The 56,469-nt window shown below is 70.9% G+C and carries 56 protein-coding genes, 1 tRNA gene and 1 riboswitch (2 of these 58 cut by a window edge); of the genes, 17 read left to right on the top strand and 40 right to left on the bottom strand.

Translation table 11 applies throughout. The annotated features are described in order from the left end of the window. On the bottom strand, positions 1 to 1,509 hold the 5' portion of the coding sequence (locus AC5L30_RS03245; RefSeq protein ID WP_494865219.1) for a DUF5005 domain-containing protein. Its footprint begins 3,852 nt before the window's first position; only the first 1,509 of its 5,361 coding nucleotides appear in the window; the start codon lies at positions 1,507 to 1,509; its stop codon lies beyond the left edge, outside the window. A 181-nt stretch (positions 1,510 to 1,690) separates the two neighbouring features. On the opposite strand from AC5L30_RS03245, the gene AC5L30_RS03250 reads away from it, so the two are divergent. Beyond that, positions 1,691 to 2,104, top strand: coding sequence for a protease complex subunit PrcB family protein (locus tag AC5L30_RS03250; protein ID WP_494865221.1), 414 nt, complete (start codon positions 1,691 to 1,693; stop codon positions 2,102 to 2,104). 17 nt (positions 2,105 to 2,121) lie between these two features. Here the strand turns inward: AC5L30_RS03250 and AC5L30_RS03255 are convergent, their stop codons facing one another. Next, positions 2,122 to 5,475, bottom strand: coding sequence for a GH92 family glycosyl hydrolase (locus AC5L30_RS03255; RefSeq protein ID WP_494865223.1), 3,354 nt, complete (start codon positions 5,473 to 5,475; stop codon positions 2,122 to 2,124). Positions 5,476 to 5,790: 315 nt separating this feature from the next. Between AC5L30_RS03255 and AC5L30_RS03260 the strand changes: the two genes are divergently transcribed. After that, a complete protein-coding gene (locus tag AC5L30_RS03260) occupies positions 5,791 to 7,386 on the top strand; it encodes a beta-N-acetylhexosaminidase (RefSeq protein ID WP_494865225.1) in 1,596 nt (531 codons plus the stop codon). Positions 7,387 to 7,450: 64 nt separating this feature from the next. On the opposite strand, the gene AC5L30_RS03265 is transcribed toward AC5L30_RS03260, so the two are convergent. Further along, complete coding sequence (locus AC5L30_RS03265; protein WP_494865226.1) at positions 7,451 to 7,801, bottom strand: hypothetical protein; 351 nt, start codon at positions 7,799 to 7,801, stop codon at positions 7,451 to 7,453. Positions 7,802 to 8,103: 302 nt separating this feature from the next. Here AC5L30_RS03265 and AC5L30_RS03270 point away from each other — a divergent pair, with 302 nt between their 5' ends. The 3 genes from AC5L30_RS03270 (at position 8,104) to AC5L30_RS03280 (ending at position 9,996) form a co-directional block, all read left to right on the top strand. Further along, entirely contained in the window at positions 8,104 to 8,886 is a 783-nt protein-coding gene (locus AC5L30_RS03270) for an alpha/beta fold hydrolase (protein WP_494865227.1), read from the top strand. A gap of 379 nt (positions 8,887 to 9,265) precedes the next feature. Continuing rightward, positions 9,266 to 9,715, top strand: coding sequence for a hypothetical protein (locus tag AC5L30_RS03275; RefSeq protein WP_494865229.1), 450 nt, complete (start codon positions 9,266 to 9,268; stop codon positions 9,713 to 9,715). After that, positions 9,712 to 9,996 (top strand): hypothetical protein, encoded by a 285-nt coding sequence (locus AC5L30_RS03280; protein ID WP_494865231.1) that lies wholly within the window; start codon positions 9,712 to 9,714, stop codon positions 9,994 to 9,996. Before AC5L30_RS03275 ends, AC5L30_RS03280 begins: the two co-directional genes overlap by 4 nt. A 483-nt stretch (positions 9,997 to 10,479) precedes the next feature. On the opposite strand, the gene AC5L30_RS03285 is transcribed toward AC5L30_RS03280, so the two are convergent. Further along, positions 10,480 to 10,968, bottom strand: a complete 489-nt coding sequence (locus tag AC5L30_RS03285; protein ID WP_494865232.1) for a MarR family winged helix-turn-helix transcriptional regulator — start codon at positions 10,966 to 10,968, stop codon at positions 10,480 to 10,482. 123 nt (positions 10,969 to 11,091) lie between these two features. Here AC5L30_RS03285 and AC5L30_RS03290 point away from each other — a divergent pair, with 123 nt between their 5' ends. From AC5L30_RS03290 to AC5L30_RS03300, 3 genes are all read left to right on the top strand, one after another. Next, positions 11,092 to 11,535 carry a nitroreductase family deazaflavin-dependent oxidoreductase gene (locus tag AC5L30_RS03290; protein WP_494865233.1) on the top strand — a complete coding sequence of 148 codons (444 nt, stop codon included), beginning with the start codon at positions 11,092 to 11,094 and terminating at the stop codon, positions 11,533 to 11,535. A gap of 59 nt (positions 11,536 to 11,594) precedes the next feature. Next, entirely contained in the window at positions 11,595 to 13,037 is a 1,443-nt protein-coding gene (locus tag AC5L30_RS03295; RefSeq protein WP_494865234.1) for an MFS transporter, read from the top strand. Between the two features lie 740 nt (positions 13,038 to 13,777). Continuing rightward, complete coding sequence (locus AC5L30_RS03300; protein WP_494865236.1) at positions 13,778 to 14,050, top strand: HNH endonuclease; 273 nt, start codon at positions 13,778 to 13,780, stop codon at positions 14,048 to 14,050. 541 nt (positions 14,051 to 14,591) lie between these two features. Here AC5L30_RS03300 and AC5L30_RS03305 read toward each other — a convergent pair. Further along, positions 14,592 to 15,146: a hypothetical protein gene (locus AC5L30_RS03305; RefSeq protein WP_494865324.1), complete on the bottom strand. Its 555-nt coding sequence runs from the start codon at positions 15,144 to 15,146 to the stop codon at positions 14,592 to 14,594. 384 nt (positions 15,147 to 15,530) lie between these two features. Here AC5L30_RS03305 and AC5L30_RS03310 point away from each other — a divergent pair, with 384 nt between their 5' ends. Then, a complete protein-coding gene (locus AC5L30_RS03310; protein WP_494865237.1) occupies positions 15,531 to 16,526 on the top strand; it encodes a tyrosine-type recombinase/integrase in 996 nt (331 codons plus the stop codon). Between the two features lie 6 nt (positions 16,527 to 16,532). Here AC5L30_RS03310 and AC5L30_RS03315 read toward each other — a convergent pair whose 3' ends face one another. The 4 genes from AC5L30_RS03315 to AC5L30_RS03330 form a co-directional block, all read right to left on the bottom strand. Beyond that, positions 16,533 to 17,189, bottom strand: coding sequence for a fasciclin domain-containing protein (locus AC5L30_RS03315; protein ID WP_494865239.1), 657 nt, complete (start codon positions 17,187 to 17,189; stop codon positions 16,533 to 16,535). 101 nt (positions 17,190 to 17,290) lie between these two features. Then, a complete protein-coding gene (locus AC5L30_RS03320; protein ID WP_494865241.1) occupies positions 17,291 to 19,399 on the bottom strand; it encodes a M14 family zinc carboxypeptidase in 2,109 nt (702 codons plus the stop codon). A gap of 238 nt (positions 19,400 to 19,637) precedes the next feature. Then, positions 19,638 to 20,447 (bottom strand): alpha/beta hydrolase, encoded by an 810-nt coding sequence (locus AC5L30_RS03325; RefSeq protein WP_494865243.1) that lies wholly within the window; start codon positions 20,445 to 20,447, stop codon positions 19,638 to 19,640. A gap of 31 nt (positions 20,448 to 20,478) precedes the next feature. Then, on the bottom strand, positions 20,479 to 21,258 hold the full coding sequence (locus AC5L30_RS03330) for an endonuclease/exonuclease/phosphatase family protein (protein WP_494865245.1): 780 nt from the start codon (positions 21,256 to 21,258) through the stop codon (positions 20,479 to 20,481). A gap of 181 nt (positions 21,259 to 21,439) precedes the next feature. Here AC5L30_RS03330 and AC5L30_RS03335 point away from each other — a divergent pair, with 181 nt between their 5' ends. Continuing rightward, positions 21,440 to 22,210, top strand: coding sequence for a sulfite exporter TauE/SafE family protein (locus AC5L30_RS03335; RefSeq protein ID WP_494865246.1), 771 nt, complete (start codon positions 21,440 to 21,442; stop codon positions 22,208 to 22,210). Between the two features lie 8 nt (positions 22,211 to 22,218). On the opposite strand, the gene def is transcribed toward AC5L30_RS03335, so the two are convergent. Further along, positions 22,219 to 22,728, bottom strand: coding sequence for a peptide deformylase (def, locus tag AC5L30_RS03340; RefSeq protein ID WP_494865247.1), 510 nt, complete (start codon positions 22,726 to 22,728; stop codon positions 22,219 to 22,221). 32 nt (positions 22,729 to 22,760) lie between these two features. Beyond that, complete coding sequence (locus tag AC5L30_RS03345; RefSeq protein WP_494865249.1) at positions 22,761 to 24,029, bottom strand: chorismate-binding protein; 1,269 nt, start codon at positions 24,027 to 24,029, stop codon at positions 22,761 to 22,763. 123 nt (positions 24,030 to 24,152) lie between these two features. Here AC5L30_RS03345 and AC5L30_RS03350 point away from each other — a divergent pair, with 123 nt between their 5' ends. After that, complete coding sequence (locus AC5L30_RS03350; protein ID WP_007460326.1) at positions 24,153 to 24,353, top strand: DUF5999 family protein; 201 nt, start codon at positions 24,153 to 24,155, stop codon at positions 24,351 to 24,353. Between the two features lie 125 nt (positions 24,354 to 24,478). On the opposite strand, the gene gcvP is transcribed toward AC5L30_RS03350, so the two are convergent. The 3 genes from gcvP to AC5L30_RS03365 form a co-directional block, all read right to left on the bottom strand. Beyond that, on the bottom strand, positions 24,479 to 27,301 hold the full coding sequence (gene gcvP, locus AC5L30_RS03355; protein ID WP_494865252.1) for an aminomethyl-transferring glycine dehydrogenase: 2,823 nt from the start codon (positions 27,299 to 27,301) through the stop codon (positions 24,479 to 24,481). Positions 27,302 to 27,374: 73 nt separating this feature from the next. Continuing rightward, positions 27,375 to 27,473, bottom strand: a riboswitch (glycine riboswitch). An 84-nt stretch (positions 27,474 to 27,557) separates the two neighbouring features. Beyond that, complete coding sequence (locus tag AC5L30_RS03360; RefSeq protein WP_494865254.1) at positions 27,558 to 28,400, bottom strand: NAD-dependent protein deacetylase; 843 nt, start codon at positions 28,398 to 28,400, stop codon at positions 27,558 to 27,560. An 83-nt stretch (positions 28,401 to 28,483) separates the two neighbouring features. Then, positions 28,484 to 29,551, bottom strand: a complete 1,068-nt coding sequence (locus tag AC5L30_RS03365) for a MerR family transcriptional regulator (protein ID WP_494865326.1) — start codon at positions 29,549 to 29,551, stop codon at positions 28,484 to 28,486. A 109-nt stretch (positions 29,552 to 29,660) separates the two neighbouring features. On the opposite strand from AC5L30_RS03365, the gene AC5L30_RS03370 reads away from it, so the two are divergent. Further along, the gene (locus tag AC5L30_RS03370; RefSeq protein WP_494865256.1) at positions 29,661 to 30,317 is read left to right on the top strand and encodes an SDR family oxidoreductase; all 657 of its coding nucleotides are present in this window, start codon (positions 29,661 to 29,663) and stop codon (positions 30,315 to 30,317) included. 27 nt (positions 30,318 to 30,344) lie between these two features. Continuing rightward, the gene (locus AC5L30_RS03375; protein WP_410817978.1) at positions 30,345 to 30,623 is read left to right on the top strand and encodes a DUF1905 domain-containing protein; all 279 of its coding nucleotides are present in this window, start codon (positions 30,345 to 30,347) and stop codon (positions 30,621 to 30,623) included. 26 nt (positions 30,624 to 30,649) lie between these two features. Here the strand turns inward: AC5L30_RS03375 and AC5L30_RS03380 are convergent, their stop codons facing one another. The 16 genes from AC5L30_RS03380 to AC5L30_RS03455 all read right to left on the bottom strand — a co-directional run bounded on the left by AC5L30_RS03380 (position 30,650) and on the right by AC5L30_RS03455 (position 43,303). Further along, complete coding sequence (locus tag AC5L30_RS03380) at positions 30,650 to 31,516, bottom strand: SAM-dependent methyltransferase (protein ID WP_494865258.1); 867 nt, start codon at positions 31,514 to 31,516, stop codon at positions 30,650 to 30,652. 210 nt (positions 31,517 to 31,726) lie between these two features. Continuing rightward, complete coding sequence (locus tag AC5L30_RS03385; RefSeq protein ID WP_494865260.1) at positions 31,727 to 32,422, bottom strand: DivIVA domain-containing protein; 696 nt, start codon at positions 32,420 to 32,422, stop codon at positions 31,727 to 31,729. 52 nt (positions 32,423 to 32,474) lie between these two features. After that, positions 32,475 to 33,656: a globin domain-containing protein gene (locus AC5L30_RS03390; protein ID WP_494865262.1), complete on the bottom strand. Its 1,182-nt coding sequence runs from the start codon at positions 33,654 to 33,656 to the stop codon at positions 32,475 to 32,477. 2 nt (positions 33,657 to 33,658) lie between these two features. Next, positions 33,659 to 34,057, bottom strand: coding sequence for a group I truncated hemoglobin (locus AC5L30_RS03395; RefSeq protein WP_494865263.1), 399 nt, complete (start codon positions 34,055 to 34,057; stop codon positions 33,659 to 33,661). A gap of 257 nt (positions 34,058 to 34,314) precedes the next feature. Continuing rightward, the gene (locus AC5L30_RS03400; RefSeq protein ID WP_494865264.1) at positions 34,315 to 34,911 is read right to left on the bottom strand and encodes a MerR family transcriptional regulator; all 597 of its coding nucleotides are present in this window, start codon (positions 34,909 to 34,911) and stop codon (positions 34,315 to 34,317) included. 159 nt (positions 34,912 to 35,070) lie between these two features. Next, positions 35,071 to 35,535, bottom strand: a complete 465-nt coding sequence (locus tag AC5L30_RS03405; protein ID WP_130401049.1) for a bifunctional nuclease family protein — start codon at positions 35,533 to 35,535, stop codon at positions 35,071 to 35,073. A 184-nt stretch (positions 35,536 to 35,719) separates the two neighbouring features. After that, a complete protein-coding gene (gene ftsR, locus AC5L30_RS03410) occupies positions 35,720 to 36,421 on the bottom strand; it encodes a transcriptional regulator FtsR (RefSeq protein ID WP_354974112.1) in 702 nt (233 codons plus the stop codon). 50 nt (positions 36,422 to 36,471) lie between these two features. Next, entirely contained in the window at positions 36,472 to 36,924 is a 453-nt protein-coding gene (odhI, locus tag AC5L30_RS03415) for an oxoglutarate dehydrogenase inhibitor Odhl (protein WP_007071101.1), read from the bottom strand. Between the two features lie 214 nt (positions 36,925 to 37,138). After that, complete coding sequence (gene gcvH / locus AC5L30_RS03420; protein ID WP_494865266.1) at positions 37,139 to 37,519, bottom strand: glycine cleavage system protein GcvH; 381 nt, start codon at positions 37,517 to 37,519, stop codon at positions 37,139 to 37,141. 60 nt (positions 37,520 to 37,579) lie between these two features. Continuing rightward, a complete protein-coding gene (locus tag AC5L30_RS03425; protein ID WP_494865267.1) occupies positions 37,580 to 38,587 on the bottom strand; it encodes a DUF881 domain-containing protein in 1,008 nt (335 codons plus the stop codon). Between the two features lie 11 nt (positions 38,588 to 38,598). Continuing rightward, the gene (locus AC5L30_RS03430) at positions 38,599 to 38,931 is read right to left on the bottom strand and encodes a small basic family protein (RefSeq protein ID WP_030327710.1); all 333 of its coding nucleotides are present in this window, start codon (positions 38,929 to 38,931) and stop codon (positions 38,599 to 38,601) included. Next, a complete protein-coding gene (locus AC5L30_RS03435; RefSeq protein WP_494865328.1) occupies positions 38,928 to 39,857 on the bottom strand; it encodes a DUF881 domain-containing protein in 930 nt (309 codons plus the stop codon). The genes AC5L30_RS03430 and AC5L30_RS03435 overlap by 4 nt, the downstream gene beginning before the upstream one ends. A gap of 11 nt (positions 39,858 to 39,868) precedes the next feature. Next, positions 39,869 to 40,501, bottom strand: coding sequence for a cardiolipin synthase ClsA (gene clsA / locus AC5L30_RS03440; RefSeq protein WP_494865268.1), 633 nt, complete (start codon positions 40,499 to 40,501; stop codon positions 39,869 to 39,871). Positions 40,502 to 40,794: 293 nt separating this feature from the next. Next, on the bottom strand, positions 40,795 to 41,256 hold the full coding sequence (locus AC5L30_RS03445) for a MarR family winged helix-turn-helix transcriptional regulator (protein WP_494865329.1): 462 nt from the start codon (positions 41,254 to 41,256) through the stop codon (positions 40,795 to 40,797). Between the two features lie 56 nt (positions 41,257 to 41,312). Beyond that, positions 41,313 to 42,485, bottom strand: a complete 1,173-nt coding sequence (locus tag AC5L30_RS03450; RefSeq protein ID WP_494865270.1) for a PP2C family protein-serine/threonine phosphatase — start codon at positions 42,483 to 42,485, stop codon at positions 41,313 to 41,315. Between the two features lie 71 nt (positions 42,486 to 42,556). Continuing rightward, the gene (locus tag AC5L30_RS03455; protein WP_494865272.1) at positions 42,557 to 43,303 is read right to left on the bottom strand and encodes an SAM-dependent methyltransferase; all 747 of its coding nucleotides are present in this window, start codon (positions 43,301 to 43,303) and stop codon (positions 42,557 to 42,559) included. A 116-nt stretch (positions 43,304 to 43,419) separates the two neighbouring features. On the opposite strand from AC5L30_RS03455, the gene AC5L30_RS03460 reads away from it, so the two are divergent. The 3 genes from AC5L30_RS03460 to AC5L30_RS03470 all read left to right on the top strand — a co-directional run bounded on the left by AC5L30_RS03460 (position 43,420) and on the right by AC5L30_RS03470 (position 45,086). Further along, the gene (locus AC5L30_RS03460; RefSeq protein WP_494865274.1) at positions 43,420 to 44,301 is read left to right on the top strand and encodes a universal stress protein; all 882 of its coding nucleotides are present in this window, start codon (positions 43,420 to 43,422) and stop codon (positions 44,299 to 44,301) included. A 99-nt stretch (positions 44,302 to 44,400) separates the two neighbouring features. Then, on the top strand, positions 44,401 to 44,613 hold the full coding sequence (locus AC5L30_RS03465) for a phosphatidylethanolamine-binding protein (RefSeq protein WP_088989541.1): 213 nt from the start codon (positions 44,401 to 44,403) through the stop codon (positions 44,611 to 44,613). After that, positions 44,610 to 45,086 carry a hypothetical protein gene (locus AC5L30_RS03470; RefSeq protein WP_494865276.1) on the top strand — a complete coding sequence of 159 codons (477 nt, stop codon included), beginning with the start codon at positions 44,610 to 44,612 and terminating at the stop codon, positions 45,084 to 45,086. The genes AC5L30_RS03465 and AC5L30_RS03470 overlap by 4 nt, the downstream gene beginning before the upstream one ends. An 8-nt stretch (positions 45,087 to 45,094) precedes the next feature. Here AC5L30_RS03470 and AC5L30_RS03475 read toward each other — a convergent pair whose 3' ends face one another. After that, a complete protein-coding gene (locus AC5L30_RS03475) occupies positions 45,095 to 45,298 on the bottom strand; it encodes a hypothetical protein (protein ID WP_091397934.1) in 204 nt (67 codons plus the stop codon). Between the two features lie 134 nt (positions 45,299 to 45,432). Here AC5L30_RS03475 and AC5L30_RS03480 point away from each other — a divergent pair, with 134 nt between their 5' ends. After that, entirely contained in the window at positions 45,433 to 46,083 is a 651-nt protein-coding gene (locus AC5L30_RS03480; protein WP_494865278.1) for a hypothetical protein, read from the top strand. A gap of 5 nt (positions 46,084 to 46,088) precedes the next feature. On the opposite strand, the gene AC5L30_RS03485 is transcribed toward AC5L30_RS03480, so the two are convergent. The 9 genes from AC5L30_RS03485 to fdh form a co-directional block, all read right to left on the bottom strand. After that, complete coding sequence (locus tag AC5L30_RS03485) at positions 46,089 to 46,274, bottom strand: hypothetical protein (protein WP_036410487.1); 186 nt, start codon at positions 46,272 to 46,274, stop codon at positions 46,089 to 46,091. 72 nt (positions 46,275 to 46,346) lie between these two features. After that, entirely contained in the window at positions 46,347 to 47,624 is a 1,278-nt protein-coding gene (locus tag AC5L30_RS03490) for a hemolysin family protein (RefSeq protein WP_494865280.1), read from the bottom strand. An 80-nt stretch (positions 47,625 to 47,704) separates the two neighbouring features. Continuing rightward, positions 47,705 to 47,902: a hypothetical protein gene (locus tag AC5L30_RS03495; protein WP_030327722.1), complete on the bottom strand. Its 198-nt coding sequence runs from the start codon at positions 47,900 to 47,902 to the stop codon at positions 47,705 to 47,707. A 79-nt stretch (positions 47,903 to 47,981) separates the two neighbouring features. Further along, positions 47,982 to 49,736, bottom strand: a complete 1,755-nt coding sequence (selB, locus tag AC5L30_RS03500) for a selenocysteine-specific translation elongation factor (protein ID WP_494865282.1) — start codon at positions 49,734 to 49,736, stop codon at positions 47,982 to 47,984. A gap of 2 nt (positions 49,737 to 49,738) precedes the next feature. After that, a complete protein-coding gene (gene selA, locus AC5L30_RS03505; RefSeq protein WP_494865283.1) occupies positions 49,739 to 51,043 on the bottom strand; it encodes an L-seryl-tRNA(Sec) selenium transferase in 1,305 nt (434 codons plus the stop codon). Between the two features lie 23 nt (positions 51,044 to 51,066). Further along, a tRNA-Sec gene (locus tag AC5L30_RS03510) sits at positions 51,067 to 51,162 on the bottom strand. A 13-nt stretch (positions 51,163 to 51,175) separates the two neighbouring features. Further along, on the bottom strand, positions 51,176 to 52,465 hold the full coding sequence (nrfD, locus tag AC5L30_RS03515; RefSeq protein ID WP_494865285.1) for an NrfD/PsrC family molybdoenzyme membrane anchor subunit: 1,290 nt from the start codon (positions 52,463 to 52,465) through the stop codon (positions 51,176 to 51,178). Continuing rightward, positions 52,462 to 53,616, bottom strand: coding sequence for a 4Fe-4S dicluster domain-containing protein (locus AC5L30_RS03520; RefSeq protein ID WP_494865287.1), 1,155 nt, complete (start codon positions 53,614 to 53,616; stop codon positions 52,462 to 52,464). Before AC5L30_RS03520 ends, nrfD begins: the two co-directional genes overlap by 4 nt. Then, positions 53,564 to 56,469, bottom strand: the 3' portion of a protein-coding gene (gene fdh / locus AC5L30_RS03525; RefSeq protein ID WP_494865289.1) for a formate dehydrogenase. 367 nt of this gene lie beyond the right edge of the window; the window shows 2,906 of its 3,273 coding nt (coding positions 368-3,273); the start codon falls outside the window, past its right edge — the gene reads right to left on this strand; its stop codon occupies positions 53,564 to 53,566. Before fdh ends, AC5L30_RS03520 begins: the two co-directional genes overlap by 53 nt.

Raw genomic sequence — 56,469 nt, forward strand, 5'->3', positions numbered from 1 at the left:
CCGACCCAGTCGGCCCCCGTACTGGCTCAGCAGATGGTGGGAGAACTGCTCCAAATTCTCGCCGCTCACCGCCCCGGTCCGAAGACTGACGATGTAACTGCCGGCGACGGACTCCGGGGTTCCGGCGAAGGTGATGACCTCCGCCACCGGCTTGGTGCTCTGCGGCGTGACGCTGACCGTCGCGCTGACGGCGCCCTCGCCCGCGCTGTTCTCCGCGGTGACCCTGAACTCGTAGAGATGTCCGGGAATCAGCAGACCAGCACTGTACGAGGTGCCCGTGACGGCGGCGGGATGTCGGGCGAAATGGGTCTGGCCGCCGGTCACGTCGCGTTGGTGGACCCGGTAGGAGGTGGCTCCGGTCACCGCGGCCCAGGACAGCCGCGCGGTGTCGTCGGCCGCCGTCACGGTGAGCCCGGAGGGTGCGGGCGGCACCCCGGTGGCGGGGGACAGCGGCCAGTCGACCTCGACGAAACGCGGCCGATACAGCCGAGTATCCGCGAACAGGTCACCGAACTCCAGGCTGTTCACGTTGTACGACAGCAGAAGCTTGCCACTTCGGGCCAGTTCCGGGTGGAAGCGAACGTCGTAGATCAGCTTCTTCGTTCCCGCCTGCACCTCCGGAGCGGTGTAGACATACCGAGGCCCGGAGAACGGTCCGGTCGGGGAGTCGGCGGTGTAGACGGCAATCTGTGAATCGAACAAGAGGTTGTTCTCGTGCGTCACCAAAACGTATTGCGTGCCGATCTTCTGCACCGAATACGCGGTGCCGACACCGCTGAGCACGCGACCGACAGCATTCGCGTCGGCGGACCAGGCCGAGCCCGTCCAGAACTGCCACGCTCCGCCCAGCGCACCCACCGGAGCGCGGGCAACGTGGGCGAACTTCATACGGCCCGGCGCTGAGGACGTGCCATATATGTAGGTGTAACCATTGTCGGTGAACAACGCCGATCCCCAGGTCACGACGGAACCGAGCGAAAGCTCCTGCACGGAGTCCAGCGTCAACGAAGGCAGGTTGAAAGTCGCCAACGCGTTACCGGTCATCTCGAAGTCCAGCGAACCTGTGCCACTGCGCCGATGACGGTTGTAGAAGACCTTGAGCTTGCCGTCCTCCACGGTCCCGTCCCCGGCCCAGAAAAACTCGCCATCCTTCCCGGTCGGTGTCACCAGAGCCTGCGGAGCGGCTGCCGTACCGCCGTGCAGCGTCGTGGTGAGTTGGCTGCCCTCCTGCACCACCATGGTGTTGTTCACCATCGGGCTGTTCGTCGGCCGAGTGTGGTCGGCGTTGACGGTGCCGAGGAAGGTGTCGGAGAAGAGCCAGACCACCCGGCCGTCGGGCAGAGCGACAGACGTCGTCCCGTCCGCCCCTGTCCAGTGGCCGCCAGCATCACCGTATGCGGTGAAGAGGGAATTGAGACTTGTGGCGGTCATCCCGCCAGCAGGAATGGCAGCCGCAACAGCCGACGGCGGAACGAAGATAACGCTCAGTATTGTGACGATGGCGGTCAACAGTGCGAGAAAACGTCTTCTACGGGCGTGATTGCCCGCGATTCGTGTAGACACCGGCGAATTTTCGCAGCACGCGATGATCGCCGCTGCCCCCAATTGGTCACGAGAAGATCACGCACGAACCACCAACCGCACCATGCTCGCGAACGCCCATGGCGATTCCACCTGCTAGCGTTCGACGATGACTTCGCGCATTGTGGCTGTCCGCACACTCTTCCACGGCGACGCGCCCTGCAAGGCGAGCTTCGCCAACGATGCGGGCGCATTCGTGCTGGACAACGCCGAGGAGTGGTCGAGTCGCTGGTCGGCGATGACCGATGCGGCGTGGCCCGCCCCCGCACTGCCCGCCGTCGACTGGGACACCGAGACGGTTCTCGTCCTTGGTCTCGGCCGCCGCCCGACCGGGGCGTACCAGGTGACAATCGAGACAGTGACCGCCGACGACCGTGGCCTACGGATCACGACCCGAGAGATCAGACCCGGTGGGGCGGCACTCGACATCATCACCTACCCAGTCCACGCTGTCGCCCTCACGCTCCGCGACATCGGCGACGAGATCCTCATAACGCAGCACATCGCCGTCTCGACACCCTGACCACAGATCGCACCGATTCAGCCCGTGCCCACCGCGAAGATGTGCTGCTGTCCCAGCGTGTTGCTCGGCAGCGTCACCGACTGCACCGTCTTGCCGGCGGGAACCGGGAACGTGCTGGCAAAGACATACGTCATGAGCGACTGCCTGCCAAAGCGTGCGCTGTTGCGATAGGAAGCCTGCGCCACGACCGTGTTTCCGTGCCCCACCGAACGCGAGCCACCCACGAGCGTCCAGTCACTGAAACCCAGGGTGACCAACTGGCTACTTCCATCGGTGTAGGAGATCGTCGCCAACCCCGCCGCCCCCTCCGCCCAACCGGTCGAGGCGCCGAGCAGCCCAACCTTCGTGGCACCCGTCCGAGACGGAACGGCGATTCGCTGACCGTTCGCACGAATGTTGTCGCGGTCACCCGCAGCCAGGTTCGGCCACGTGTAGGTGACACCGCCATGTGTCACGGCACCACCGGCCCGCAGACCCGCGGCAAGGAGCGCCTGACGCGAATAGCTGTAGCTCGCACCATCCACATCGGCACCACCGGCGTACGAGTCGTCGCTGATACCGGCGTTGTCCCGATGCCCACCGAAGCCGACGGCAAAAACGTGCAGCCGACCCGCGGAACCCGCCGCCGGCAGCGTCACCCCAATGACCGCCTTCGCAGGGTTGACCGGCACGGCCGTGGAGAAGAGGTAGGTCGGAATCTGCTCCTTGCCACCCGCGAGCCCCTGGTTGCGGTACGGCATCGCCGCCACGACCGTGTTGTCCGGCCGGACACCGCGCTGGCCATTAGCGAGCGTCCAGTCGCTGAAGCCGACCGTCGCCGACTGCGTCGAGCCGTCCGCGTAATGAATCGTCGCGGTACCCGAAGCGCCATCCATGTCACCCTCGGCACTACCCAGCAGACCGACAGTCGTAGCTCCCGGAGGGCTGTACACCGTCAGGCGCTGACCCGAGGCGATGACATTGTCCGGCTGTCCCGACCGGACGTTGGGCCAGGTGTAGGTGATCCCGTCGGCCGTCAGTCGGCTTCCCGGAACAACACCAGCGGCCGCCAACGCCTCGACCGAGTAACTCGAGGTCCACTGGTCGTAATTGCTCTGACCATACGCGGCATCCGTGCTGCTGCCGGCATTGTCGGCCCGGGCAACAGCGTTCGCCCCGTACGACGACGGGGCGGCAGTCGCAGCCGACGCCCACGAGGTGTTCGGCGTCGTACCGAGGACGACGTTGACGGTCCCACCGGAAGCCAGTGCGGCGGGCGGCAGGAACGCCTTGTCCCAAGCGGCACCGTTATAGGTCATCGACTGCACGTACGGCGCGGTCGCCTGCGCGGCGGGTGCGTTGATCGTGAGGGTGGCGCCGCTGGGCAGCGTCACCACGGTCTGCGGAAACACCGGGCTACCCAGCACCAGGTCGGCGGTGCCGGGCACCGCCGGATACATGCCGAGCGCCGACCAGACGTACCACGCCGAGGTCGCCCCCAGGTCGTCGTTACCCGGAAGCCCGTCAATCGTGTTGCGGAAGAGCTCGTTCTGCACGCGGCGCACGGTTTCCTGCGTCCGGTACGGCCTACCCGTGTACGCGTACAGCCACGGGGCACCGAAACTCGGCTCATTACACAGACAGGCGCCGGCTCCAAGGATCTGGTTGAGAGTGGCCAGGTGCGTGTCGAGATACTGGTTCAGCGCCGCGTTTCCGCCCTTGCCGGCAGCGAGACCACGCGCGTTGAACGGAACCATCAGGGTGTACCGCCAAGAGTTACCCTCCGCCCAGGCGTCGTAGTTGATGTCGGTGGGGTCGAATGGCGCAAGCCACTGACCCGACTGCAAGCGCGGCTGGATGAACCCGCTGCCAGGGTTGAGAAGATACTGCCAACCCTGCGCACGCTCCGCGAACCGAGCGTGGGTCGCCGCGTCGCCGAGTTGGTCGGCGAACGCGGCGAGGGCGAAGTCAGCGGTGTGGTACTCCAACGAGGTGGACGTGGTGCCGTTGTGATTGCAGCAGCCGAAGCCACCGTCATGCGGCAGATACCCGAGGTTGTCCAGGTAGACAGTGCCAGGTCGAACTGGACCAGGCCGACCGGCCTGGGTAGCCATCGCGGTCAGCGCCTTGCCGGTGTCGAAGTCACGCGCGCCGAAGGCGTACACCGAGGCGATGGTCGGAATGGCCGGATCACCCACCATCATGTACGACTCTCCGTTGGCCACGGACCACTTCGGCAGGCGCCCACTCTGGTCATAGTCGTTCAGGAGTGACCGGACCAGATCCGAGGCACGATCGGGCGCGAGCAACGCCATCAGTTGAACCTGCGTCCGATAGACGTCCCAGCCTGAGAAGTTGGCGTACTGGTCGTCCTGGCCGGTTGAAAGAGTGTGGACTTGGCCGTTGAAGCCGCGGTACTGCCGGTTGGCGTCGCTGAAGACATTCGGATGTAACAGCGCGTGATACAGCGCCGTGTAGAAGGTCTTCTGTTGGTCAACGGTGCCGCCGCCGATCCTGACGCGGCCAAGAAGGTCGTTCCAGGCTGTACGAGCAGCCGCGCGCACGGTCGCGATGTCCCAGCTGGCGAGGGTATCGCGATTCAGCTGGGCGTTCGCGACACTGACAAAGGAGATTCCCACCTTCGCCTGAACGACGGAGCCAGAGGGAAAGGTCAGCGCGATACCGCCATCGCCCGTCACGAACGGCCGAGGGCTCCACTTCTGACTGGCGGAGAAGGCCCGGTCGAACTTGACAGCGAAGTGCAGGGTGTAGGAATTGTCCTTGGTGCAAAAGCGTCCATCAGTCACCGAGCCAGTGATCTCGGTGGTACTCACCGCTGTCACCGATGCCGTTGAGGCCGCCGCGCCGGCGCTGGCCTTCACGAGCAACGTCGCGCTGGGGCCCGACGGGAAGGTGAACCGCCCGAGCGCGGATCGGGTCGTGGTGCTCAACTCCGTCCGGACGTTGTTTGCGAGAGTCACCGCGTAGTGACCGACGGACGCCGACTCAGCAGTGTGGGAGAAGCCGACCGTGGCGTTGTCCTTGTCCGCCGGCACCGTGCCGGTGATCGGCAGAAAGGGAACGTTACCGTAGGCGAAGCAGCCCGCGCCGCTCATCCTGTTCAAACCGAAACCGCTGATCGAGGTGGCCTTGTGGTCGTATCCACCGCCGGGCACCCGGGGCGCGGTGTCCGGAGCCCACTGGAGCATGCCGAACGGCATGCTCGGGCCCGGCGAGGTGTTACCCCCATCGTTGCCCGGCAAGTCGGGAGCCGCGACGGTACCAATCATCGGATTGACTAGAGCCGACGGATCGGTCACCAGAGAGACCGCAGCCCGCGCGGGGACCGGGCCGGTCACCACCGGCCCCAGGGTGGCCACCAACAATGTCACCAACGCCACCGCTCGCGCGCGCCGTCCGCCCACTCGTCCACCACTCTTCGACCGTCTGCTTGGCGGCCGCGACAACCTCGGCCGAGTTGGTGCGACGGTACCTGCACGGGCCGCCGCGGCGCTGTCCCGTTCTGATCTTCCGAACGGACGGGCACGACCCGCTCCCGGAATTCCCAGCGAGCGGCACACGTGAGGTCGGCGACAACGCTGTCTCGACACGCTCTTACCTTAAGGAAGGTTTACAGTACGGCCAGGGCGCCGGTAGCCTGCGAATCTAATCGACGAATGTCGATCATGACGAGGCCTGGAGGTACCGTGCGTCGCCGACACACCACACGGCTGCTGGCCATAGCCGCACTCGCGCTACCACTCACCCTGCCCGCCACCCCCGCACCCGCGGCGGCACCCACCACACCAGCCCGGCAGCTCAGCGACGTCATCCCCGCACCGGTCGAAACCCGCCCCGACGCGCACAACGCGTTCCGGATCAGCGCCCTGACCGTCATCCGCACCACCCCCGGCTCAGCCGCCGCCTGGAGCATCGGCCGCCAACTCGCCGCGACACTGCGCCCCGCCACCGGCCACCCCCTGCCCGTCCTGCCCGCACGCTCCACCCCACTACCCGAGATCGCCCTGCTCATCGGCGGCGCGGACAACCGCATCGGCCAACAGGGCTACCAACTCGACGTCACCCGCCGCGGCGTCACGATCCGGGCCAACACCCCCGCCGGGCTCTTCGCCGGTACCCAGACACTGCGCCAACTGCTCCCCGCCGAAATCGAGGCACCCCACCGGCAACGGATCACCTGGACCATCCCCGGCGGACGCATCCTCGACTACCCACGCTTCGCCTACCGGGGAGCGATGCTCGACCTCGCCCGGCACTTCCACACCGTCGACGACATCACCGCCTACGTGGACCTGCTCAGCCAGTACAAAATCAACTACCTGCACCTACACCTGACCGACGACCAGGGTTGGCGCATCCAGATCGACTCCTGGCCCCGCCTCACCACCGTCGGCGGCGGACCCGGCACCGGAGTCGACGGCGTCGGCCCCGGATACCTGACCAAGGCCGACTACAAGGCCGTCGTCGCCTACGCCGCCGCGCGGCACATCACGATCATCCCCGAGATCGACATGCCCGGACACACCAACGCCGCCCAGTCGACGTACCCCGAACTCAACTGCGACGGCGTCGCACCGCCCCCGCGCACCGACATCGCGGTCGGCTACAGCTCCCTCTGCATCAACGACGAGCTCACCTACCGCTTCGTCGAGGACGTCATCCGCGAACTCGCCGCCATCACACCCGGACCATTCCTGCACATCGGCGGCGACGAAGCCCACGCCACCACCGACGAGGACTACCGCACCTTCATGAACCGGGTCCTGCCCCTGGTCACGAAGTACGGAAAGCGCGCCTCCGGATGGAACGAGATCACCCAGGTCGACCCGTCCACCGACGTCGTTCCCCAGTTCTGGGGCACCGGCACCACCAACGCCAGCCTCGCCGCGGCAGCCGCCCGGGGCAACAAAATCATCATGTCGCCGGCCAACAATGCCTACCTGGACATGAAGTACGACGCCAACACCCGCCTCGGCCTGCGCTGGGCCGGCCTGATCGAGGTCTCCGACGCGTACGGCTGGGACCCCGCCACCCGGGTCACCGGCGTCGGCGAGGACGCCGTCCTCGGCGTCGAGGCCCCACTGTGGTCCGAGACGCTGCGCACCCTCGACGACATCGAATACATGGCCTTCCCCCGCCTGCCCGCGATCGCCGAACTCGGCTGGTCCACCTCCGCCAGCCACGACTGGGAATCGTTCCGGAGCAGGCTGGGGGAGCAGGCACCCCGCTGGCGACTGCAACAGGTCGACTTCTACCCGTCCCCGCAGGTGCCCTGGATCTGAGCCCCGTACCCACCTCGCACGCTCTTCGTGGGCACCGGCCGACCCGGCCGGTGCCCACGAACGCTCAGCGACCGCAGGCGGTGTCCAACGCCTTCAGCGGCGGGTCGAGATCCGGCGCCTCGACCTCGGTGGCCTTCGGGCCGGCCAGGTGCTTCTCCACCCCCACGGCCAGGGTCTCCAACGCGGTGCGCACCTGCGGATCGACAGCGGTCGGTGCCGCCGTTCGAAGGTCCTGCAACAGCGCGGTGTAGTGGCCACGGACCTTCGCGCCCGCCTCCTTGGCGCTGACCGGCTTGTCGATGGCGGCGATCGCATCGTCGGCCATCGCGACGTAGTGCTTCTTGACAAAATCGAGACTGGCGTCGCAGACCTGCTTGCTGTTCGCCGCCACGTCGACGGTCGGGCTGGGCGCCACGGTCGGCGACGGCGCGGCAGTCCCCGCGCTCTCCTTGTCGGCAGGCTGGCAGCCGACAACGAGACCAACGGACGCGACCAGGCCAACGACGATACGGACAGGCTTACTCGTCAAGGTGTTCCCCCGTGATGATGTGCGACCCCGCCGTCCGTGGTGAACGCGCGGCGGCCAGAGCGCACCACTGTAGACAGCCCACGTCGATGGCGCACACCGCTTTCACCCGCCGCCCGCCCGGTGTCCCTGCTCAACCTCGGCGGGCATGAGACGTTGAAGCACACTGCCGTCTCCAGCGAGGACTCCCGATGAACCTGGCGTACGACCATTCAGCGGAAACCGGACCAGCGGTGGTGTGCCTACCCATGTTCAGCATGAGCCGCACCGCCACGGCCGCCGCCCTCAGCCCGGCCTTCGCCGGCGCCGGCCTACGAGAGATCTACCTGGACCTACCCGGTCACGGAGACACCCCCGCGAACTGCCCACCCACCTCCCAGGCGCTGCTGGACACCGTCTGCGCCTGGCTCGACCACCACCTCGACGCGCCAGCCCTGCTGGCCGGCGGCTCCTACGGCGCGTACCTGGCCGCCGGCATCGCACGCCAACGACCCGACCTCGTCCGCGGCCTGCTCCTCGTCTGTCCCGGCGTCACCATCGCCCGCCACAGCCGGGACCTGCCCGACGAACCACCACTCGAAGCGCCCACGGGCTGGCTCGACGCCGCTCCCGCCGCCCTGCACGCACACCTCGACGCCGCCCTGGGCCACCGCACCCCAGCCGTCGTCGCGACGGTCCTCGCGGCACTGAACTCCGGCGGCCCCGGTGACCCGACCTTCCAACAGCAGCTGCAGAGCGGCCCCGACTACGCGCTACCCGACGAGACCGCCAAGGTCGTCTTCGACAGTCCGGTCAGCGTGATCACCGGCCGACAGGATCGGATCGTCGGGTACGCCGACCAGTTCCGCGCCATGCGCCACTACCCGCGCGGCACCTACACCGTGATCGACGCGGCCGGCCACTACCTGCCGTACGAACAACCCACCCTACTGCGATCGCTCACCCAGGACTGGCTGCGCCGTACGCGCGGCTGACAGCCCGAGCTGGGGGAGGACCTCGCCCGCGGCCACACCGCAGCGGCACCATGATGAACGGCAGGGGACAGCCCCGTACCGACGAGGAGGCCGGGATGAAACGTGACCCGTCGCCCGGCCCGGACGAACGCTTCGTGCGACAGACCGAACGCGTCCGTCGGGAACTGCTGGACAGCGCGACACCGGTCGTTGCGCTCACCGGTCCCGACCGCCCAGCCGCAGAATGCTTCGCCGGCACCGAAACCTTCAACGACACGATCACCGTCGTCCGGATCGTGCACGGCGACCCACCGCCGGACCGTGGGCGACGGTCGACACCGCCCGCTGGGCCGACCTCCCGGTCAACGCCGGCCCGTTACGCGCGCACCTCGAACACGACATGCGACTCGCCGGAGACCGATTCTCCGACGTCGAATGGACCGAGAACGACACGACTGTCCTGGTCGACGAGCAGCCAGTTCCCGGCCGCACGGTACGAGCCGGCCACCGGTGGTGGGCGACCCGCTGCGAACGCGACGGTGTCGAGATCACCGTGACCGCCCGCGACTGGCACCCGGCCACCGTCCACCTCGGCTCGGTCACCGACCTCACGCCACTGCTCGACGCACTGGGCACCCGCCCCGCGGCGGTGACACCACCCACCGAACCGGTCGCCCTGCCGCCCGGACTGGCCCGGGAGCCACACCGAGCGCTCATCGACGCCGCCCTGCGTACCCGTCGGGACCACAACGCCTGGATGGCCGACGGGGGAGCACCGCCGCACCTGCCGCCGTACGCCGACAGAGGCAACTCACCGATCAGGACGAACCGGACGCCGACCGTACGGTGAGCGACATCGTCGCCCACGTCACCAGCCTCGCCGACGGCGCCACCTGGTTCGACGATCACCCGACGCTGCGTGACCGCGCCATCAACGAGATCCTGCTGTACGGCACGGGGATGGGTGAAGGTGTATCGAGCCACCCGGCTCAACGGGCCTGGCGCGAACGGCAACACCTCATGCCCCGGCAGGGCGCGCCCATCAGCGAGCGCGAGGCTATCGACCGGCGCTGGCGTGACGCCTGGGCCAGGTGGGCCAACGCCGCCGTTGTCATTTCTCAGTTGACCTAGGCCACGCGGATGGCTCTTGATCTGCAGTGGCCAAGTTAGTGAGAATCCTTGAAGAGTCATGGATCTCATTATCTCGGGCCAGGGGCAAGCTTTCTCATTATCTCGGGCCAAGCGCGGACTTCGAGTCCCAGGGCTTCGCATTGAACAGGTTTGGGCTCTCTGGGAAGCAGGGCTGCCTGTGCGGCCGGAGCAAGGTGGTGAATTGCAATGGTCGTGGCTTCTGACGGGATGAGTTCGAAAGGTTGGTGAGAGTCGCTTCGCAGTGGCGGTCGATGGCACCACCCACTACGCCACCGGGGGTTCGGCTGCCTCCACCCGCATACGCCCCGCACGGCGGCTGGCAGCCGCAACGTCACCCTCGCCGGCTACGAGGTCTACCGCCTTCGGTGCTGATGACTACGCGACGACGTCCACGCCCGTCCGCCGCAAGATTGCGACAGAGCACGAGAGACCCGCTCCCGCGGGTCTCTCGGCGGGCGCGTATCAAGGGCGAGGCAGGTCGTCCTCCTCGCTGGAGAGTTCGCGCTCGTACGCCTGAAGGGTCTCGACCACGGTCTGTCGCTGCGCGGGGGTCAGTGGCTGTAGTGCCGTTCGCCACGCGTGGGCGCCTTTCGACAGCCAGGCATCGACCGCGGCGTGGTGTTGCTCGGCGATGGTCACGATCGTGCGTCGCAGGTCGGCGTCGTCCTGGCGGCGCTGCAGGATGCCTCGCCGGCTCAGATCGCTGACCATCAGGCTCACCGTCGCTGGGGCGACCTCCAGTCGGGCGGCGAGTTCGTTGATGCCCATCGGCCCGTCGAAGAGCAGGTAGGCCAGCAGCGACAGGTGCCGGGGAGCGAGCGAGAACGACTGGAGTTCGTCGGGGATCCTGGATCGCTTGATCCGCCCGACCACCCGCGGCATCAGCAGCAGCAGCGTGCGGATCGCGTCCTCGACGCTCGTGCCGGGCTTCTTCCGACCGTCAGTTGACATGCCTTTGACCTCAAAGTAGCTTTCATTGCAAAGCAAAGTAGCTCTGTGTGTACAGCTTAGCCGGGTATCGCTACTCGGACGAGTTGCGTCCACAGCCACCCAGACCGAGCAGAGGACTGTGACATGTCTGAGACCGAGCCAGCAGTGCAGGTCTGGAACCAGCAGATCGTCGAGGAATTCCGCGCTAACGGCGGACGGGTCGGCGGCCCGTTCGAGGGAGCCACCTTGGCGTTGGTCACCACCACCGGCGCCAAGAGCGCCAAGCGCACCACCAACCCGCTGACTTACCTACGCGACGACGAGCGGATCCTGATCTTTGCCTCCAACGCCGGCGCGCCGACCAACCCCGCCTGGTACCACAACATCGTGGCCAACCCGCAGGTCACCGTCGAGGTCGGCACCGAGATCTACACAGGCGTCGCGACCCCGCTGCACGGCGAGGAACGCGACCGGCTCTACACCCGCCAGGCGCAACTCGTCCCCGCCTACGCCGAGTACCAGACCAAGACGTCACGGCCGATCCCCGTCGTGGCCGTATACCGGCGGACCACCGGAAACCAGGCATGAACAGGACGGAAGCCCAACCGGCGACGCCGTACAGCCCACGGCGCTGGGCCGCGCTGGCCGTGACGCTCCTCGCCGTCCTGATCGACATGGTCGACTCGACCGTGATCAACGTGGCGCTGCCCTCACTGCAACACGACCTACGCGCATCCTCGGCGCAGTTGGAGTGGTCGGTGGCCGGCTACACCCTCGCCTTCGCCGCAGCGATGATCACCGGTGGGCGGCTCGGCGACCGGTACGGCCGACGGCGCATCTTCCAACTCGGACTCGCGGGTTTCACCATCATCTCGGCACTGGCTGGCCTCGCGACCAGCCCGCAGACGCTGATCGCCGCGCGGATCCTGCAGGGCGCCTCGGCGGCGCTGATGGTCCCCCAGGTCCTGTCGATGCTGCAGGTCGAGTTCCCCAAGACGGAACGTCCCAAGGCCATGGCGATGTACGGGATGACCTTCGCCCTCGGCGGACTGGGCGGTCCACTCCTCGGCGGCATGCTCCTCGACGCCGACCTGTTCGGCCTCGGCTGGCGACCGATCTTCTTCGTCAACGTGCCGATCGGGATCGCCGCATTCATCGGCGCCGCCGTGCTGACCCGCGAGTCGCGCGCCGCACAAGCCGCGACGGCTGACGTGCGCGGGACCGTAATCGCCACCGCCGGGCTGCTCGCCCTGCTCTACCCGCTGGTCGAGGGCCGCACCTTGGACTGGCCATGGTGGACCTTCACCCTGATGGCGGCCTGCCCGCTGCTGCTGTGGCTGTTCATCCGCTACGAACGGACCGTGGCCGCACGCGGCCAGACGCCGCTGGTCGACCCGGCGCTGCTGCGCCATCGCGGCGCCCTGGGCGGACTCCTGGTCTCGGTGCTGTTCTTCGCCGGCACCGCCTACACCCTGGTCCTGACCGTGCATCTGCAGACCGGCGCCGGCTACACACCACTGCGCACCGCACTGACGATGATCCCGTTCACGATCGGCGTGGGTCTGGGCTCCGCTATCGCACCGAGACTAATGCCGATGGGGCGAAAGATCGTCATCGCCGGCTCACTGACCATGGCCACCGGGATGGGCCTGATCCTCGCCGCGGTGCAACGCTACGGCCCCGAGCTGCACCCCTGGCAATTGATCCCTGGCATGGTGATCGCCGGACTCGGCATGGCGATGGTAGCCGGAACGCTGATGACCATCGTGCTGGCCAAGATACCCACCCAGCACTCAGGCGCGGCATCATCACTGATCAACACCACCATCCAGGTCGGCGTCGCGACCGGTGTCGCCCTCGTCGGCACCATCTACTTCGGACAACTCGAGAGCGGGCACCAGGCAGTGACCTCCGCGACGGTCGGACTCCTGGCAGTGATCGGGCTCTACATACTGGCCGCGCTAATCGCACTGATCCTGCCACCCGGGCCAGTGACCGTCATTGAAGACCCCGCCACCGATCCCAGCGCCCCAACCAACCCCATCGACACACCCCGCACACCATCAGCAGCATCCTCGGCACCCCACTGAATCCGAGTCCACTGAAATTGCTGGCACGAACCCGGACCTGGCGAACCCTGGCCCCACCGCTCTGAGGGCTCCCGTGAGCCTTCTCGCTCAGGCCATCGGATGTCAGCCACGTCGCTGCGAAGCCCTGGATGAACCGCCAGGCTCCGGTGCCTTCTATGTCGGCCGCAAGCTCATGAGAAACCTCGAAATGTCCGGGCGCGGCGCAGACTCTAGCGAGAGCCCGCTGGCCTAACCAACCAGGCTCATGTGGCGGGCGGGGTTCGGCCAACACGGACATGGCCATGAATATCCGTGAGGAGGTTGTCGGCTGGGCCGGGCAACGGCCGGACGACGCACGGCCCAGCGTCGGCCGATAGCCACGACCGCGATGACGTTACATCTCCGGCAAGGGGAATAGCGCATGCTCGGAATAGCACTACCAGCTCGCCAAGAAGTGGGGCAAGAACTGGCGGGAGCTGGCTCGGCCGACTCCGCAGCCACGAGCCGAGACGTGCTTCATCGACGAGTGCCCCAACCCTGTCCTGGCGGTCGGGTACTGCGGCTCCCACTACCAGCGCCTTCGGAAGTACGGCGACCCGCTGGGGTTCAGGCATCGTCCGTGGACGCCGCGCCTGAACGGAGCCGCTTGCCGGTGGTGCGGCGGGGCGGTCGACCGATCGGCCGGCAAGCACAAGGTCTTCTGTAGCTCCGGGTGCGCCGATGCGAGCTGGACCGCCGGGCCGAACGGCATCAGGCACAACATGCGCCGCCGCAGCGCCCTGGCCCGGGAGAAGGCGGACCTCATTACCGAGCGGGACCTAGCGCGGCTCCTGGCGCGGCGAGGCGGCCTATGCGCGTACTGCCGCCTCGCCGCGCCGACCAGCATCGACCACATCGTGCCGCTCAACCTGGGCGGACGTCAAAGCATCGGCAACCTCGCGTGGGCCTGCGGGTCAGGCAACTCCAGCAAAGGCGACCGCCTGCTGTTCGCATGGCGGGTCACCCAGCGAAGGGCGCTCGCCCTCGCCGCGTAGCTCGGGAAGGGAGTGATGATGTCCCATCTCAGCCTCACCTGAGGAGGTTGAACTCCTCGACCCCATCCACGTAGTGGGGGCCATCATCAGGTCGGCGAGCTCGTCGACCACGACCAGCAGTTGCAGGTACGGGCGGATCCTCCGGTCGCTGTTCGGGATCTCAACCTGACAGCGCTCTTGCCCCGGATCGGGGGAGGAGGAGCCGCACCCTCCGACGACCCGACCGCGTACGAGTGCCTCGACCTTCCCCTTCGGACGCAAACCACCGCCCAGCGGGTGACGGTCGGGCCGGCGGAGGATGAACAATCCATGCCGGTCACGCAGCGAAGGGGGCAGGATCCCAAGCGGGACAGGGGCGCCCGCCGTGGCTCAAGTACGTGAGAAGACTCAGGAGATGGCTCAAGTTGTTGAGAATGGCTCAGGACGAATGAGAAGTGATAGCACCCGCACCTGCCCCACCACCGCAACGAAGGCGATTCGATAATGCACATTATGTAAAGTAGAGCTTTCTGGCGGTCCCCTCATCGTCGCCCCACAGGGTTCAGTCGCGCGTCCGGCCGGGCGGGCAGGCGTCCTCGTCCGGCCCGACGAGGCGCGCGTTGACCAGCGGGTTGCGCCGTAGGGCCGTGAGCACGGCGGCGCTGGCGCCGATGTCGGTCCAGGTGTCGTCCCACAGGGCGGAGACGAGCCAGGAGCGATCCGCCGGGAAGAACAGGTCGGGCAGCGCCCCGTCGCCGCGCATGTGGCCGGTCCGCCAGGTGAGGGCCTGTTCCGGCCCTGCCTCGACCAACACGTAGGGCCAGTCCCAGTAGAGGGACACCCTCGGCGCGTGCGGGAAGACGACGTCGTGGGCACCGGTGTCGAGAAAGCCCAGCCACCAGGGCTGAGCTGGCGTGCACGCCGCCAGCTCGTCGATCACCGCGGATTCGTGGGCGTCGAGACCGACCCCGTCGGGCGGGTGGAAGGTGCCGTACGCCTCGAACACCGGCGGGATCGCGGTGGTGACCGAGAAACCCTGGGTGGTGCGCCCGGCGAGCCAGGCGACGTCCCTGGCCGTGCCGATCCGCCAGCTCCGTCCGTCCTTGCTGACGTCCATCGGCTCCGTCCTGGTGGGTGCGTCGTCTCCCGCGTCACGGCCGACGGTGGCTGGAGACGCATGTGGAGCCCGCCCGGGTCGACCGGCGGCCCGCCAGTGGTGCCCCTGGGAGCAGACCAGATCCGGCGGAGAGTCCCGGTCCCGGTACGTGGTGACCGTGCCGGGTCGACCACAGGTGGGACAGGTCGGCGACGTCATGCCGCGCACGATACGTGCTCCTCGATCAGCTCCGGCCGTCTCGCGGCAGTCCGGCGCGGCGGCCGCGCTGACCGCTGTCGCCGCCGTGCGCTGCTACGACCGTCCGAGCTACGGCGCAGGCACTGGCGCCTCTCCCCCCTCTCCCTCCGCTTCCCTAGAACGCGAAAATCGTGCATAATATCCCTTATGCATGACAAACAGGACGAATCGCTCGTGGTGTTGATCGAGGAGTTCCTGACCGCCCGGGCGACCCGCAAGCCCTCCCCGCACACCCTGGCCGCGTACCGCCGGGATCTGCACGCGGTGGCGGCCCTGGTTGCCGAGGATGCCGCCACTCCCCTCCCCCTGGGCGCGTTGTCGATCACCGACCTCTCCCCCCGGGTGATGCGGGCGGCCTTCGCCCGGTTCGCCGCTCCCCGGGCGCCCGCGTCGGTGCACCGGGCCTGGTCCACCTGGAACAGTTTCTTCACGTTCCTGGTGGCCGACGGGATCGTGGCCGGCAACCCGATGCCGGCGGTCGGGCGACCTCGGGCGCTACTCCCCCAGCCGAAGCCGCTGCGCGGGGCGGACACTCCCGAGGTGCTGCTCGCGTCCGCCGCGCGCGACGACGGTCGGCAGCGTGACCCGTGGCCGGAGCGGGACGTGGCGGTGTTGGCGGTGGCACTTTGCGCCGGGCTGCGCCTGTCGGAGTTGCTGGCGCTGCGGGTCGGCTCGCTGGGTGGTCGGCCCGGTGAGCGGCGGGTCGAGGTGGCGGGCAAGGGTGGGCGGCCCCGGGTGGTGCCGATCGAGGCGGATCTGGACCGGGTGCTGGTGGACTACCTGGACAGTCGGGCGCGGCGCTTCGGTTCGCGGTCGGTACGCCCCAACTCGGCGTTGCTGGTGGATCGGCGCGGTGAGCCGTTGCGCCGTGGTGGCCTGCAGTATCTCGTCGAGTCGTGTTACCGGCGGGCCGGCATCGGTGACCGGGTGCCGCGTGGGGCGCGGTTGCACGCGCTGCGGCACACCTTCGCGACTCGGTTGGCGGAGGACGGGGCGAGCGCGGCGGAGATCATGCGGTTGTTGGGGCACGCGTCGTTGGCGTCGTCGCAGACGTACATCGAGGTGACGGCCGGGCAGCAGCGCGACGCGGTCCGCGCCAACCGGACCAACCGCGCGCTGGCGGGTCTGGTGCCGCCCGGGTGAGCGTGGTCAGTGGGCGCGGTGGCCGGCGCCGTCGGCGGTGACGGGCAGTGGGCCGAGGACGGCGTTGATGATGTGGATGCGGGCGTTGGTGGCCTGGTAGTCGGCGCAGACCGTGTCGGCGCGGTCGCCGAGGCGGGCGGTGGGTCCGGTGCGGGTGACGGTGACGGTGACGCCGTCGAGGGTGGTGGTCCTGTCGGCGGTCGTGAGGTCGCCGATCGGGTGGGCACCGGTGATGAGGTGGGCCTTCATCAGGGTGCGGAGCTGATCGGTGTGGCGGGTCATGAGGTCGTCCCAGTTGTCCTCGGAGAACGTGGCGGCGAAGGCGTCGTCGGAGGGCGCCAGGACGGTGACGCCGGCGCCGGCGGGTAGGTCGGTGAGGACGCCGCTGGTGCGCAGGGCCGCTTCGAACGTGGTGAGGGTGGGGATCCAGCGCAGCGCCTCATCGACGGGTTGCCCGGCGAGGAAGCTCGGGTTGCCCGGCTCGGTGCCGGTGGGCAGGGCGGCGCAGAGCGGCCCGGTGACCTGGGGTGCGGCGGTCGCTGCCACGGCATCGGTGCGGGGAGCTGTGGGGCTGCCGGTGCAGGCGGCGAGCAGCAGTGCCGGCGCGAGGAGGCCGAGGGCCCGTAGTCGGGGGTGTCGTGGTGGGGTGGCGGGTTGCGACACGGCGGCCTCCACGGTTTCGGGTTGGTGGGTGGGTGGGGATGTGCCGGCGGCGTGGGTGTCGACACCCACGCCGCCGGTAGTTCGGTTCGGTCAGTTGGCGGTCACAGTGCCGCGCACTGGTTGGTGCGGGGGCCGTGGACGGTGTTGGCGATGCCGAGGTTGCTCGGGGTGGGGTTGTTGCCGGTGCAGGTGAGGGGGCCTCGGATGGTGGTGCCGGCCAGCACGGGCGTGTCGGTGCCGGTGGCGTTGCCGGTCAGGCTGACCGGGCCCGCGATGGTGACGTCGATGAGGGAAACCGCATCGGTGCTCGTCGCGATCTGGACCGGCCCGTTGACGGTGCTGTCGGCGAGGAGGATGCCGGCGGCGCCGGTGGCGGTGACCGGGCCGCTGATGGTCGTCCCGGTGGCGACGAGTGCCGCGCCGGCCCGGACGGTGACCGGCCCGTTGACGGTGGCGTCGGCGGCGCAGGTGAAGCCGGTGACGGTCAGTGGTCCGTTGCGGCGGCCGGTGAGGGTCGGGTAGACGCGTTCGCCGTCGGTCAGTTTCTCCACGCCCATTGGGTCGAGGAGCAGTGGGATGAGGCCGCGTTCGGGTTGGTTGAGGGGGACGTAGTAGGCGTCGCCGGTCTTGAGGACCTTCCAGCCGTGGGCGGCGATGCGCTGTGCGACGGTGGTGCCGACGCCGCCGGGTCCGTCGGTGCGGGCGCCGTTGTACTGGGCGTCGGTCAGTTTGTAGGCGCAGGGCGCGTTGTCGAGGATGAGGTTGGCGGGGGGCGCGTCCGGAGGTGGTGGGCTGTCGCCGGGGTGCGGTGCCGGGTGGGCGGGGATGGGTCGGGAGCCGCGGAAGACCAGCCGGCCGGTGTTGGCGGCCTGGAATTCGATGGCTTCGGTGCGGGCGGTGAGGATGTCGGCGCGGTCGGCACGGTGGTAGTCGAGGAACTGCTGGAACGTCCAGAGGGCGGAGTAGGTCTTGCGGCGCCGGTTGTTGGCGGTGTTGCCCTCGTCGGGTCGGGTCTGGCCGCCGGAGCTGCGCAGTTCCAGGAGCGAGTTGGTGACGTTCTTGAGGCCGAGGGTGTTGCGCAGGATGGTTTCCTCGCTGAGGCCGACGTTGCCGCCGCCTTCGCAGCCGTAGGGGCAGGCCCACCAGCCGGCTTCGGCGCCCTTGGCGTACATGTGGCCTTCGATCATGTCCTGGGACTGGTCGAAGATGGGTTGGGCGACGTTCTGGTGCCGTGGGGGCAGCATCGGCAGGTCGCCGGCGCGGGAGTTGCCGAACTCGTGGCCGTCGTAGCCGGCGACGGGTCGGTAGTCGCGGACCATCGTGATGTACGCGGTGGTTTCCGGCTGGCGGATGAGCGAGTAGTCGCGGTTGAGGTCCTGGCCGGTGGAGTTGCCGCGGGTGTTGTTGGCGCGGCCGTCGCCGTTGATGGTGGGGACGATCAGGACGGTGGTGTGGCTGAGCAGGTCGGTGATGCGGGGGTCGGTGCTGAAGGCGAGTTGGCGGGCCATGATGAGGCAGGCTTCGCGGTCGCCGGGTTCGTTGCCGTGCACGTTGCAGTTGATGGCCACGGGTGCGGTGGCGGCGACGGCTTGCGGGGTGGCCGCCGGGGTGGGGTGGCCGATGACCATCATGTTGATGGGTCGGTTCTGCACGGTGCGGCCGAGTTCGACGACGCGGACGCGGTCGCTGAGGGCGTCGATCGCGGCGGTGTAGGCGTACTCGTCGGTGTCGCTGGTGTACTGCGCGGCGTGGGTGGTTTCCCAGCCGGTGCGTAGTTGCTCACCGGGGGTCGTGGGGTTGCCCCAGGGTGCGGTGGTGGCGGCGGTGACCGGGTCGGAGTAGGGCTGTTCGGTGGTGTCGGTGCGGGCGCGTACGCGCCACTGGAAGGTGTCGCCGGGGTTGAAGCCGGCGTCGGCGAAGGTGGGTTTCTGTTGGTTGATCTGGCGGTTGGGTCGCCAGATGCCGACGATGGTCGGTGCGCCGGTGGGGGTGCCGTTGGTGTCGACGGTGGTGCGTTCGATCTGGTAGTCGGTGGCGCCGTCGACGGGTTGCCAGGCGAGGGTGGCGTATCCGTCGGCCTGGCGGACGGTGAGGGCGGTGACCTGGTGGGGTTGCGCGGCGCTCTGGGCGTTGGCGGGGGTGGGTGCGGTGGTGAGGGTGAGGGCGATGAGGGTGGACACGGCGATGAGGGTGGGTCGCTGACGTCTCATGTGGCCTCCGACGAGTTGATCGTGGCGCGTGTCGACCAGCATGATCGTCGAAGTCCGTCGATGCAATGATCTTGAGAGAATCTTGCGTCTCGGTGCGGGTGCTCCCCCGCGCGCGGCTGTGCGCTGCGGCCGGGCTCGGTTGACTCGGGTTCCTGGGGAGTTGGGGCGTCCCGTCGCGTCGACAGCGTGGTGTACCGAGAACCGAGTTGATCAGGGCGGGAAGCGCGCGCCGAGTTGATCAGGGCTGGGTGCGGGCGTGGCGCAGGGCCCAGTCGAGGGCGACGTCGGCGATGCGCTCCCAGCCCTGCTGCGCGGGCAGCAGGTGCGCGTACCCCTCGAAGAGCTCGACCTCGGTGAGGGTGTCGCCCTGGTAGAGCGCGGCGTTCGCGCGCTGCACGCTGGGCGGCATGATGTGGTCCTCCGAGCCGGAGATGAACAGCAGCGGCGCGCGTTGGTCGTTGTGGTAGTCGACGGCGATGTCCTGGGGGCCGGGCAGCAGGTTGGCCAGGACGCTGTCCCAGAGGATGCCGCCGGCGGCGGGGATGGCGTAGCGCTCGTACAGGGCGCGGGCCTGCTGCTCGTCGAAGGTGTTGGTGAATGCGTAGTTCCACTGCTCGAAGGTGAACCCGACGGCGCGGTGCCGGTTGGCGGGGTTGCGCAGCACCGGGAAGGTGGAGCGCAGCTGCGAGAAGGGGATGTTGCGGACGCCTTCGGTGGGCGCCGAGTTGAGCACGACGGCGCTGGCGCCGTATCCCCGGTCGAGCAGCACCTGGGTGAACGCCCCGCCGGCGGAGTGCCCCATCAGGATCGGCGGTGTGGGCAGCGCGGCGACCACCTCGGTGAGGTGCGCGATGACCTGCGGCGCGGTCAGTGTCTCCAGGGGGCTGGGGTCGGCGTTGATCGCCTCGACCTCGCCTTCCAGCCCGGGGTACGTGGGGGTGAGCACCCGCAAGCCCTTGTCCTGGTAGTGAGTGACCCAGTTTTCCCAGCTGCGGGGGGTCACCCAGAAGCCGTGGATGAGCACGATCGTGTCTGGGGCGTCGTTCATGGTCAGCTCCCTGTGGTGTCGGGGACGGTCGTCAGCCGAGGTCGACCAGCAGGGGCCGGTGGTCGGAGATGGTGGACGCCGGCGCGGTGACGGCGCGTACCGGCGGGAGGTCGGCGAGGGCGTGCCGGTCGGCGAGGATGTGGTCGAGTTGGACGCGGGGCTGCCCGGAGGGATAGGTGGGGCGTCGGCCCAGGGGGTGCCAGCCGGAGATGAGCCGGGCCGCGCCGGCGGGCAGGTTGAGGTCGCCGAGCAGGACGCGGGGGCCCGGTAGCGCGCGCAGGGCGCGGACGGTCTGGCGCAGTTGGCGGGCGTTCCAGCCGGGCACGAAGGACAGGTGGGTCGCGGCGACGGTGAGTGGGCCGTGCGGGGTGTCCAGGACGGCGGCGAGGACCACGCGGGGTTCGTCGTGCAGCAGGATGAGGCCACCGCGGGGGCCGGGCACGTAGACCGGTGAGCGGACCGGCGCCGGTTTGAGTCGGGTGACCTGCCAGCTGCGGACGGGGTGTCGGCTGATCAGGCCGATGCCGTAGCAGGGTTCGCCGTGGCCGTCGTCGTCGTGACGCAGCGGGCGGAACTGTTCGCCGGGGGTGCCGACGACGGCGGCGGCGAAGCGGTGGTGGGGTGCGTCGAGGGCGCGGGCGGCGATGGCGGTGAGGTCGAGGTTGCCGCTGCGGTGTTGGTCGCGGTCGACCTCCTGCAGGGCGAGCACGTCGGCGTCGAGGGCGCCGATGGCGGCGGCGAGGCGGTCGGGGTCGACGAGCCCGTCGGTGAGGGACCGTCCGTGCAGCAGGTTGAAGGTGGCCAGGCGCACTCCTGCACCTTACGTGCCCGTGGCATGGTTGCCGGGTGGTGAAGGTGCTGCTGTGCTCGATGTTGGTGTTCGTGGCGGTCGGCGCGTTGGGGGTGTGGTTGCGACGTTCGCGGGGTCGTTGAGGTGAGGCTGGCCACTTCAGGGCCGGTCAGCCCCGCCCCGGTGAGGAGAATGGCCGCCCGTGGACGCCGTATCGCTGAGTACCCTGCTGGCCGCCGCGGCGATGGCCGGGTGGGTCGATGCCGTGGTCGGTGGTGGCGGGTTGTTGCTGCTGCCGGCGTTGCTGGTGGCCGCCCCGGGGTTGCCGGTGGCCACCGCGCTGGGCACGAACAAGTTGGCCGCGATCTTCGGTACGGCCACGGCGGCCACGACGTACGCCCGGCGGACCAAGGTCGACTGGCGGGTGGCGGGGCCGGCGGCGGGGTTGGCGGTGCTCAGCTCGGGCGTGGGCGCCGCGCTGGCCGGGGCGGTGCCGGCGTCGGCGTACCGGCCGGTGGTGTTGGTCGTGTTGGTGGCGGTGGCGGTGTTCGTGCTGCTGCGCCCCCGGCTGGGGGTGGTGGCGTCGCCGGCGAAGCGCACCCCGCTACGGATGGCGGCGGTGATCGCGGTGGCCGGGGTGGGGATCGCCCTGTACGACGGGTTGATCGGCCCGGGTACCGGCACGTTCCTGGTGTTGGCGTTCACCGCTCTGCTCGGCGCGGACTTCCTGCACGGCTCGGCGATGGCGAAGGTGGTCAACGCGGGGACGAACCTGGGCGCGCTGGTGGTGTTCGGGGTGACCGGGCACGTGTGGTGGCTACTGGGCGCGGGCATGGCGGTGTGCAACATCGCCGGCGCGGTGCTGGGGGCGCGGATGGCGTTGCGCCGCGGCTCCGGGTTCGTGCGGGTGGTGCTGCTGGTGGTGGTGTTGGCGTTGGTCGCGAAGCTGGGCCACGACCAGTGGGTGGCCTAGGGCCTGCCCTAGCTTCGGCGGCTGGGTGAGTCGAAGCGTCCGGCGCGGATCTCGCGCAGGGCCCGGCGGCGGGTGTCGCCGCGCAGGGTGTCGACGTAGAGCCGCCCGTGCAGGTGGTCGGTCTCGTGTTGCAGGGCGCGGGCCAGGAACCCGCTGCCGGCGATGGTCAACGGCTCGCCGTGCTGGTCGACGCCGTGGGCGGTGGCGTGCAGGGCCCGCACGGTCGGGAAGTACAGCCCGGGGATGGACAGGCAGCCCTCCTCGTCGTCCTGGAGCTCCTCGGACAGTTCCAGGGTGGGGTTGATGAGGTGGCCGCGGTGCCCGTCGGCGTCGTAGACGAACACCTGGGCGCTGACGCCGATCTGTGGTGCGGCGACGCCGGCGCGGCCGGGGGCGCCGAGCAGAGTGTCCATCAGGTCGGTGACGAGGGCGCGCAGCTCGGCGTCGAAGGTGGTGACCGGTTCGCATCCGGTGCGCAGGACAGGGTCGCCGATGATCCGGATGGGCCGCATGGTCATGCGGGTCAGCGTATCGCCGTCCGGTGCTGCGGTCAGCGCCCGGCCAGGGTGGCGCGGATCGGGGTGGTCTTCGCGGCGGCCTCGGCGACCTCGGCGTGCGCGTCGCTGTCCCAGGTGATCCCGCCGCCGGCCCAGGTGTGCAGCCGCTGACCGTCGGCGGCGGCGGTGCGGATGGTCAGGCCGAGGTCGACGTGGCCCGGGGTGACCCAGCCCAGCGCGCCCATGCTGGCGCCCCGCCCGACGGGTTCGAGGGCGTTGATCTGGGCCAGGGCGGCGAGTTTCGGGGCGCCGGTGACGGAGCCGCCGGGGCAGGTGGCGCGCAGCAGGTCGGCGAGGCCGAGGCCGTCGGCAGCGGTGGCGCGGACGGTCGACTCGGCCTGCCACAGGTCGCACCAGCGGCGGACGGCGAACAGGTCGTCGACGGTGACGGTGCCGGTGCGGGCGATGCGGGCGAGGTCGTTGCGTTCCAGATCGACGATCATGATGTGTTCGGCGCGTTCCTTCGCGCTGGCCAGCAGTTCGGCGCGGCCGGCGGCGGTGGCCGGGCGGGTGCCCTTGATCGGTCGGGTGATCACCTGTCCGTCGGTGACCTCGACGAGGGTTTCCGGGGAGGCGCAGCCGATGGCCCAGCCGTCGCCGGTGAGCACGCCCCCGTAGCGGGCGCCGGGGAGCGCGCCGAGGCGGCTCAGGGCGGGCAGCGGGTCGCCGGTGTAGGGAGCGGCGGCATGGCCGACGAGGTTGCTCTGGTAGACGTCGCCGCGGCCGATGGCGGCGCGGATCGCGTCGACGGCGGCGGCGTGCTGGCCGGGGGTCCAGCTCTCGGTCCACTGGCCGAGCCACCACGGTGGCGGTGGGCCGGGCCGGGTGACCCGGGCGGGGCCGTGCTCGTAGACGACGACGGCGAGCTCGGGCAGGGACGGCGCGGGCTCGGGTGCCCCGGTGGGTGCGCCGGCCAGCAGCGCCCCGGCGGCGGCGGACAGGTACAGGGCCGCGCCGCAGGCCCCGGTGCCGTGCCGGCCGGTGGCGGGTCGGGTCAGGTCGTGCAGGGGCAGGCCGTGCGCGGCGAGGAACTCCTCGGCGAGGGCCGCCGGGTCGCCGCCGTCGCCGCGAGACCAGTGCAGGCGGGCGCGTTCGGTGAGCGCGCCCCGGCACGCGGCCGGCGCGGCGGGTACATCGACCCCCGCAGCCCGGCGGCTGCCGGCGACCACCGCAGCCGGGCCCGCGGCCCACGCAGCCGGGCCGCTGCCCGCGCTATACACCTGTGGGAGCGTTTCCACGCCGTACGGTCCAACCTTCCTCATCCGTTCAGTGGATTTCCCGGCAACCAGGCGGGCACCTGCTCGATGCTGGACACTTTCGCTTGGTACTGTGCGTCACTGGTCATGTGAACCATGACACAGTGCCCCCACAGTCCGGAGAACCCGATGTGCCAGCACCAACCGACCTGCCCCTCCGCTGAAGCCACCGACCGGGAAGCCGCGCGGGTCCTTGCCTGCTTCCGTGAGCAGGGCTGGAGCCTGCTCTGCAACGGTGTCATCGTCTTCGAGGACACCGGCGAGCTGCTTCCCGACGGCAGCAGCATCGCACCGCACCGCGGCCCCGCCCGCCACGCCCTCGTGGCCTGACCGACCACTCAGCGTCACCGAATAGCCGCCGTCGACCCAGGCTAGTCCCCCCGGTAAGGGACGTCCCCGCCCAGGTCGCAGCGGCTGCCGGGGCAGGCGGTACCGCCCGCCCCGGCGCGCCGTCGTCAGTCCTCGAACGCCTCCGGCGACGGGCACGAGCAGACCAGGTTCCGGTCGCCGTACGCGCCGTCGATGCGCCGCACCGGCGGCCAGTACTTCCCGGCCCGGTCCACCCCGGCCGGGTACGCGCCCACCGACCGCGGGTACGCGTGCGACCACTCGTCCCCGCTGACCATCGCCGCGGTGTGCGGCGCGTTCGCCAGGGGGTTGTCCCCCGCCGGCCACGCCCCGGAACCCACCTGCTCGATCTCCGCGCGGATCGCGATCATCGCGTCGCAGAACCGGTCCAGCTCGGCCAGGTCCTCGCTCTCGGTCGGCTCCACCATCAGCGTCCCGGCCACCGGGAACGACATCGTGGGCGCGTGGAAGCCGTAGTCGATCAGCCGCTTCGCCACGTCGTCGACGCTGACCCCGGTCGCCTTCGTCAACGGCCGCAGGTCGAGGATGCACTCGTGCGCCACCAGGCCCTTGTTGCCGGCGTACAGCACCGGGAAGTGCCCGCGCAGCCGCGCCGCCACGTAGTTCGCCGCGAGCACCGCCACACCGGTGGCCCGGGTCAGCCCCTCGGCGCCCATCATCCGCAGGTACGCCCACGGGATCGGCAGGATGCCCGCCGACCCGTACTTCGCCGCCGAGATCGCCGGCGTGGCGTCCACGTGCGCGCCCAGCGGGTCACCGGGCAGGAACGGCGCCAGGTGCGCGCGGACCGCCACCGGGCCCACCCCGGGGCCACCGCCGCCGTGCGGGATGCAGAACGTCTTGTGCAGGTTCAGGTGTGACACGTCCGCGCCGAACTTGCCGGGCTTGGCGAACCCGACCAGGGCGTTGAGGTTCGCCCCGTCGACGTACACCTGCCCGCCGGCGTCGTGGACCTTCGCGCACAGCGACGCGATGCCCGTCTCGTACACGCCGTGCGTCGACGGGTACGTCACCATGATCGCGGCGAGCGCGTCCCGGTGCTTGTCGATCTTCGCGTCCAGGTCGACGAGGTCGACGTTGCCGTCGTCGTCGCAGGCCACCACCACGACCCGCATGCCGGCCATCACCGCCGACGCCGCGTTCGTGCCGTGCGCCGACGACGGGATCAGGCACACGTCGCGGTGCGTCTCACCCCGCGACGCGTGGTACGAGCGGATCGCCAGCAGCCCGGCCAGCTCACCCTGCGAGCCGGCGTTGGGCTGCACGCTGACCGCGTCGTAGCCGGTCACCTCGGCCAGCCACGACTCCAGCTGACCGATCATCTCCCGGTACCCGGCGGTCTGCGCGTCCGGCGCGAACGGGTGGATGTTCGCGAACTCCGCCCAGCTGACCGGCTCCATCTCGGTGGTCGCGTTCAGCTTCATCGTGCACGACCCGAGCGGGATCATGCCCCGGTCCAGGGCGTAGTCGAAGTCCGACAGCCGCCGCAGGTAGCGCAGCATCGCCGTCTCCGAATGGTGGCTGCGGAACACCGGGTGGGTGAGGAAGTCGCTGCCCCGGGTCAGGTCGACCGGCAGGGCCGCGTCCACGTCGCCGTCGAACGCGGGCACCCCGAACGCCGCCCAGACCTCCCGCAGGTGCGCGTCGGTCGTCGTCTCGTCGCAGGACATCCCCACCCGGTCGGCGTCGACCAGCCGCAGGTTCACCCCCCGCCCGGCGGCGGCCGCGACGACCCGCGCCGCCGCGCCCGGCACGGTCGCGGTGACGGTGTCGAAGAACGCGACGTCCGCGACGTCGACGCCACCGGTGCGCAACCCGGCCGCGAGCCGCGCCGCCATGCCATGGGTACGCGTCGCGATGTCCCGCAGCCCGTCCGGGCCGTGGTAGACGGCGTACATGCCGGCCATCACCGCGAGCAGCACCTGCGCGGTGCAGATGTTGCTGGTCGCCTTCTCCCGCCGGATGTGCTGCTCACGGGTCTGCAACGCCAACCGGTAGGCCGGGTTGCCGTCCGCGTCGCGCGACACCCCGACCAGACGCCCGGGCAGCATCCGCTCCAGGCCCGAGCGCACCGCCAGGTAACCGGCGTGCGGCCCACCGAAGCCCATCGGTACGCCGAAACGCTGGGTGGTGCCGGCGGCGATGTCCGCGCCGATCTCCCCCGGCGCGCGCAGCAGCGTCAACGCCAACAGGTCCGCCGCGACGGTCACCAGGGCGCCGACGGCGTGCGCCGCCTCGACCAGGCGCGCGTGGTCGCGCACCGCACCGGACGCCCCCGGGTACTGCAGGTGCAGGCCGAAGAACTCCGCCGGCAACTCGTCGCGCTGCACGTCGAGGACCCGCACGTCGATGCCGAGCGGCTCGGCCCGGCTGGTGATCACCGCGATGGTCTGCGGCAACGCGTCGGCGTCGACGACGTACACCCCGCTCTTGCTCTTGGAGGCCCGCCGCGCCAGGGTCATCGCCTCCGCCGCCGCGGTGCCCTCGTCGAGCATCGAGGCGTTCGCGGTGGCCAACCCGGTCAGGTCGGTGACCATCGTCTGGAAGTTCAGCAGCGCCTCCAGGCGGCCCTGGCTGATCTCCGGCTGGTACGGGGTGTACGCCGTGTACCAGGCCGGGTCCTCCAGCACGTTGCGGCGGATCACCGCCGGGGTGTGCGTGCCGTGATACCCCAACCCGATCATGGAGACGGCGACGGTGTTACGCGCCGCGAGGGCCCGCAGCTCGGCGATCGTCTCGGCCTCGGTGGCCGGGTCGGGCAGGTCGAGGGTGCCGTGCCAGCGGATCACCTCGGGGATCGCGGCGTCCATCAGCTCGTCGATCGAGTCGTGCCCGACGACCTCCAGCATCCGACGCTCATCGTCGGGGCCGGGACCGATGTGACGGGTGGCGAACTGCTCTACGGTCATAGGGGGCACTCCCGGGGCGAGGTCGACGTGTCGGCCTCCCCCTCTGTCGCACCCACAGGGGCACTCCACAGTGCCTGCCCACGAGGTCCTTTTGCCTGAGAGGTTCCGGGGAGGATTTGCCCCTTCGGCGCCGCCCTGCGTGTTGTCGGGCGGTCTCTCCCACGTGGGTGTTACCGGCGTGGTCAACGCTACCAGCGTTGGTGTTTCGGGCAGATGTCCTACCCCCGGGCCGGGCACCCCACCTGCGGGGCCCGGGTCACACCCCGGCCGGCGCCCCGACGCCGACCCGCGCGGCCAACTGCGGCAACGCCACACCCAACGGCGCGTCGACGCAGACGGTGGCGTGGGCGTCACCACGGGTCGGCCCCTGGTTGACGATCGCGACCGGGATGCCCCGTTTCGCAGCCCGAATCACGAAACGGCGCCCCGACATCACCGTCAACGACGACCCGAGCACCAGCAACGACCGGGCCTGCTCCACGGCCGCGAAACACCGCGCCACCCGCTGCGGCGGCACCGTCTCACCGAAGAACACCACGTCCGGTTTCAGCATCCCGGTGCCGCAGATACCGCAGTCCACCGGCCGAAACGCCGCCACCTGCTCATCGGGGAGATCAACATCACCGTCCGGGTTGACCGCGGCGACGCGGGCCACGAAGTCCGGGTTGGCCTCGCGCAGCCGCCGGTCCAACTCCTCCCGGGAGGTCAGGTTGCCGCAGTCCAGACAGGTCACCTCGTCGAGGCGACCGTGCAACTCGATCACCGACGGGCTGCCGGCCGCACCGTGCAGACCGTCGACGTTCTGGGTGATCACCGCGTCCACCAGACCGGCGTGTTGCAGCCCGGCCACCGCCCGATGCCCGGCGTTGGGCGCCGCGCGAGCGATCAACCGCCAGCCCAGGTGGCTACGCGCCCAGTAACGCCGCCGCGCCAGAGGATCCCGGGTGAACGCCTGAAAGGTCATCGGCGTATGCCGCCGCGCCACCCCGCTGGGCCCCCGGTAGTCCGGAATCCCCGACTCGGTGGACAGGCCGGCGCCGCTGAGCACCACCACCCCACCACCGGCCACCAGCGAGGTCAACGCGTCGAGGCTCTCCATCACCTCTCCATGCTGCCTCAACCCGTCCGCCAACGCCGAACCCCGCGCCAGGTGGGCGACCCCACCCGACGCGGGGGTGACGTCTACTCCGCGACGACGTCGGCGACGACGCAGGCGATGTTGTCCGGCGCCCCCTCGGCCAACGCCACATCGATCAGCGCTCGCACCGCGTCCTGCGGGTCGCCCGCCGCGGCCAGCGCCGAGCGCAGGTCGGCCCGGTCGACGACCGCGGACAACCCGTCGGAGCACAGCAGGTACCGGTCACCGGGCAGCGCGGTGCGCAGCGCCAGATCCGCCTCGACCTGCCGACCACCGCCGAGGGCACGCACCAGCACCGCCCGCTGCGGATGCGTCGCGGCCTGATCCCGGTCGAGTCGGCCCTGATCCACCTGGGCCTGCACCCAGGTGTGATCCTGGGTCAGCAGCGACAGCTCACCGCCGCGCAGCAGGTAGGCGCGGGTGTCACCGACGTGCACCAACGCCAGCCGGGAACCGCTGAACAGCAACGCGGTCAGTGTGGTGACCGGCTGGTCGACGTCGGTCGCCAACCCGCGTACCGCGCGGTCGGCGTCGCTCACCGCACCGGCCACCATCGTCAGCAGGTCAGCGGCGGGCACGTCGGTCAACGCCAACGGCTTCAGGGCGTCGACGGCGGCGGCGCTGGCGGCCGCGCCGCCGGGCCCCCGCATCCCGTCGGCCACGGCAAGCAACCGCTCGCCGGCGTACGCGGCGTCCTCGTTGCTGTCACGCATTAGCCCCGTGTCACAGCCGGCGGCGCAGCGGACGGCAACGCCGCAATTCGGGTCAGACATGGTGGTGCCCCCTTCAGACAGGTGGTCCACGAGGCGGGTGGCGAGCCGGGCGCGCGCCGCGGTGTCGGCGCTGACCTGCCGCCAGTACGCGGTGACCGCCTCGGCCGCCGCGGCGGGCTCCAGGGCACACACCACCCGGATCGTCGCCAGCGGCATGCCGATCCGACGTAACTGGGCGACCAGCCGGGCCACCGGCAGCTGAGCCGGGTCGTAGAGCCGGTAACCGGACTCCGGATCGACAGCGGCCGGCACCAGCAACCCCACCTGGTCGTACAGGCGCAACGCCTTCGGCGTCAGCCTCGCCGCCCGGGCGAACGCCCCGATGGTCATCAGCCCCACGTCGACATCCTCCTCGTGCCGGCCACCGCGACCGGCACCCACCAGGCTCAGGGTTACCCAAAGGTCAAGGTCAAGCCGCTGGCACCCGCAGCGCCGGTAGGTTGGGCGCATGCGCGTCGTCATCGCCGGAGGCCACGGCAAGATCGCCCTGCTGCTGCAACGTCACCTCGTCGGACGCGGCGACACCGCCGTCGGCCTCATCCGCAACCCCGAGCAGGCCGCGGCGCTGCGCGCCGCCGGCGCCACCCCCGTCGTCTGCGACCTGGAACACACCGACGTCGCGCGGCTGGCCGACCACCTGCACGACGCCGACGCGGTGATCTTCGCCGCGGGCGCCGGCCCCGGCAGCGGCGCCGCCCGCAAGGACACCGTCGACCGGGCCGCCGCCGCGCTGCTCGCCGACGCCGCCACCCGCGCCGGCGTCCACCGCTACCTGCTCGTCTCCTCCATGGGCGTGGACACCCCACCCGCCCCCGGCAGCGACGACGTGTGGGCGGCGTACCTGCGCGCCAAACGCGCCGCCGAGGACGACCTGCGCGGCCGCGACCTGGCCTGGACGGTGCTGCGACCCGGCCGACTCACCGACGACCCACCCACCGGGCGGGTCACCCTCACCCCACACGCCAGCCGTGGCGCGATCAGCCGCGCCGACGTCGCCCACGTCCTCGCCGCCCTGCTCGACGAACCACGCACCACCGGCACGACCCTGGAACTCGTCGACGGGCCCACCCCGATCGCCGAGGCCATCCGCGCCGCCGCCAGCTGACCGACCCTGCCGCGCCCAGGAGAACCCATGGACCCGCAACCACTGGACTACCGCTTCACCGCGCCCATCGAGAAAGACGGCGCGTTCGCCACCTACGTGACAGTGCCCGACTCCGCGAACCTGCTCGGCACCCGACGCGCCGTCAAGGTCACCGGCACCATCGACGGGCACCCGTTCAACGCCACCCTCATGCCCTCCGGCGCCGGCCCCCACTGGCTGCCCATCCGCGCCGCCCTGTGCAAGGCCATCGGCAAGAGCGCCGCCGGCACCGAGGTCACCTTCCACCTCGAACAACGGCTCAGCTGACCACCCGCCCCGCCGACGGCGGATGCTCAGCCGCCCGGGCGATGCGCGGCGACCAGCACCGGCCCGCCGGGGACGGTCGGGAAACGGCGGACATCACCCAGACCCGCCCCCGCGAGCACCTCCGCCATCCGGTCCGCGTCGAAGGCGTTGCCGCCGTTGCGCACGGCGTTCCACCGGTCGACGGCAGCCCGCAACGGATCCCCGGCCGGCGGGTTGGTGCCCGCCACCAGCCAACCACCGGGTCGCAGCGCCCGCACCAGCCGGGGCAACGCGAGCGCCAGCGTCTGCTGGGGAAGAAACGGCGCCGGCAACCAGACCAGGTCGTACCCGCCCGCCTCGGCCACCTTTGCGACGTCCTGATGGCGCAGGCTGATCCGATCCGCGACATCGCGCGCCTCGGTCAACTCCGTACGGGCCAGGTCCAACGCCCGCTGCAGCACGTCGATGCCCACCACCGACACCCGGGGCAACGCGCGAGCCAGGGCGACAGCCAACGCCGCCACACCGGTGCCCACGTCCAGCACCCGGCCGTCCGCCGAGCCCAAGCGCTCCGCCAGCCCCGGCAACTCGGGCACCACCCGCGTCGCCAACGCCCGGCCGGTCGCCGCCGACGCCCGACCCTGATGCAGCAACACCTCGTCGTCCAACTCCGCCCAGCCGGCCCCGCCCGGCCCCGAAGGCTCCTGCGCCGCCGCGGCGACCGCCTGCCGCAGCGAACTCAACCGCGCCTGCACGGCGCTGCGCCCGGTCGGCCCATCAGCCGGCACCAGCGACGGGTGCGCGACCGGCACCTGACCGTCCCAGGAGAGCAGACCAGCGGCCTCCAGCACCGCGCTGCGGTGCGGCGACGCCGCGAGGACCTCGGCGAGCGGGGCCGACAGGGCGTCACTCATGGTGCCGACCGCGGCTGCCAGAGCCCACGCCGACGCCTCCAACGCGGCCAACGGATCCGCTGACCCGCCGGGCGGGGACGGTGATACCGACACGACGGCGCCTCTCCCAGGGGGCGGGCCACCGGTCAGCCCCTGCCTGACCCCTCCGACTATGCCACCGCCGCCAGCGTCCCGGGTGGGGTCCACGTCAGCGAACCCCACCCGCGCGGATCAACGCTGCTGGTGCCGCGGCAACGCCGACTGTCCCAGCACACCACCCACGAACGGCGCCCCCGGCGTCTCCGCCGCGATCCGATCCATCGTGCGCGCCAACTGCTCACTGCCGTCATCGAGATGCCGCGCCGCCGCCTGCATGTGCGACACCATCATCTCGCCGAAGATCCGCAACGCCTCCCGGGTCGCCACCGTGTCGTCGAAGCTCGGCCCGGCCGCGCTGCGGTACTCCGCCACCGCCCGCTCCGCCTCCTGCTTCGCCTCCGCCTCCGCCGCGTGCAGGTAACTCTCGTACTGCACCCGGGCGTACTCGGCGACCCGCCGCGCGTAGTCGTGCGCCTGCGCGATGATCTGCTCCGCCTCCCGCTGCGCCGCCGACAGCAGGTTCACCTCCCGCGCCGCCGGGACCTTCGCCGCCGCACCGGTACTCGGAATCACCCCGTGCCGGTGCAACTCCACCCGGTCGGTCAGCCGCTCGTTCTCCGCCCGCAACGTCGCGATCTGCGTTGCCAACAGGTCCAACTCGTCAGCGACCTGCACCCGGAACCGGTCCACGTCAGCGTTGTCGTAACCACGCCGGGCGAACGACGCGGCACCGAACTCCCACCGCCGAACCCGATCGGCGGTCATCCGCACCTGCACACCGCCGGAGACCTGCACCCCGTCATACCGACTGATCGGCGTCGCACTCACCTGTGCAGACCTCCGTTCGCGACTGCGGGGCTCGCAAGCTCACTCCTCGCGCTCACCTGTGCCCACCTTTCGAAGTGTCACCCGCAGCCGGCTGCTGCACCGCCGTCCGCCACGCCGGCCCGTACCACTGCGCGCCCAGGCCCTCGTGGTGCACCTGACCCGCGTGGTAACCCGCCTGCACCAACGTCCGCACCGCGTGCGACACCATCTCGTCCGACCCACACACGAAAACGTGCCGGGAACGCCAGTCACCGTCGGCCAACGCCCGGTCCACCGCCTGCACGAACTCCCCCGGCCGGTGCACGTCGGCACCCACCACGTACGTCACCGTCAACCAGGGATACGACGACGCCAACTTGTCGATCGCGTCGCTGTCGTAGAACTCGCTGCGGGAACGGGCCCCCACGTAGAGGTCCACCCGCCGGCGGGAACCCTCCGCGGCCACCTGCTCCACCAACGCCTTCACCGGCGCCCAGCCGGTCCCCGCGACCAACAGCAACAGGTCACTGGAGCCCGCCGACCACAACCCCAGCCGGTCCCCCACCGGCGCCGCCAGGTGGATCCGATCCCCCACCGCCGACCCGTAGACCAGCCGCGACGACACCGCGCCACCCGGCGCGGCCCGCACATGCAACTCCAACGTGCCGTCCGCCCGCGGCGCGTTCGCCGGCGAGTAGTACCGCCACGACCGCACCGACGGGTGCGACACCCCGATCGACTGACCCGGGGTGAACGGCAACAGGTATTGCGGGCGCACCGTCAACACCGCCACGTCGAACGCCCGCCGCTCGTGCGCCACGATCTCCGCCACCCACCACGGCGGGTTGACCGCCTCAGCGGCCTGCGCGGCCTCCATCATCACCTGGGCGACCAACCCGTACGCGGCCGTCCAGTCCGCGGCCAACTCGTCGGTCCACTGCTCGGCGAGGAAATGCTGCAACGTCGCCACCAGCGCCTCACCGACCGCCGGGTAGTGCTCCGCGCGGACCGCGAACTTACGGTGATCCGCGCCGAGATCCTGCAGGAAACCCACCAGCTGATCCACCTGGTCCACGTTGGACACAATGTGACCCAGCGCGGTCACCAGGCGATCCCGCTGACCGGCCATGTTCGTGGGGAACATCTGCCGCGTCTCGGGATGAGTGAGGAACAACGTCGAATAGAAGTAGAGCGGCACCTGGTCACCGTGACCGGCGACCACCGACCAGCTCTGCTTGAGGCGAGCCGCGTCCACGCTCAGGCGCCTGCCCTGTTCCCGGCAGCCACCACCTGGTCCTGCACCTGCCCCAGCACTGTCCGCACGTCAGCGACGATGTCCGCCGGCACCCCCAACTCGGTCAGCGTCACCGTCAGGTGCTCGCCCACTTTCGCGTAGTGCCCCACCGTGATGTTCAGCGGCTGGTGCGCCTCGGCCAACCCGCGGCCCGTGTACTCGTTCGGGCCACCCAACACCACGGTCAACATCAACGCCAGGTGCCGCCGCTGACCCGCCATGTCCACGTCAGCGAAGTAGCCCGCCAACTCCGGGTCCGCGAGCACCTTGTCGTAGAACAGCTCAACCGCCGCCTTGACCGAACTGGCACCGCCAATGCGGTCGTAGTGCGAGGCGGGAGCAGTCTCTTCCGTAACCGTCACGGTCGTTCCTTCCGGGGATGAAGGGTCCAGAACCGTGAGGCACCATAGCGTGTCAACCGTCTCCGGTCAGCGCCCCCTTATCGGATTCCCGACAACAGGCGACGACACTGCGTCACCACTACCGATGGGTACTTCCACAATCGGCCACCGGAACGACACCCACAGTATCCACAATGGACCGCCAGGGCCGACACCACCCTGCCACCGTCACCGACGGTCGCCAGAAAACAACCGAAAAAAACCGGAAGCCCGAACGGTCAGCCGGCCCGCCGCCGCGCCCGCCGCGCCGCCAACTCGTCCCCCACCGGATCGGACCCCGACGCCACCGCCGGCTCCACCGGGCCGCTCGTCGCCGGCTCCGCCGGCAGATGCGACAACGACCCCTGGATCTCCTTGAAAGCCCCACCGATCGCGATGCCGAAGACACCCTGGCCACCCTGCAACAGGTCGACCACCTCCTCCGGAGACCGGCACTCGTACACCGTCGTCCCATCAGAGATCAGCGTGATCCCCGCCAGATCCTCCACACCACGCGACCGCAACGCCTCGATCGCCTTACGGATGTTCTGCAGGGACACCCCCGCATCCAACAACCGCTTCACGACCTTCAACACCACCAGGTCCCGGAACGAATACAACCGCTGCGTCCCCGAACCCGAGGCATCACGAACGCTCGGCACCACCAACGTCGTCCGCGCCCAGTAATCCAACTGCCGGTAACTGATGCCCACCGCGTGGCAGGCCGTCACACCCCGGTAGCCAACCGAACCGTCACCCTCAGCCGCCACACCTGGCGACGACACACCCGGCTCGTCGAACCCTGCACCCGGATCGGAATCCTGCGGCTCGTGCATCCGGACAACCTCCCCGTCAGTGTGGCGACGCATCGTTTCCGGGACGCGCACCCCTCGACATGGAAACCCTAACGCCACCGCCAGGGGTTACCACGGAGGAACCGACGCGACACGCCGCGCAGCCACCGAGAAAGATCACCAACCGAGCCCGGGCACACCTCAGCCCGCGAAATCCTCCGGACGCACCTGCTCCAGGAACTCGCGGAACTTCTCCACCTCGTCCTCCTGCTCATCAGGGATAACGATCCCCGCCTCGCTGAGGACCTGCTCCGCACAACGAATCGGCGCACCGACACGCAACGCCAACGCGATCGAATCGCTCGGCCGCGCCGACACCCGCACCCCGTCACCCAGCAACAGATCCGCGTAGAAGACGTTCTCCTTCAGCTCGGTGATCTCCACCGCCTGCAAGGGCGCCTTCAACGCCGCCAACACATCCCGCAGAAGATCATGCGTCAACGGCCGGGCCGGCTTGACCCCCTGCTGCTCATAAGCGATAGCCGTCGCCTCGACCGCGCCGATCCAGATCGGCAGATAGCGGTCCCCCTCGACCTCCCTGAGCAGGACGATCGGCTGGTTGCTGGGCAGCTCCACCCGAACTCCGACCACGCTCAGCTCGCGCACCGCCGCCTCCGTGTCGTTGTCACCTACGCCGCACCGCGCCCTTCCCTGCACGGTACACGGACCGCAACACGGCCGTCCCATGCGCTACAGCACCACGCCCGCGCCGAAAAGGGGTTACCCCGGCAAGCCTACGGCACGCTTCCCGGAAGAGATCTTTCCGCTCAGCCGCCACCCGCCGGGCACCTCACCGACCCAACGTCGAGCGCAAACCCACCCGCACCAACGCCGCGTGCAACTGCTCCGACAACGCCACCAACTCACGCGCCGTCTCCGCCGCCCGCGCCCGCGCCGCCGGATCACTCTGCCGCGCCAACGGCGCCACCAACTGCGCGAACAAACCGACCTCCCGGTCCGCCGCCGTCCGATAACCCCGCAGGTGCCGCGGCTCCAACCCGTACGACGCCAACCCTGCCACCGCCGACGCGATGATCAAAGCATCCGCGTCATACCACCCCGGCGGATCCGACACCAGCACACCGAGCCGCTCCAACTCCACCAACGTCGACTCGTCGATTCCACTGCGCGCCACCAGATCTGCCCGGCCGAGCCGCACCTGCGACGACTCGGCCGGCTCCACCGACTCACGACCCGGCACCGCACCATCGGGACCAACCGCCACCAACGCCGGCCGCGACCGCCCCGGCTGCTCGCCAGACGAATCCCACTGGGCCAACTGCTCCCGGATCACCCGCAACGGCAGGTACTTGTCCCGCTGCGCGGTCAACACGAACCGCAACCGCGCCACATCGTCCCAGCTGTACTTCCGGTAACCCGCCGCCGTCCGCTGCGGCTCGACCAAACCCTCGGCCTCAAGAAACCGCAGCTTCGAAATCGTCGTGTCCGGGAAATCCACCCGCAACTGCCCAAGCACCTCACCGATGCTCATCAGCGGCTCAGACCGAGCCGCCCCGGGTGACATGGAGGCCGCAGGCTCGTTCACCCCCGGCCGGCCTCCTCCTCCGGGCGCGGACCGGCGATGAACACCACCCGGAACTTACCGATCTGAACCTCGTCACCATTGCTCAACGTGGCCGCCTCAACCCGTTCACGATTGACGTACGTGCCATTCAAGCTGCCCACGTCGCGCACCGTGAACGTCCCACCATCGCGGTGGAACTCCGCATGCCGACGCGACACCGTCACGTCATCCAGGAAGATGTCACTGTCCGGGTGCCGGCCACTGGTCGTCACATCGTGGTCCAACAAGAACCGGGCACCCGCATTCGGGCCTCGACGAACCACCAGCAGCGCCATACCCGGCGGCAACGAACCGGACATCCGGCTCGGCACCACATCGGTATCCGGCCCCTCCAGCACTTCGTCGAGCGAACCGAGATTGAGCGTCGAAGTGACGTCGAGTGGGGGGAACTCGTCGTCTGGCCGCGTCATGGGACCACCTCACGGATCTGTTCGGTCGGCGTCGGGTAATGGCGGGTCTGGCCGCCGGGCACTTGACCACCCGGCGGCTGGCTCCCCGTGCCCGGGAAGGCAATTCCGCAACGCTCAACTATTGGGTTCTCGGTCGACTGGGCGAGCCTAGCCAGCGCCGAAATGCAGGGCAACCGGACGCGCGCAGACATCCCACGCACCGGATCAAGCACACTCAGCCTTCGGTGATCTTCTGATACGCGGCCGCCGTCAGCAACCCATCCGTCGCAGTCGGATCATTCGGCGTGATCTCCACCAACCAACCCGCACCGTACGGATCAGTGTTGATCAGCTCAGGCGTGTCACCCAACGCGTCGTTCCGCGCCGCCACCGTACCGGCCACCGGCGCGTAGATCTCCGACACACTCTTGGTCGACTCGATCTCACCCAACGAGTCACCGGCCGCGACCACCGCACCCGCCTCGGGCAACTGCACGTACACGATGTCACCGAGCGCGTCCTGCGCGAAGTGGGTGATGCCGACCCGGACCGAAGCCGTGCCGTCACCCGCCACCCACTCATGCTCGGCGGTGTATCGCAGATCCTCGGGAATCACCAGACGCGTCCTTCATCCATCGGTGCCCCGGACCACCCGGGTCCGGCGCGGCCGCGCCGGTCAGGAGACCGGACGGGCGTGTTCCAACTTGATCGGCACGTGCAGCGCCGAAACCTCGGCAACCTCACGCTCCCCAAACGTCACGTTACCGCCGCCACCCCGGACCGACGCCACCACCCCACCAGGAATGTTCAACGCCGTCCGCATCGTCGCCGGATCACCGATCACCGTGATCGTGAACGGCCCCGTCAACCGACGCCCCTCCACCACCAACGACCCGTTGTCCCCGTCCAGGAAGTACGTCGACGCGATGATCCGCACGGTCGCCCGATCCCCACCGGAGATCTGCATCGCCTCCGCGCCCGCACCCCGCAGCTCCTGCACCGCGTCCAACACCCGGTTCGCCGAGATCGGCTTGACACCGGCGTCGAACTGCACCGTCAACCCCGGCCCCACCGCCGGCAACGTCCCCGCCAGGATGCCCAACTCGTCGGCCCGCCGCGTCGCCTCATCCAACGCCGCCTGACGACCCTGCTCACCCGAGCGCAACTGCCGCTGACTGTCCTCCAGAGCCCGGATGTCCTGCTGCAGACGATTCTCCCGCGCATCCAGATCCGACAGGATCCGAACCAGGTCCTCCTGCCGCGTCGCCCCCAACGTCGGGTCCGTCGACGTCGTCTTCAACTGCACGACCAACGTGAACCCCAGCAACGCCAACAACGCCACGATCATCACCCCGGCCGCACTCCACCGGGACCGACCAGCCATCACCGGCGCCGCCGACTCCCCCACCGGCTCAGCCAACCCGTCGGAACTCGCCACCGGCTCCCCCGACCGCGACACCGCGCTCAGGTCCACCGTCGCACCGTCGTCGACCGGCTCCACACCCGGCTCCGCAGCGGGCTCGTCATCCGACGGCTGCGCGGGCCCCTGCGGCGCCAACGGGCTCAACTCGTCCGGATCCGGCGCATCCGGCCGCGGATCCGGCTCACCCGCCGGCCCACCCGGGCGCACCGGACCCGCCGGCTGCGGCCACCCCGTCCCCGTGTCGGTCTGCTCGTCACTCATCGCAACCCAACCTACGCCCGGAACAGGTGCCGGCGGATCGCCGCCACGTTGCCGAAGATACGCACACCCAGCACAACGACCACACCGGTGGACAACTGCCCACCCACCCCCAACTGGTCACCCAGATACACGATCAGACCAGCGACCAGCACATTCGAAATGAACGACACCACGAACTGCTTGTCGTCGAAGATGCGGTCCAACCGGGCCCGCACCCCACCGAACACCGCGTCCAACGCGGCCACCACCGCGATCGGCAGGTACGGCTGCAACGCCGCCGGCACCGTGGGATCAAGCCACACGCCCAGCACCACACCGGCGAGCAACGCCAGCACCGCGATCATCGGCCACCTCCGGAGGGGCTAACAGTCGTCGCCGGACCGGACGACCCGGGACTGCCGGACCGGACACCCGACGCGGAAGGGCTCGGACTGACCGACGGCTTGGCGTAGCGTAGCTGCGGCTCCGGCGCCGCCGGCAACGTGAGGTCATCCGACTCCCGCACACCGAACGACAACCCGGTCTTCTGCGCGACCTCCCGCATCAGTGCCGCGTTACGGCTGTCCTCGAACGTGCGCCGCATCGAACCCGGCCCAATCGCCGACACCTCGTACGGCCCGGTCACCGGCCGGAAATCCACCAGCATCGCCTCACCCGCCGACCGGATCGTCGACGTCGAGGTCAACCGCTGCCCGTTGATGGCGATCGCCTCCGCGCCAGCACTCCACAACGCGTTCGCCACCCCCTGCAGGTCGCTGTAGAGCACCCGCGGCGGCCCAGCACCGGCGCCGGTCACCGCGTCCGCGTTGTCCGGCGCGTCCGCCAACCGCACCACCACACCATCACCGCGCACCCGACCCAACCCGGTGCTCGCCTCCAGGTTGCGCAACCGGGCGGCGGCCGACCCGCTCAACGCCGCGTCCCGCTGCCGGCTGACCTCCTCGCGCAACTGGTCCGCGCGGGTCGACAACCGGTCGGTCTGGCTCTCCCGCTCCTTGATCTGCGTGACCAGACCCGAGCGGGCCTGGCTCCGCCCCGGCTCGTCCGCCATCGTCTGCCGGTACGCGACCGCGAACAGGAAACCGAGCATCACCACCACGACCAGGCTCACCGACCGCGCCGGCAAGGCCCGCCACCCGCGCGTCGGCTCGGACCCCGCCGAGCGTCGGCGAGCGGCAGCCGCGTCCGCGTACCCCGGATCCAGCGGGTTGCGGAACAACTCGGTGAGGAAATCCGGCGCGTACACCCGGTCCTGGCCGGGTTTTCCCATCCGCGGCGCGCTCACGCCACCGCTCCCGGGCCGCGCGCCGCGCGCACCAGTCGGGCCGCCTGCACGACGTACATCCCGCCGGCCACCCAGTAGAGCACCAGCCCCCACCAGGCCAGCGCCCATCCGATGGCGCTCGCCGCCGTCGCCACGTCGGTCGCCGCAGTGGCCAACAGCAGCACCGGGAACGCCGCGAGCAGCAGGAACGTGGCGGTCTTGCCCACGTAGTGCACCGGCGGCGGACCGTACCCGTAGCGACGCAGCACCGCCAGCGAGGCGAGCAGGAGCACCTCACGGGCCAGCAGCGCCGCGGTGAACTGCCACGGCACCACCTCCCGCGCGGTGAAGGCGACCAGGGTGGCGAGGATGTAGAGCCGGTCGGCGAGCGGGTCGAGCAGCTCGCCCAGGCGGCTCACCTGACGCAGGCGGCGGGCGATCCAACCGTCGACCCAGTCGGTGGTGCCGCCGATGGCCAGCACGACGACCGCCGCCACGTCGGCTCGCGCCACCAGGAACAGGTAGAGGAACAGCGGCACGCCCAGCAGCCGCCCGAAGCTGATCAGGTTGGGCAGGGTGAGCACCTGGTTGCCGGGAGCCTCGTCACCGGTGTCCCGCGGTTGCTCTGCCCGAGCCGGCCGACGCGACACCGATCCTCCTCCACGGCACGCGGGCCCCCGGCCGACGCCGGGCGCGGCTGAGGGTCGTACGCGCTGTCGGGCCGACCAGCGCCGGCTCTCCCCTGCGGCCCCGGGCGGGGCCCCTTCTCCTGATGCGGCCCGCGATCTCGATGATCGCGGGCCGGGTAGGTGCGCTGCCACTATATCGGGCTCCCTCTCGCTGGCCGGGCGCCGCCGGGCCGTCGGTGCGGCCGTGCCGCACTGTGGCGTGGATCACCACGCCTAAAGCGTCCTAGGATACTAGTGGAAGGGGGGAACGGCGCTCAGGCCGTCTGCGCGGCGGGATCGGTCTGCTGCTCCGGCACCGAGGCCGCCGCCTGAGCGAACCCGGCCAGCGCCAGCAGCAGCTCGTGCTGCATCCGCACCGGCATCCGGTCCAACACCGCCTGCACCGCGCGCTGCCGCCGCTCGGCCAACTCCCCCAACAGGGTCAGCGCCGCGGCGGTCGGCACCAACCGCACCTCACGCCGGTCGCGCGGATCGGCCACCCGGCGCAACAGCCCGGTCGCCTCCAACCGGTCACACAGCCGGCTCGCCGACGAGGGCACCACGTCCAGCAGCTCCGCCAACCCGTTGACGTTTGTCTCCGGTCGACCGCTGATCAGCGTGAGGACCCTCAGCTGGGTGGGCGGCACCTGGTGCCGCGACGCGGCCGAGTCCAGTACAGCGATCAGCGTCCCGGCGGCCGCGTCGATCGCCGCGGCGAGATCCGCAGGTCGCTCCACCTGATGTCCCCTGCCGTCGTCGCGCTGGTGCCCGCCCGGCAACGCGGCGACGAATCTCACCCCGTGCCCCGTTCGCGCGGACCGTGCCAGTCCAGACAGACCACGACGGCGTCGTCGCGCAGATCGGAATCCGCGTGGTAGGCGTGCAGTTCGCGCATCACCGTACCAACCGCCTCGGCCGGCGGCTGCAACCGCGTGGCGCGCAGGGAACGAGCCATCATCCCCTGCCCGTACGGCTCCTGACCCGGCGGCTCGGCGGCCCACACCCCGTCACTGACCACAAAGAGCCGGTCACCGGGCGCGAGCTGCATCTCCTGAAGCTCGTAGCGGGTCTCGGCGAACATGCCCAGCGGCAACTGCTGATCCAGCTTCATCGGCTCGACCGTGGACCCGCGCATCCGCAACAGGTGGGGGGAACCCGCGTCGACCGCCCGCACCCGGCCGGTGCGAGTGTCCACCTCGAGCAGCAGGGTGGCCACGTACCGGGCGCCCCGGTGTTGGTAGAAGACCGTGTCCGAGGCCAGCTCGGCCTGTTCCACCAGGCCCCCACCGGAGCGACGCGCGTTGCGCATCGCGTTGACCGTGACGGCGGTCAACAGGGACGCGGCCAGCCCGCTGCCCTCGCCGTTGAGCACCGTCACGGTGAGACGGTCGCCGTCCAACGACCAGTCGAAGTGGTCGCCACCCACCGTGTACGCCGGTTCGAGCTGACCGGCCAGTTCGAACGCGTGGTGGGCCACACCGCGACCGGGCAGCAGATCCCACTGCATCTCGGCGGCCATCGTCAGTCGCTCCCGACGCCGGGCCCGCCGGTAACGGTCGGTCTCCCGGTCCGCCGCGCGCATCGCCACCGCCAGGGCGCCGGCGATGTCCGTCGCCCGACCGGTGACCGCCGGATTCGGTACGGTCGGGAGTTCGATCAGCAGCACGCCCAACCGTTCCCCCCACACCGTCAACGGCAGGTAGAGCCGGCAGGGGCCGTCGCCGTCGCGTACCGGCTGCTGACTGCTGAAGCAACGCTGCGCCATGGTGTGGCAGGACAGGAACCCACCCGCCGGCAGGTCCGGGTCCAGCACCGGCCAGAGGCCGCTGATCCGGTAGTCGGCGACGAAGACGTCGGTGCGCAGCGCGCCCATCGCCGACCGGATCGCCCGGTCCGCGGCCTCCGCCAACTGGTCGGGCGGGGCCTCGCGCAACGCGCGCGACACCACGTCCGGCGCGTCTACCATCGTCGTCCTCCCCAGAAGCTTGCTATAGGGCAAGCATCATACGGACGCCCCCGGACCGATGATCGGCGCGGTCAGTCGCCCACTCGGGTCGCGAGCACACCGTGGAACGCGTCGGGCACCCGCGCCGGCGGACCGTCCGGCCGCCACTCGGCGACCGGGACGATCCCGTCCGCCGTCGGCGCCCATCGGCCCAGCAACGGCGCGAACGCCGCCGGTGGACGCATCCGGAACTGCGGGCCCATCATGGCCAGCGCCTGCGGATGATTGGCCAGCTCCTCGGTGTCGAAGTCCACCGCGAGCAGGCTGCCCGGCGCCGCGGCGGCGTACAGCTCGTCGAGGGTGCGGGTCAGCGTGGCGTCGTCAAGGAACGCGGCCAACCCGAGGAAGACCACCCCGACCGGCCGTCGACCCCATCCAGGCACGAAGCGGTGCAGCTGCGCCGGGTCGATGGTGCCGATGTCGGTCGCGTCGCCGAAGCCGTAACCGGCCCGGTCGCTGCCGGCGAGGATGCTCTGCCCCAGCCGGATGGTGACCGGGTCGACGTCGGTGTAGAGCACCGTCGCGTCGGTGGCGACCTCGTGCACGTTGCCCATCGTCGGCACCCCGGCGCCGAACACCAGGAACCCGTCCACACCGTGGGCGGCCATGGCCCGCACCGCCCGACCCAGGAACGCCCGCAGCTCCCGGAACACCGGCGCACACGGCCCGTACGCCTGCTCGAACGCGCTCGCGGCGGCCACGTCCACCGGGAAGTGATGCTGCCCGCCGAGCCAGAAGTCGATCATGCGAGCGGTGCTCGGTTGGTCTGGTTCACCCATCGGCGACGCTCCCTCCCCGGCCGGTCGTCGCCAGCGTACCGACCGGGACGTGCTCAGCGGTATCGCGGCGCGAGGGCGTCCGGGCCGGCGATACTGACCGCGAGCGGAGGTGGGCGGTGAACTCGGCGAACAACGCGGCGGTGGTGGTCGGCGTCGACGGCTCGGAGTCGGCGCTGCGCGCCGTGCGCCTCGCCGCCACCGAGGCGGCGCGCCGGCACCGACCACTGCGGGTCGTGCACGGTTTCATCTGGCCGCTGCTGCACGTACCGGTCTCCCCCGCACCGGACGCGCCGCCCGGCGGTGGGTTGCGCCACCGGGCCGAGGAACTGGTCGAGGCCGCGGTGGACGAGGCCCGAGCGACCGTGCCCGGGTTGTCGACCTCCGGCGAGATCATCGACGGTGAGGCCGCCGCGGTGCTGGTGGGCGAGTCCCCCACCGCCGCGCTCATCGTGCTCGGCGACCGCGGGCTGGGTGGGTTCTCCGCGCTGGTGGTCGGCTCGGTCGCGGTGCAGGTCGCCGCGTACGCCGACTGCCCGGTGCTGGTCGCGCGCGGCGCGCAACGACCCGACGAGCCGGTGCTGGTCGCGGTGGACGGTTCGGAGGCCTCCCGGCGGGCCGCGGACTTCGCCGCCGAGACCGCCGTGTCGCTCGGCGTGCCGCTGTTGGCGGTGCACGCCTACCGACACCCCGGCAGCAGCGGCCCGGGCGACATGCAACCCCTGGTGTACGACGAGGCGAAGCTGCACGGCGAGCAGGAGCGGATGCTCGCCGGGTGGCTGACCGGGCTCACCGAGGAGCACCCGGGTCTGCGGCTGACCTGCCGGGTGGTGCACGGTCGGCCCGGCACCGTACTCGCCGAGGCGTCCCGCTCCGCCCAACTGGCGGTCGTCGGTGGGCGTGGGCGCGGCGAGGTGACCGGGTTGCTGCTGGGGTCGGTGAGCCAGTCGATGCTGCACCACGCGCAGTGTCCGGTCGCCGTGGTCCGCGCGCCCCACTAGCCCGCCGGGGTTGGTCCGCTCCCAGACGGGTAGACGGCCGCGGTACGCCCAGCGGACGGTGGGCAGCACCAGGTGCCCAGACCGACGAAGGAGGCACAGATGCCAGGACCACGGCCGGGCAGTAACGCGTACGACAAGCAGCGGGCGCGGTTGCGCAACGCGATCGACGACTCCGGACGCCGAGTGCCCGACGGCAAGGCCAACCAGGTCGCGAACAGGATCCTCCAGGAGGATCGCGGCCAACGAGGCGTGGTGCGCGGAGACCGCACGTACGGCCCGAAGAGCGAACGCGAACCGGGCGACCCGAAGTGAGGAGGGTCGACGTGGCCGACGGCGCCATCGCGGGCGCCGTCGGCAGCACCGCGCTGAACGTGGTCAGCTACCTCGACATGGCGCTACGGGGACGGCCGGAGAGCGACGTTCCCCAGGAGACCGTCGACCGGCTGGCCGGGATCGCGCACGTGGACCTGGGCAACGGGGCCCGGGCGGCCAACCGCCGCTCGGGCCTCGGCCCCCTGATCGGCTACGGCCTGGGCATCGCCGCGGGGGTCGCGTTCGCGCTCTACGCCGGTGGTCGACGTCAGCCGCTGCCGATCGCCACCGGCCTGCTCGGCGCGGGCGTCATGACGATGACCGACGGGTCGATCACGGCGCTCGGGATCAGCGACCCGCGTACGTGGCGGCGCTCCGACTGGATCGCCGACATCATCCCGCACCTCGCGTACGGGCTGACGGCCGCCGCCACCTGGAACAGGTTGCGGCGGCCGTCAGGTCGCAGTCGCTAACCAACTGGTCAGCGGGTGTCGCTGTCGTCCTCGGCCACGGGTTCGCCGGCCGGGCCGTACGGCGACACCTGCCCCTTGGGCACCGGTCGACCCTCGTCGCCACGCGACGAGCCACGGTTGAGCGGGTGCCCAGTCGGCTTGGGCCCCTTGCTGTCCTGGCTGGTGGCGCCCTTGGCGTTGCGCCGGAACTCTTCCTGCTGCGGATTGACCACGGGTGTCTCCCTTCCGGGTACGGCAGGCGGCATCGACCGCCTCCAAAGCCGGCATACCCGCCCGCCCCGGTGGCATTCCGGCCGTGCTCACCGGAGCGACGGCTAGCGGGTCCCGGAGTGGGTAACCGGTCGGAGTGGGCAATGATCGAACGGTGGTGCGGGTCCTGCTCGACCGGCGTGGCCGCACGTACGCCGAGGAGGCCGGCATCCGCCTCACCGACCGGCCCGGGCCGCTCTATCAGCTGCTGGTGCTGACCACGTTGCTGAGCACCCGGATCCGGGCGTGCGTGGCGGTGGACGCCGCGCGGGAGCTGTTCGCCGCCGGCTACCGCACCCCGCAGGCCATGGAGGCGGCCAGCTGGCAGGAGCGCGTCGACGCGCTGGGCCGGGGCCACTACCGCCGCTACGACGAGCGGACCGCCACCATGCTCGGCACCGGCGCCCGGCTGTGCCTGGACCGCTGGCACGGCGACCTGCGGCGCCTGCACCGGGAGGCCCAGGGCGACCCCGCCGGGCTGCGGCGACGGCTCACCGAGTTCCCCGGCATCGGCCCCACCGGGGCGGACATCTACCTGCGCGAGGCACAGGCGGTCTGGTCGGACGTGCGCCCGTACGCCGACCGGCGCGCCCTGGCCGGGGCGAAGCGGCTGGGTCTGCCGGGTTCTCCGGACCGGCTCGCCGGTCTCGTCGACGAACCGGACTTCGGCCGGCTCGCCTCAGCGCTGGTGCGGGTGGCGCTGGGCGAGGAGTCCGCCGGTGAGGTCACCCGGGTCGCCGCCCGCTGAGGCGCTCACTTGACCGTCTTGTCCCCCGGACGGGTCAGGTGCCACACCAGCAACGCGGCGAGCAACGCCAGGACCACCACCCCGCCGGAGATGCCACGGCCCTCCTCGGGGCTGCGGCCGGCGCTGCCGAAGTAGATCACCGCGAGGCCGGCCAGCACCGTGACGAACGTACGCAACCCTCGGTCCTTCACGTCTGGCACCGTAGGCAGGACTCGCTCACCGGCTTGCCGATTTGGGCCTTTTGTCATTCTTCTGGGTGATGGTCAGCGCTCGGTGACGAACCCGCAGAGCCGCACCCGGCGCACCGCCCGGTCGGCGACCTCCACCACCTGCAACGTCAGCCCGGGCAGCCGCACCGTCTCACCCGGCCCTTCCGGCAGGTGCCGCAGCCGGGCCAGCACCAGACCAGCCACCGTCGTGTAGTCCCGCGACAACGGGAAACTCAACCGCACCCCCAGGTCAGGCAGGTCGTGCAGCGGGAAGTCACCGGGCACCAACAGCGAGCCGTCCGGTTCCCGGACCACCCCGCGCACATCGCGGTCGGTCTCGTCGTACAACTCGCCGACCACCTCGGCCAGCAGGTCCTCCATGGTGACCATGCCGTCGATGCCGCCGTGCTCGTCGACGACCAGAGCCAGTTGCTGATGCTCCTGGCGCAGCTGACGCATCGCGTCGGCCACCGGCAGGGTCACCGGCAGCAGCAACGGCGCCCGGACCCGCTCGTGCACCGGGGCGGTGCCGGCGCGCACCAGGTCGCGGATGTGCACCACCCCGAGCACCTCGTCCAGGCCGGCCGGGCCGGTGACGGGAGCGCGGGAGCGCCCCGCGGCGGCGAGCCGCCGGACCCCCTCGTCGGCGGCCAGGCCGGCCGGCAGCGTGGTCACCTCCCGCCGGGCCACCAGGATCTCCCGCAACGTCCGGCCAGCGATGTCGAACGCGCCGGTCAGGATCTCCCGCTGCTGGGCCGACAGGCCACGCTGGCTGGCCAGCATCTCCCGCAGCTCCTCCTCGGTCATCTCCTCCCGGTTGGCCCGCGGGTCACCACCGGCGAGCCGTACGACCGCGTCGGTGGCCCGGCTGAGCAACCACACCGCCGGCCGGGACACCCGGGCCAACAGATCCAACGGGCCGGCGCTCAACAACGCCCAACGCTCGGCCCGCTGCATGGCCAGCCGCTTCGGGGCCAACTCCCCGAGCACCAGCGTGACGAACGTCAGCAGCACCGTCACCAGCAACACCGCGGCCGGACGCGCCGCCCCGCCGAGGAAACCCAACGGCCCGACCAGCGGACCGGCCAACGACACCGCGGCCGCCGCCGAGGCGAGGAACCCGGCCAGGGTGATGCCCAGCTGAATCGTCGCCAGGTAACGGTTCGGGTCGCGGGACAGCTGCACCAACCGGTCACCGGCACGGCTGCGCCGGCCCAGCCGCCGCAACTGCCCCTCGCGCAGGGTCACCAGCGCCATCTCACTGCCGGAGAGCGCGGCGTTGACCAGCACCAGCACGGCCACCAACGCCAACTGCCCGAGCTGACCGCCCATCGCGTACCCCCGTCCGCCACCTGAGGTCACTCAACCGCAGCGAGGCCGACTCCGGGACCGGTTTGCGAGCGCGCCCCCGCTCAGTCGACCTCCAGGTCGTCCAGCGAGATGGCGTGGGTCATCAACCACCGCGCCAACGCCGACATCCCGAACAGCCACAGCGGCACCGACTCGGTGGGGCCGTTGGTGGCGTAGATGGCGAAGCGCAGGTCCGGCGCGCGGTACGCCTCGATCCGCCACCGGTGCTGCCGGTCCCGCCAGACCGCCGAAGGGTCCATGGCGTCACCGTAGGTGACCGTCGCCGACCTTGGGGCCGGTTGTCCCGGCACCACCGTCGTCCCGGCCGCGGCGCGGCGCTCAGGTGACGACGATCCGGGCGTCGTCGGGCAGCCGGCGGGTCGCGCCCCGCCGGTCCAGCAGCTCCAGCAGGGGCACCGCCACCCGGCGGGTGGTGTCCAACGCCTGCCGGGCCGCGGAGAGGGTGAACGGCTGCGGCAGCCCGGCCAACACCCGGACCGCGTCGTCGAGCGCGTCGGGCAGCAACACCACGTTGTCAGCCAGCCGCAGCAGGGCGCCGGCACGCACCGCGGCGCCGATCTCCCGGGGACCCAGACCAAGATCGACCAGACGGTCCGCCTCGGGGGCGCGGAACGGCCGGTCGCCGTACTCGGCGCGGACCCGCTGCACGGCCCGGGCCACCGGTTCGGGCAGCGCGTCGGCGCCCGACGCGCCGACCCGACCGGCGTGGATCCGCAGCGGCGGCCGGACCAGCGCCTCGACCAGCACCCGGTCGGGCAGGGCGAGGCGCTGACGCAGCGCGTCCACCGGCATCCCGGGCTCCAACGGGTGTTCCCGCGCGTGCCGGGCCACCTCCTCGGACAGCTGCTCGCCGAGCCGCCGCCAGTACCCGGGGTCGGCCAGCCAGTCACCCGCCACCGGCTCGGCGTGCACCGGCACACCCATCCGGATCAACGCGCCGGCCCGGACCAGCCGGCGACGGCGCAGCTCCCCCACCAGGTCGGGTCGACCGTCCAGCTCGGCGAGGACCTGGGCGCGGGCGGCGGCCGCACCCCGTCGGCCCAGCGGTGGCGGCGCCACGTCCAGCACCCGCACCCCGCCGCTGACGTGGTGCCGGCCCGGGTCCCGCAGCAGCGCCCGGTCACCCACCAGCAACGGCAGCGGGCGGGCCAGCCGCAGCCGGACGGTGTCCGGGCCGAGCGGGCGCACCCGTACCGGCACCGCCGCCGAACCGACGTGCAGGGTGAGGGTGGCCGGCAGGTCGGCGGCCGGGTCACCGGCGAGCCGGACGTCGGCGAGGTCGGTGTGGTGAAACCGGCCCGGAGTGAGCAACGCGTCGCCTCGGCCCAGCCGGTCGCGGGGCGTACCGCGCAGGTTGACCGCCACCCGGGCGACCGCCGCCGCCCCCGGTCGGGCCTGGCCCAGCGAGTGCAGGCCACGGACCCGGACCGGTTCGTCGGCGCCGGCCAACTCCAGTTCGTCGCCCACCCGCAGCCGGCCGGCGCCGAGGGTGCCGGTGACGACGGTGCCGCTGCCCCGCACGGTGAAGCTGCGGTCCACCCAGAGCCGGACCGGGTCGTCCACCACCGGCGCGGGCAGTTGCGCGGCGAGCCGGTCCAGGGCGGCCCGCAGCTCCGGCAGGCCGGCGCCGGTCAGGCCACTGACCGCCACCGCCGGCACCGCGCCGAGGCTCGTCGCGGCGATCTCGGCGCGGGCGCGGGCCGTCGCCGGCGCTGGGTCGGCCAGGTCCGCGCGGGTCACCGCCAGCAGGCCGTACGCGACACCGAGCGCGTCGAGCGCGGCCAGGTGCTCGGCGGACTGCGGCATCCAGCCCTCGTCGGCGGCCACCACGATCAGCGCCGCCGGGACCGGGCCGACCCCGGCGAGCATGTTCGGCACGAACCGCTCGTGCCCGGGTACGTCGACGAAGGCGACCGTGCCGCCGGACGGCAACGTCGTCCAGGCGAAACCCAGGTCGATGGTCATCCCCCGGCGGCGCTCCTCGGCCCACCGGTCGGGTTCCATCCCGGTCAACGCCCGGACCAGGGTCGACTTGCCGTGGTCGACGTGCCCGGCGGTCGCGACGACGAACACGCTCAGTCGTCCCCGGGTACGCGCAGCACGGCCGCGCGGACGGCCTCGTCGGCGTCGACGGGCACACAGCGCAGGTCGAGCAGGAGCCGGCCGCGCACCACCCGACCGAGGACCGGCGGGTCCCCGGTGCGCAGCGGCGCGGCGTACCGCTCGGGCAGGCTCAACGCCCACGAGTCCAACTCCACCCCGGGGGCGCCGCCCCCGCCGACCACCGCGACGGCCGGCACCACCTCCGCCTTGCGGCCGTCCGCGCCGAGCCGGTCCCGCAGCCGCTCCACCCGTTCGCGCAGGGCACCCGGGTCGGCGTGCAGCGCCACCCGGGTCGGCGTATCCGGTTGGTGCAGGGTGGCGGCCAGCGCGGCCAGGGTGAGCTTGTCCACCCGCAGCGCCCGGGCCAGCGGGTGGCGACGCAGCCGGTCGATCACCTCGACGTCGCCCAGCAGCAGCCCCGCCTGCGGCCCACCGAGCAGTTTGTCGCCGCTGGCGGTGACCAGCGTGGCGCCCGCGCGCAGGGTACTGGCCGCGTCCGGTTCGTCGGGCAGCGACGGGTCCGCGCCGAGCAGCCCGGAGCCGATGTCCGCGACCACCGGCACCCCGAGCGTGGCCAGTTGCCGTACGCCGGTGGCGGAGGTGAAACCGGTGACCCGGAAGTTCGACGGGTGCACCTTGAGCACGAAGCCGGTCTGCGGGCCGAGCGCGGCGGCGTAGTCCGCGAGGGTGGTGCGGTTGGTGGTGCCCACCTCGCGCAGCCGCGCACCGGTGCTCTCCACCAGGTCAGGCAGGCGGAAACCATCACCGATCTCGACCAGCTCCCCCCGGCTGACCACGATCTCCCGCCCGGCGGCCAACGCGGTCGCGGCCAGCACCAGCGCGGCGGCGCCGTTGTTGACCACGTGCACGGCGCCCGCGTCCGGCACGGCGGCGGCCAGCGCGTCGAGCGCGCCCCGGCCCCGCCGGGCCCGCCGGCCGGTGGCCAGGTCCAACTCGACGTCGGTGTGACCGGCGGCGGCCACCATCGCGGCGACCGCGGCGGACGACAACGGCGCCCGACCCAGGTTGGTGTGCAGCACGACACCGGTGGCGTTGAGCACCACCCGGGGGCCGGGGGTGGGCAGCGCGGCGACCGCGGCGTCGCGTACCTCGTCGGGGTCGAGCTCACCGCGGCGGGCGCGGTCCTGCGCGCGGGCGACGACCGCCTTGACCTGCTCGCGGCCGAGGGTCGCGGCGGCCGCGGCGAGCACCGGGTCGGCGAGCAGCGTGTCCGTACGGGGCACCCGGCGTCGCGGGTCCACCGGACCGTCGCCCATCACGTCATCTCCTGCAAGCGGTGTGGCGGAGACGGACGGGAATCGAACCCGCCTGGCCCGGGTCCCGGACCACTCCGGTTTTGAAGACCGGGAGGGGCACCAGCCGCCTGAACGCCTCCACCGGACATTCGATCACACCGCGGGCGGGACCGCTCGATCAGCTGGAAGATCCATGCCGGTTCGCCGGGCTTCGACCCGTTCGCGCTGCGGCACCACCGTGTATCGAGGGTCGCGGGCCGAGGCGACTCCGCCGTAGAAGATGCCGAACCGGGTCAGCACCGACGCGGCCAGCAGCGCGGTGCCGGAGAGCGCCCCGACCACCCGGCTGCGCCGGCCCAGCAGAGCACCAGCCATCCCGCCTGCGGTCAGCAGCCGCCCGGCGCGTAGTAACCGACCCGGCCGACCCAACCGGTAGGGCTCGCTGAGCAGGCCGAGGCGGGTCTCCACCCGATGCGCGCCGTACAGCTCCAGGGCCGCGCCGGCCACCGCCATCCGGCGGGCCGGCCCGGCCTGGGCCGGCGGCGCGGCGAGCAGACCCACGCCGGCGCCGCTGGCCAACGCGCTGCCCGCGAAGATCACCGGCAACTCGGGGTACGCCTCATGCCACGACGGCACCGCCGTGTCGGCCAACAACACCCCGGTGTACGTGGCCAGCGCCGGCGCGGTGCCGGCGGCGAGAAGCCCAGCGGCGTGCCCGATCGGCGGCAACACCCGGCCGGCCAGCCCGAGCAGACCGTGCCGGGGCAGCACACCGGCCGCCTCGGCGATCGCGGCGACACCCGCCGCCGGCCCGTACGCGGTGAGGATCCAGGTGCCCATCGACATCGGCGAGGTCGGCTTGGCCACCCGCAGCATGTGGTGGAACCGCGCCGGCCGGCCCAGGTCCTTCACCAGGAAGACGGCGCTGGCGCTGACCGCGGCCAACGCGGTGACCCGGCCGGCGCGCCGCAGCGCGGGCCGCCCGGTGAGCTGCCCGCCCGCGGCGAGCAGCGACGAGCCGGCGGCCAGCCCACCGGTGAACAGGTACGCGGCGATGTCCCACGTCCAGACCGGCGCCTTCAGAACGGGCCGCCCGTAGTAGGACGTGAACTCGGCCTCGGGCACCCGCAGTTCCTCGCCGCCGCCGCCGCGCCGCCTGCGCCGCCGGCCGGAGACCTCGGCGTCCCGCCGCGCCGTCAGGTCGCCCCGGCGGCTGCTGGCGGCCCCGTTGCCGCTGGTGGTGTCCCTGTCGCTCGGCTGGTCGCCCCCGCCCGCGGCCGCCGCACTGTTCGCGGCGGTGGGCCGCTGGTCGCTCGACTGTGGTCGGTTGCCGCCCCCGGGGGCGAGCCGCTGGTCGCTCGACTGCGGTCGGTCGCTGCCCTCGGCGGCGAGCCGCTCCCGGAAGCGACGGAACCGGTCGCCCACCGGGCCCGGTGGGGTCATGAGGAACCTCCGACGAACGCGGCGACGGTCGCCGCCGCCATGGCCAGCGCGGCGAGGCCGGCGCGTTTCCACATCTTCGGCAGGTCGCGGGTGGTCACGACCGGGTCGGGTGGCAGACCGTACACCTCAGGCTCGTCGAGGAGCAGGAAGAACGCCCCGTCACCGCCCACGCCGTCGTTCGGGTCGTGCCCGTACAGGCGCGCCTCGGACACCCCCCGGTCGTGCAGCGTCGCCACCCGGGTCGCGGCGCGCTCGCGTAGCTCGTCGAGGGGGCCGTACTGGATCGACTCGGTCGGACACGCCTGCGCGCACGCCGGGGTCATCCCCGCGCCCAACCGGTCGTAGCACAGCGTGCACTTCCACGCCCGACCGTCGTCCTTACGCTGATCGATCACCCCGTACGGACACGCCGAGATGCAGTACCCGCACCCGTTGCAGATGTCCTCCTGCACCACCACCGTGCCGAACTCCGTCCGGAACAACGAGCCCGTCGGGCACACGTCCAGACACGCCGCGTGGGTGCAGTGCTTACAGACGTCCGACATCATCAGCCACCGGAAATCCGTGCGCTCCTCGACGCCCGTGCCCCGGCCCGGCGGCTGGGCCCCCGGCATTCCCAGGAACTGCGGCCCCGCGCCACCCTGGCCCGCGGCGGTCGGATCGGCCGCGATCGCGCCGAGCACGTCCGCCGGCCCGCCCCCGGCCATCCGGGCGGCCGCGGACGGCGTGCCGGTCGGCACACCCGGGTCCGTGCCGGTGCGCTCGCTGGTGCCAGCCGCCGCGGCCGCCGATGCCGCGCTGACCGAACCGTCGGTCGGCGTTCCCGCGAACGGCGGCGTGCGGTGACCGGCCGGCCGGGGTTGCTCGATGAACGCGACGTGCCGCCAGGAGTTCGCGGTCAACGCGCCGGTGTTGTCGTAGGACATGCCCAGCAGATCGAGCCCGCTCTCCGGGACGCCGTTCCACTCCTTGCAGGCCACCTCGCAGGCTTTGCACCCGATGCAGACGCTGGTGTCGGTGAAGAACCCCATCCGCGGCGGCGCGTTCTCGTAGCCCGCGTCAGGTGCCGGGTCCAGCGGGCCGTACAGGCTGTTCGGGTCAGGAAGCACCGTGTTCCTTTCCCTCGCTGTCGGTGGTGACCGCCGGGGCATTGTGGCCCGGGTTGATCCCGGCGCGCCGCTGGTAGTCGGCCACCAGGTCCAGCAACGCCGGGCCGGTCGGTCGGCGACCCGGCCGGACGTCGCAGGTGCCGACCTTGCTCTCCTGGATCAGCACGTTCGGGTCCAGGCTGATACCGAACAGGTCGTTGGCCGAGTCGCCGGTCACCAGACCCTCGAAACCGAAGTGGTACGGCAACCAGACCTGGTGGATCAACCGGTCCTCGACGCGCAACGGGGTGAGCCGGTCGGTCACCAGCACCTTCGCCTCGATCACCGCACGACCGCTGACCAGGTGCGCCCAGCCCAGGTGGGCGAGGCCGCGTTCGACGGCCAACTCCGGGGACACCTCCACGAACATCTCCGGCTGCAACTCGGCCAGCGGCGACACCGTCCGGCTCATCGCACCGGCGGTGTGGTGCTCGGTGAGCCGGCTGACCGTGAACACGTACGGGAACACCTGACTGTGTTGCTCCGGCGGGCTCGGGTTCACCGAGTTCACCGGGTGCGCGTACATCTTGCGGGTCGGGTTGGCCTGCTGACCGTAGAGCGGGTTACGCACCGGCGACTCCACCGGCTCGTAGTGCGTCGGTAGCGGCCCGTCCAGGACACCGCTGGGCGCGTACAGCCAGCCTTTGCCGTCGCCCTGCATGACGAACGGGTCGTCGCCCGCGATGCCCTCCGTCCCGGACGCGCCGGGTGGCGGCCGGTACGACGGCGGCTTGGTCTTCTCGAAGTCCGGCACGTCGTAGCCGGTCCACTCGGCCTGCTCCGCGTCCCACCACACGTAACGCTTGCGCTCACTCCACGGGTTGCCGTCCGGGTCGGCGGAGGCACGGTTGTAGAGGATGCGCCGGTTCGCCGGCCATGCCCAACCCCACTCGGCGGCCACCCAGTCCTGCTCGTGCCGGGACTTGCGCCGGGCGGCCTGGTTCACGCCGTCGGCGTACACCCCGGTGTAGATCCAGCAGCCGATGGCGGTGGAGCCGTCCGCGCGGGCCTCCGCGAAGCTGGACAGCGGGCGGCCGGTCGCCACGTCGTACCCGTTGATCTCGCGCAGCACCGACTCGGCACTCGGCTCCGCGTGCGGACCGTGCGTGGGGTAGTCCCAGGTGAGGTCGAGCAGCGCCCGGTCGCGCGGCAGCGGCGAGTCGGCCAGCTTCTCGCGCAGCTTGCGGCCCAGGTGGTAGAAGAACCACAGCTCGGAGCGGGCATCACCTGGCGGCTCGACGGCCTTCTCCCGCCACTGCAACAACCGCTGCGTCTGGGTGAACGTGCCCTCCTTCTCCACATGCGACGCGGCGGGCAGGAAGAACACCTCCGTGCGGCACTCCTCCGGCACGATCTCCCCGGTGGCGACCTCGGGGCCGTTCTGCCAGAACGTGGCACTCTCGATCATGAACAGGTCCCGGACGACCAACCAGTCGAGGTTGGCCATGCCCAGACGCTGCGCGCGACCGTGCGCCGATCCGACCGCCGGGTTCTGCCCGAGCAGGAAATAGCCCTTGATCTTGCCGTCGATCATGTTCAGCACCTGCTGATAGGTGCCGTGGTCACCGGTCAGCCGGGGCAGATAGCCGTAGCAGTAGTCGTTCTCCGGTGTCGCCGCGTCACCCCAGTACGCCTTCAGCAGGCTGGCGGCGAACGATCCGGCGTTACCCCAGAAGCCCTTCTGGCCGGGGTGCCGGATGCTGTCCACCCACTCGTCGAAGGTCGGGTGGTCGGCGTGGTGCGGCATCGGCAGGTAACCCGGCAGCAGGTTGAACAGCGTCGGAATGTCCGTGGAGCCCTGGATGCTGGCATGACCGCGCAGCGCCATGATCCCACCACCCGGACGACCCATGTTGCCGAGCAGCAGCTGGATGATCGCGCCCGTGCGGATGTACTGCACACCCACGCTGTGCTGCGTCCAGCCCACCGAGTAGATCAGCATCCCCGTGCGTTCCCGGCCGGAATTTCGCGTCCACGCCTCAGCCAACTCCAGGAACTTGTCCTGTGGAATGCCACAGACCCGCTCGACCATCTCCGGCGTATAGCGGGAAAAGTGTCGCTTGAGGATCTGGTAGACGCAGCGCGGATGCTGCAACGTCTCGTCCCGCGGGGTGTCCCCGTCGACCTGCGCGCCGTGCGACTCGTGCTCCAGCCCGGACGCGCTGTCGCGCTCCTTGGCCGTGTGCCCACTGCCGGAGGAGCCCTCGTTGCCCTCGTACTGCCAGCTGTCCTGCACGTAGGTGCCGGTCTCCGGGTCGAACCCGGAGAAGAACCCGTCGCCATCCTCGGTGTCGCTGAACTCCTCGCTGACGATCGTCGCCGCGTTCGTGTACGCGAGCACGTACTCCCGGAAGTCCAGCTCGTTGTCCAGGATGTAGCGCACCACCCCACCGAGCAACGCGATGTCCGTGCCCGCCCGGATCGGCAGGTACGCATCCGCGACCGCGCTCGTCCGGGTGAACCGCGGGTCGACATGGAAGACCTTCGCCCCCCGGCGCTTGGCCTCCATCACCCACTGGAAACCCACCGGGTGCGCCTCAGCCATGTTCGAACCCTGGATGACGATGACGTCAGCGTTGGCGATGTCCTGCTGGAAATCCGTCGCGCCGCCACGACCGAAGCTGGCCCCCAGACCGGGGACGGTGGCGGAGTGTCAAATACGGGCCTGGTTCTCGATCTGCAACGCCCCCATCGCGGTGAACAACTTCTTGATGAGGTAGTTCTCCTCATTGTCCAGCGTCGCCCCACCCAGACTGGAGAAACCCAGCGTCCGGTTGAGCGGCCGGCCCTCGGCGTCGACGTCCTCCCAGGTCTGCTCACGAGCCGCGAGCATCCGGTCGGCGATCATGTCGAGCG

This window comes from Micromonospora sp. BQ32 (assembly GCF_059358895.1).

What these genes read in the sequence shown, in the direction of transcription:
- AC5L30_RS03465 (WP_088989541.1), top strand. Translation starts at nt 44,401, where the DNA reads ATGCCAGGACCACGGCCGGGCAGTAACGCGTACGACAAGCAGCGGGCG.
- AC5L30_RS03350 (WP_007460326.1), top strand. Translation starts at nt 24,153, where the DNA reads ATGTGCCAGCACCAACCGACCTGCCCCTCCGCTGAAGCCACCGACCGG.
- AC5L30_RS03520 (WP_494865287.1), bottom strand. Translation starts at nt 53,616, where the DNA reads ATGCCCCGGCGGTCACCACCGACAGCGAGGGAAAGGAACACGGTGCTT.
- AC5L30_RS03285 (WP_494865232.1), bottom strand. Translation starts at nt 10,968, where the DNA reads ATGTCAACTGACGGTCGGAAGAAGCCCGGCACGAGCGTCGAGGACGCG.
- AC5L30_RS03360 (WP_494865254.1), bottom strand. Translation starts at nt 28,400, where the DNA reads ATGGAGAGCCTCGACGCGTTGACCTCGCTGGTGGCCGGTGGTGGGGTG.
- AC5L30_RS03275 (WP_494865229.1), top strand. Translation starts at nt 9,266, where the DNA reads ATGCGACTCGCCGGAGACCGATTCTCCGACGTCGAATGGACCGAGAAC.
- AC5L30_RS03270 (WP_494865227.1), top strand. Translation starts at nt 8,104, where the DNA reads ATGAACCTGGCGTACGACCATTCAGCGGAAACCGGACCAGCGGTGGTG.
- ftsR (WP_354974112.1), bottom strand. Translation starts at nt 36,421, where the DNA reads ATGAGCATCGGTGAGGTGCTTGGGCAGTTGCGGGTGGATTTCCCGGAC.
- AC5L30_RS03455 (WP_494865272.1), bottom strand. Translation starts at nt 43,303, where the DNA reads ATGGGTGAACCAGACCAACCGAGCACCGCTCGCATGATCGACTTCTGG.
- AC5L30_RS03380 (WP_494865258.1), bottom strand. Translation starts at nt 31,516, where the DNA reads ATGAGTGACGCCCTGTCGGCCCCGCTCGCCGAGGTCCTCGCGGCGTCG.
- AC5L30_RS03310 (WP_494865237.1), top strand. Translation starts at nt 15,531, where the DNA reads ATGCATGACAAACAGGACGAATCGCTCGTGGTGTTGATCGAGGAGTTC.
- AC5L30_RS03495 (WP_030327722.1), bottom strand. Translation starts at nt 47,902, where the DNA reads ATGGACCCTTCGGCGGTCTGGCGGGACCGGCAGCACCGGTGGCGGATC.
- AC5L30_RS03430 (WP_030327710.1), bottom strand. Translation starts at nt 38,931, where the DNA reads ATGATCGCGGTGCTGGCGTTGCTCGCCGGTGTGGTGCTGGGCGTGTGG.
- selA (WP_494865283.1), bottom strand. Translation starts at nt 51,043, where the DNA reads ATGGGCGACGGTCCGGTGGACCCGCGACGCCGGGTGCCCCGTACGGAC.
- AC5L30_RS03325 (WP_494865243.1), bottom strand. Translation starts at nt 20,447, where the DNA reads ATGAACGACGCCCCAGACACGATCGTGCTCATCCACGGCTTCTGGGTG.
- AC5L30_RS03305 (WP_494865324.1), bottom strand. Translation starts at nt 15,146, where the DNA reads ATGGACGTCAGCAAGGACGGACGGAGCTGGCGGATCGGCACGGCCAGG.
- AC5L30_RS03345 (WP_494865249.1), bottom strand. Translation starts at nt 24,029, where the DNA reads ATGAGGAAGGTTGGACCGTACGGCGTGGAAACGCTCCCACAGGTGTAT.
- AC5L30_RS03290 (WP_494865233.1), top strand. Translation starts at nt 11,092, where the DNA reads ATGTCTGAGACCGAGCCAGCAGTGCAGGTCTGGAACCAGCAGATCGTC.
- AC5L30_RS03320 (WP_494865241.1), bottom strand. Translation starts at nt 19,399, where the DNA reads ATGAGACGTCAGCGACCCACCCTCATCGCCGTGTCCACCCTCATCGCC.
- AC5L30_RS03450 (WP_494865270.1), bottom strand. Translation starts at nt 42,485, where the DNA reads ATGGTAGACGCGCCGGACGTGGTGTCGCGCGCGTTGCGCGAGGCCCCG.
- AC5L30_RS03435 (WP_494865328.1), bottom strand. Translation starts at nt 39,857, where the DNA reads ATGGGAAAACCCGGCCAGGACCGGGTGTACGCGCCGGATTTCCTCACC.
- AC5L30_RS03425 (WP_494865267.1), bottom strand. Translation starts at nt 38,587, where the DNA reads ATGAGTGACGAGCAGACCGACACGGGGACGGGGTGGCCGCAGCCGGCG.
- def (WP_494865247.1), bottom strand. Translation starts at nt 22,728, where the DNA reads ATGACCATGCGGCCCATCCGGATCATCGGCGACCCTGTCCTGCGCACC.
- gcvP (WP_494865252.1), bottom strand. Translation starts at nt 27,301, where the DNA reads ATGACCGTAGAGCAGTTCGCCACCCGTCACATCGGTCCCGGCCCCGAC.
- AC5L30_RS03250 (WP_494865221.1), top strand. Translation starts at nt 1,691, where the DNA reads ATGACTTCGCGCATTGTGGCTGTCCGCACACTCTTCCACGGCGACGCG.
- AC5L30_RS03370 (WP_494865256.1), top strand. Translation starts at nt 29,661, where the DNA reads ATGCGCGTCGTCATCGCCGGAGGCCACGGCAAGATCGCCCTGCTGCTG.
- nrfD (WP_494865285.1), bottom strand. Translation starts at nt 52,465, where the DNA reads ATGACCCCACCGGGCCCGGTGGGCGACCGGTTCCGTCGCTTCCGGGAG.
- odhI (WP_007071101.1), bottom strand. Translation starts at nt 36,924, where the DNA reads ATGACGCGGCCAGACGACGAGTTCCCCCCACTCGACGTCACTTCGACG.
- AC5L30_RS03490 (WP_494865280.1), bottom strand. Translation starts at nt 47,624, where the DNA reads ATGGGCGGTCAGCTCGGGCAGTTGGCGTTGGTGGCCGTGCTGGTGCTG.
- AC5L30_RS03400 (WP_494865264.1), bottom strand. Translation starts at nt 34,911, where the DNA reads ATGCACGAGCCGCAGGATTCCGATCCGGGTGCAGGGTTCGACGAGCCG.
- AC5L30_RS03375 (WP_410817978.1), top strand. Translation starts at nt 30,345, where the DNA reads ATGGACCCGCAACCACTGGACTACCGCTTCACCGCGCCCATCGAGAAA.
- AC5L30_RS03300 (WP_494865236.1), top strand. Translation starts at nt 13,778, where the DNA reads ATGCGCCGCCGCAGCGCCCTGGCCCGGGAGAAGGCGGACCTCATTACC.